Here is a 52,997-nt window from a genome sequence, read left to right on the forward strand (position 1 = left end):
GGGAAGAGCGTCCCGCCGGGCCTGCCGGCTTCGTCCAGCCTAAGGCACCCGAACCCATGTCAAATCGAGCCTCGGTGGTGGTGTGGCGGGTCCGTTGTGGGCGGGTTGTGCGATGTGGCTGCTTGCCGGGAATGCCGCGCTGGGCCGGCGCTCTCCCCCGAACGCCGGCCCAGCGGGTTGGGTGGCTTTCCCCCCTGGTTCCCCCCACCAAGAGCCACCCGGCGCCGATCCCGACTCGTGTGATCAGCGCGCTTCCAAGTTCCCACGACTTCGTGCGGTTGAGCTAAACAGCGGCTAAACCCGGGAGGTCAAGGCTTCAAGAGCCGTTCGGACCAACATCGCCCGGGGTGAGCCGAGGCGTTCGAACAGCCGAAGCGATTCCGCCAGCTCGGCTTGCGCGGCAACGCGTTCGCCCCGTTTGACCAGGACCGATCCGAGCACTTGGCGGCCGAACGCCTCCTCGAACTGCATCGAGCCGCCGTGGGCCAGTTCGACGCCCTGGCGGGCGTGCTCCTCGGCTTCCGGTAACAGGCCCAGTTCGGCGTACAGCTCGGCCAGGTTGTTCAGCGCGACCGCGTAGGCGCGTTCGTCGCCGTTGCGGTGGTAGATCTCCATCGCGAGGAACTGGTGCCGGGCCGCGCGTTCCCGCTGCCCGAGACGTTGCTCGACCTGGGCGAGGTTGTTGAGGACCGTGGCCTCGCCGAGCGCGTCACCGTCCCGGCGGGCCAGTTCGACGGCTTCCCGGTGGTGGCCCAGGGCTTCCTCCACCCGTCCCTCGGCGACGAGCGCCAGGGCGAGTTGGTCGAGGGTCATGACCAGGTAGCGGGGTTCGCCCAGCTCGACCGCGATGCGGTGGGCCAGCTCGGCCTGGTCGAGGGTGCCGCGCAGGGCGCCCGCCCGGTTGTTGATGTCGTGCATGGCGTTCAGCACGAGCATCTCGCCGCGACGGTCGCCGATGACGCGGGCCGACGCCAGGCCGAACTCGGCCATCGGCCGCCACTCGCGGCTCACGAGCCTGGTCACGCAGTAGGTGTGCACGAGGCGGACCAGTTGCCAGACCTGCTCGTGCAGCCCGGCTTCGGAGCCCGCGTGCACGAGGGCGATGAGGTTGGACCACTCCTTGTCGAACCAGGACAGGGCCTGGGCGGACGTGGCGGGGCGCGCGCCGGCGACCTCCCCGGTGAAGTCGAGGCCGTCGGACGCCGGCCGGATCAGCCGCCGGGCGTGGTCGCAGGCGCACAGGTAGTGGTCCATCAGGCGGCGCAGGCCGCGCTCGCGGTCGGTCACGACGCCGCGCGCGTAGAGGCGGACGAGGTCGTGCAGGACGAACCCGCCCCGCCACTGCTCCACGAGCAGGTGGGCGTCGGCGAGGTCGGCGAGCCGGGCGGCGGCCGTGCCGAGGTCGATGTCGCAGACGGCGGCGATGCTGTGCGGGCTCACCCAGCGGCCCGGCACCAGGCCGGCGGCGCGGAAGGTCTCGGCCAGTTCGGGCGGGAGGTTGCGGTAGGACACGGCGAGCGCCCGCTCGACGCCGACGCCGGTGTCGGCCAGGTCCAGGGTGCGCAACCGGGAGTCGTCGTCGGACAGTTGCGCGACCAGGGCCTCGACCGTCCACTCGGGACTGAACACGAGCTTGGCGGCGGCGATGCGCAGGGCCAGCGGGAGGTTGCCGCACAGTTCCACGAGCATCCGGACGGCGGCCGGCTCCTGGTCCGACAGCGGTTTGCCGACGACCTCGTCGACCAGGCGGATCGCTTCCTCGTCGGACAGCGTGTCGAGGGTGAGCATCCGCGCGCCGTTGCTGACCACCAGGGACTCCAGGCGGCGGCGGCTGGTCACCAGGACCACGGAGCCCGCGCCGGGCGGGAGCAGCAGGCGGACGTGCTCGGGGTCCCAGGCGTCGTCCAGCACGACCAGGACGCGGCGCTTGGCGAGCACCGACCGGTAGAGGCCGACCCGGTCGTCCAGGTCGCGCGGGACGCCGTCGGCGGGCACGCCCAGCGCCAGCAGGAACCGGGACAGCACCTCGGCCGGCTCGACCGGGTCGCGGTCGGGCGCGAAGCCGTTCAGGGACGCGAACAGCAGGCCGTCGGGGAACTGCTCGGCCCGCCGGTGCCCCCACGTGACGGCGAGCTCGCTCTTGCCGATGCCCGCCGCGCCGTTGACCACCGCGATGGTGGTGGCGGACAGGTCGCGGCCGTCGCACAGGCGGTCCAACCAGCCCAGCTCCTCGTCGCGGCCGATGAACCCGCTGGCCGCGGCGGGCAGCTGGGCCGGCACGACCACGCCGGGGCGCGGCGGCACGAGCGCCGGCTCGGCCGGGCCCGGCGAGCTGAGCGCCGGGTCGTCGCGCAGCACCTGCTCGTGCAGGACGCGCAGGCCGGGGCCGGGGTCGATGCCCAGCTCGTCCACGACCCGGCGGTGGAAGCGCTGGTAGGCCTCCAGCGCGTCGGCGCGCCGGCCCGACCGGTACAGGGCGCGCATCATGTGGCCCACGAGCCGTTCCCGGAACGGGTACTCGTTCACCAGCTGGCGCAGCTCCCCCACCAGCTCCAGGTGGCGGCCCAGCTCCAGCTCGGCCTCGATGCGCTCCTCGAGCGCGGCGAGCCGCAGCTCCTCCAGGTCGGTGGTGACCGGGTCGCCCGGCACGTCCGCGAGCACCTGGCCGCGCCACAGGCCGAGGGACTCGCGCAGCAGCTGGGCCCGGATCGGCGCGGGCTTGCCGCGGGCGCTCGACACCAGCTGCCTGGCCCGGTGGAAGTCCAGCCGCCACGGGTCGACCGAGAGCTGGTAGCCGGGCGGGGTGGTCAGTATCCGGGCGGAGCCGGCCGGGTCGGCCTCCTCCAGCATCCGCCGCAGCCGCGACACGTAGCCGTGCACGATCGTCCTGGCCGTGGCCGGCGGGTCGTCGCCCCACAGGCTGTCCACGATCTCGTCGATCGGCACGACCCGGTTGGCCTCCAGCACGAGCATCGCGAGCAGGCCGCGCATCCCCTTGCGGCCGATGACGAGCTGTCGGCCGTCCGCGAGCACCTGCAACGGTCCGAGGACGCCGAACTCCAGCCCGCTCTTGCTCCGGTCAGCCATGCCCCTCCCCCGCCTGGTGTGCTTCTGGCTCGGTCACTGGATCAGGTGCGTCGGAGGCCCCGTTGGATACCTGTGAGTAAATGTTGCTTGCTCAACTAGTCGTGCTGCCATGACCGGACGGGCGTCCGGCGGCTAGGGTTTTGGCCCCGGACGTCCCGGCCGAGTTCTGGGCGAGTGCAGGAGGGCGAGTGCCGCGCGAGCCGATGAACGTGGTCGACCGTGGGGCCGCCTGCCTGTTGGGCGGCGCGCTGGGCGACGCCCTCGGCGCGCCCGTCCAGTACCTCGGGTGGGCCGACATCCAGCGGGACCACGGCCCGGAGGGCGTGCTGGAGCCGCCGCGCCCCGCGCTGGTCACCGACGACACCCAGCTCACCCTGTTCACCGCCGACGGCTACCTGCGCGCCTGGGTGCGCGGTCGGAACACCGGCGAGTGGGACCCGATCGAGGTCGTCTGGCAGAGCTACCGGCGCTGGCTGACCACGCAGCAGGTCGCCGCGCCGGAGCCGGGCGCGGTCGGGCTCGTGGGCGACGAGCGGCTGTACTCCAGCCGGTCGCCGGGCCTGACGTGCCTGCGCGCGCTGGCCGCCGACACGCCGCCGACGCCCGAGCAGCCGCACAACGAGTCGTCGGGCTGCAACGGCGTCACGCGCACCGCGCCGGCCGGGTTCGCGCCGAGCGCGGAGATCGCCTACGACCTGGGCTGCCGGTTCGCCGCGCTGACCCACGGCGGCACCGGCGGGTGGGTGTCCGGCGGCGCGTTCGCGCTGCTCATCCATTTGCTGGCGGTGCGCGGCCGACCCGTGCGCGAGGCGGTGGACCAGGTCATCGGGCGCGTGCTGCGCGACGACCCGTACACCGCGAACACGCTGAACCGGGCGGTCGTGTTCGCCGACGAGCACCGGGCGCTCGGCTTCGAGTCGGTGCGGGTCGACCGGCTGGGCAGCGGCTGGACGGGGCCGGAGGCGCTGGCGATCGCCGTGCACACGGTGCTCGTGTACCCGAAGCGGTCGCAGTTCGTGGACGCGGTGCGCGCGGCGGCCAACCACTCCGGCGGCAGCGACGCGACGGCCGCGCTGACCGGGAACATCCTGGGCGCGCTGCACGGCACGGAGGCGTTGCCGAGGGACTGGCTGGCGAACCTCGAACTGGTGGACCTGCTCACCCGCCTGGGCGCGGACCTGGGCCGCTCCGTGGTCGGCCACGAGTTCGACTACAGCCAGTACGCATGAAGCCGGCCTCGGCACGCACGTTCCCGAAAGCGTGCGACCGAGGCCGGCTCTCCACGCGGTCTGCGCAGGAACACGCCCCGAGCGCGGAACCCGGCTGACCTGGCCGTGGAGCGGGAAAACCCGTGGCGGAACCGTAGCAGAGCGCGTGTGAGTGGTCACAGCCGGCCCACCCCTTGTCCGTCAGGACGGCCGGTCGTCGTCGTCCGCCGGCTCCGGCGGGTCGTCGTCCCGGTCGTCCACGCCGTACCGCTCACGCGTGCGTTCGGCGTGGTCCGGGGCGTCGTACCGCTCCAGCAGGTCCGCGACGTCGCGGCCGGACAACGGGTGGTCCTCGGGTTCGAAGGGGGCGTCGTCGGCGGCCTCGCCGACGGTGAACGGCGACAGCGGCGCGCCGGAGGCCAGCCGACGCCGCAGTCCCTCGTCCACCTCCCGGTCGCCCGCCGCCGTGAGCCGGGCGGGCGTGCCGATCAGGTCGCGCGCCTGCCCGGCGTTGTGGGCGAACCACCACACCACCACGCCGCCCGGGGTCGGCACGTCCCGCCCGAGGTGGGCGCGGACCGCGCGTTCGGCGGCGGCCTCCTCGTCCCACGCGCGCCGCCGCTCGCGGAGGTCCGCCGGTGCGGGTTCCAGCCGCACGTCCGTCGCCCAGGCCACCACGTGCCGTCCCGGGTCGTCCTCCCGTCGGGCCAGGAGGTCGGCCAACGCCTGCGTCGCGTCGGCGTCCCCCGGATGGCGACGGACGGTGAACCGCAGCGCGCGCTGCACCACGGCGTCCACGGCCACGGCGCCGGGCGCGGCGTGGTCGGCGGCGTCGGGGTGCGGCCGCCAGTGCACCGTGCAGGCGAACGTGAACCGGCGGTCGGGCAGCGCGCTCGGCAGGCTGACCGGCGGCAGCGCCCGCCACTCCGGCGCGGGCGGCACGGGCTCGCGCTCCTCCTGCCGCCGGGTCCCGGCCCGCGACCACGCCCGCCGGCGCCGGGCGACGGCCGCCGCGGCGACGAGCGCGAGCATCACGAGCGCGATCACCCACACCGCGATCGCGGCTCCGGTCGTGCCCTCGGTCATCGGCGGTCCTCCCCCGGTCGGTCGGCGGGCGCGGGCCGGCGCCCGCGCAGGGGGACGCCGGCGACGGCCCCGGCCCCGGTGACCGTGGCGACGCCGTGCCCCGCGACCGGTCGTTCCCCCTGGTCGTCGCTCGACCCCCGCGACCGGCAGGCTCCCGCTTCGGCGGCCGCCGGGGTGTCCGCCGCCGGACACTTCGGCTGTGGCGCGTGTCACACTCCGGCGTGCCGCTTCAGCGCGTCCGGGTCGGCGATCACCAGCCGCGGGCCGGGCCGCAGCGCGCCCCCCTCCTTCAGCCGCTGGAGGTGCAGCGCGACCGTGCTGCGGGCCAGGCCCAGCGCGTCGGCCACCTCCCGCTGCGAGAACGGCACGCGCGGGCTGCCGTCGTCGGCGAGCGACACGATCTCCAGCAGCAGGCGGGCGATCCGGCGTTCCGGCGGGAAGTGCACCAGCTGGACCTGGTAGGGCACGGCCTGGGACAGCTTCGACACGACGTAGTCGGTGAGCGCGCCGTGCGCGCGGTGCTCGTCCAGGAACGCGTCGAAGGCCGCCGCCGGGAGCACCCGCGTGGCGCAGCGGTCGACCGCGCGCACGGACGCGGTGCGCGGACCCGCCGACCGGACCGCGATCTCGCCGAGCAGGTCGCCCGGACCGCGCAGGGTGATCAGCAGCTGCCCGCCGTCCGGCTCCGCGCCGAGCACCTTCACCCGGCCGGACACGAGCGCCAGCACGGTCGTGCCCGGGTCGCCCTGGCGCAGCAGCCACGAGCCGGGCGGGTGCACGCGCGCCACGCCCCGGTCGAGCAGCGCCCGCCACCTCGTCTCCCCCAGCAACGCCCGGAAACCCCGCGGTGGTGTGGCAGGTGAGCCGGTCACCCACCACTGTCTACCGCAGCCGGGCGCGGCGCACCGCGCCGGTCCGCTCCCGGTCGCGAACCTGTCGGCGAGCTGTTGATCGTCACGCCGCCCGGCCGAGCGCTTCGCCCGCCGCGCGGGGGTGTCGCACCATGGGCGGGTGGACAAGGGCACCCCGGTTCGACTGCTCGTGGTGGACGACGAGCCGCACATCGCGGACCTCGTCGCGACGGTGGCGCGGTACGAGGGCTGGCAGGCGGTGACCGCGGGCAGCGGCGAGGCCGCGTTGCGGACCGCCGCCGACCTCCGCCCCGACATCATGGTGCTCGACCTGATGCTGCCCGACCTGGACGGCTTCACCGTGCTGGACCGGCTCCGGTCGTCCGGGGCGATGGTGCCGGTGGTGTTCCTGACCGCCCGCGACGGCACCGCCGACCGGGTCGCGGGCCTGACCCGCGGCGGGGACGACTACCTGGTCAAGCCGTTCTCGGTGGAGGAGCTGATGGCCCGGCTGCGGGCCGTGCTGCGGCGCTCCACCGGGCCCGCGTGGAAGCGGTCCGTGCTCGAGGTGGCCGACCTCGCCCTGGACGAGGACACCCGCGAGGTCCGGCGCGGCGGCCGGCTCGTGCCCCTCACGCCGACCGAGTACGAGCTGCTGCGCTACCTGATGCGCCGCTCGCCCGCCGTGCTGACCAAGGCCCAGATCCTCGACCACGTGTGGGAGTACGACTTCGGCGGCCGGTCCAACGTGGTCGAGCTGGTCGTCTCGCACCTGCGGCGCAAGCTGCACGACGGCGGCGCGCCGCTGATCCACACCGTGCGCGGCGTGGGCTACGCGCTGCGCCGGGCCGCGGAGTGACCCGCCGGCTGCGCCTCGGCACGCGCCTCGCGCTGGGCCTGGGCGCGCTGGCGCTCGCGGTGTTCGCGGTCGTCGGCACGGTGATGGCGCGCAGCATGCAGGACTACCTGGCGCACCGGCTGGACGACCAGATGGCGACCACGCAGTCCTCGCTGAAGAAGGACCTCGCCCGGAACGGCACGATCAAGGGCAAGGCGTACGGCTGGTTCTCGGTCGTCTACGACGTGCGCGGCGGCGAGGCGGTCCCGCGCAACGGCGAGGACCTGCCCGACGACGACCACGAGCTGACCGCGGTGGCGCTGGACGTCCGGGGCCAGGACCCGGTCTACCGCACCGAGCACCTGCGCGGCGACGGCACGTACCGGCTGCGCGGCTGCCCGGTGTCCGACGAGGTGGTGCTGGTCAGCGCCGCGCCGATGAACGACATCACCACCACGGTGCGGCGGCTCGTGCTGGTGGAGGTGGCCGCGTTCCTGCTGGCCCTGGTGGCGTTCGTGGTGATCGGGCGGGCCGTGCTGCGGCGCGGGCTGAAGCCGTTGAGCGACATGGCCCGCACCGCGCACGACATCGCGTCGCACGACCTGACCGACTCGGCCCGGCTGCCGGTGCGCGCGGAGGGCGGCGACGGCGGCGCGGAGGTCGAGGAGCTGCGCACGGCGTTCAACACGATGCTCGACCACATCGACACGTCGCTGGCCGCCCGCGCGGCCGCCGAGCAGCGGTTGCGGCGGTTCATCGCGGACGCGTCGCACGAGCTGCGCACGCCGTTGACGTCGATCCGGGGCTACGCGGACCTCTTCCGGTACGCGGCGGCGAACGCGCCCGGGGAGCGCGAGGCGCACCTGGAGAAGCTGCGGTCGGAGGCGGCGCGGATGAGCGTGCTGCTGGACGACCTGCTGCTGCTCGCCCGGCTGGACTCGGCGGAGGTCGAGACGCCGTTGCGGTTGGCCGAGGGCGACCTGGCGGCGGTGGCGCGGGAGGCGGCGGACGCCTTCCGCGCCGCCCACCCGACCCACCCGCTGGCGCTGTCCGTGCCGGACGGGCCGGTGCGGCTGGTGTTCGACCCGCTGCGGCTGCGGCAGGTGGTGGACAACCTGCTCGCCAACGCGGCCCGGCACACACCGGCGGGCACGGCGGTGTCGCTGTCGGTGTCCGCGGAGGACGGGTCGGCCGTGCTGCGGGTCGAGGACGCGGGGCCGGGCATCCCACCGGCCGACCGGCCCCGCGTCTTCGACCGCTTCTACCGGGTGGACGACTCCCGCACCCGCGACCGCGGCGGCAGCGGCCTGGGGCTCGCGGTGGTGGACTCGCTGGTCGCCGCGCACGGCGGCGCGGTGGAGCTGACCGGCGGGCCCGGGTCCACCGCCTTCACGGTGCGGCTGCCGCGCTGACCCGCCGGGGCGATCGACCTCTATAGCCTGTCCGACCGTGGGCGGGCTGCTGCGGCGGGTGCGGGCGAGGCTGGACTACGCGGCGTTCATCGGCGCGCGCGAGTGGCCGGTGCTGGTCGCGGGCGTGGGCGTGCTCCTGGGCGCGGTGACCGTGCTGCCCAGCTCGTTCGGGGTGGTGCTGTCGGTCGTCGCGCTGGTCCTCGGCGTCACGACCTTCGCCCGGGACGTGCGGCTGACGCGTGCCCGCTGGTCGGCCCACGAGTTCTCGGTGATCGCCGCCCCGTTCCCGCACGCCGAGGTGCCGCCGCCCGCCCGCTACCCGGATGCCCGGTACCTCGCGGTGCCCGGCCGCGGCACGGCGCTGGTCAGCGACGAGCTGGACGAGGCCGTGCGCGGCGCGGACCGCCCGGTCGAGGTGCTGGAGGAGCCGTACCGGCTGCCGCCGTTCCTGCGGGCCACCGCCCCGCACGTGCTGCCGCTCCGGGCTCGCGGGCGGACGCTGTTCAACGGCCGGGTCGTCGGGCTGCTCGACGAGCCCGCGGGCACGGGGCCGGTGCGGCTGCGCCACGCCCGGTTCTTCGACGGCGAGTGCTCGAACGAGCTGTGCTCGCTGCGGATCGTGGACCGCGCGTCCGGCGAGGAGTTCGACCCGCGCCGAAGGCTGCTCACCGACCCGGAGGGCCGGGTGCGGCCGCTCGCGGGCAGCGAACTGGCCGACCTGGTCGGCATCTCCACGATCGCGACGACCACCGACGACCACCTCGTGCTCGTCGTCCAGTCGCAGCGGAACACCGCCAGCCCGCTGCTGCTCGCGCCGTCCGGCAGCGGGACGCTGGAGCCCCGCGACCTCGCCGGCACGCTGCACGCGTCCGTGCGCGCCGGCATGGAGCGCGAGCTGCGCGAGGAGACCGGCCTGCGCGCCGAGGAGATCGGCTCGACCCGCGTGGTCGGTTTCGCCCGCTGGATGGAACGGGGCGCGAAGCCGGAGTTCTTCGGCGTCACCGCGCTCACGGTGAGCAGCGCGGACGTACGGGGACGCCGCGCGAAGGGCGCGGAACGCCTCTACAGCTCGCCCGTGCTGGTCGTGCCGTTCGACCTGGCGGCGGCGGGACGGCGGCTCGCCGCCGGCGCGGACCTCCTGGCGTGCGTGCCGGAGAGGGTCCGCGACGACGGTTCGCTGCCGCTGCTGCTCGCGATCAGGGCCGCCGCTTCAGCGGGCGCTCGATGACTCCGCCCACAGGTCGATGCCGGAGTCGACCGCGTGCACGTCGATCCGCTCCAGCTCGTCGTCGGTGAGCGGCGGGCCGTCCAGCGCGGCCACGTTGGCCTCCAGCTGCGCCACGCTGCTCGCGCCGATGAGCACCGAGGTGACCCGCTCGTCGCGCAACGCCCAGGTCAGCGCGAGCTGCGCCAACGACTGCCCGCGGCCGGCCGCGATCTCGTTCAGGGCGCGCACGTGCGCGAGGTTGGCCTCGCTGAGCAGGTCACCGGACAGCGACTTGCCCTGCGTGGCGCGGGAGCCCTCGGGCACGCCGTCCAGGTACTTGTCGGTCAGCATGCCCTGCGCCAGCGGCGAGAACGCGATGCAGCCGACGCCCAGCTCGCCCAGCGCGTCCAGCAGGTCCTCCTCGATCCACCGGTTGAGCATCGAGTAGGAGGGCTGGTGGATGAGCAGCGGCACGCCCGCCGAGCGCAGCAGCTCGGCCGCCTCGCGGGTCTTGCCGGCCGAGTAGGACGAGATGCCCACGTAGAGGGCCTTGCCCTGCTGCACGGCGCTGACCAGCGCGCCGACCGTCTCCTCCAGCGGCGTCTCGGGGTCGAACCGGTGCGAGTAGAAGATGTCGACGTAGTCCAGGCCGAGCCGGGACAGCGACTGGTCCAGTGAGGACAGCAGGTACTTGCGGGAGCCCCACTCGCCGTAGGGGCCGGGCCACATGTCGTAGCCCGCCTTGGTGGAGATCACCAGCTCGTCGCGGTGGGGGCGCAGGTCGTCGGCCACCATCCGGCCGAAGTTGACCTCCGCCGAACCGTAGGGCGGGCCGTAGTTGTTGGCCAGGTCGAAGTGCGTGATGCCGAGGTCGAACGCCCGGCGCACGATCGCCCGGCCCGTCTCGTAGGGCCGGTCGTCGCCGAAGTTGTGCCACAGCCCGAGTGACACGGCGGGCAGCTTGAGTCCGCTGCGCCCGCACCGTCGGTAGGTCATCCGGTCGTACCGCGAGGCGTCGGGTAGGTAGGCCATGCGCTCACCTTGACACGCCGCACGGCGGCACGCGGCACGGCGCGACGGCCCGGTTCGGCGGTCGCGGTTCGGCCCGGCGGCCCCGGGCGGGGGTGGCCTGCGGGACGGCTCGCGGCCCGGCGGCGGGCGTGGGCGGGGTCCGTGACGCCGGAGGTGGGCGTGGGTGGTCGCGGGGGTCGGGCCGCCGGTCGGCGCGGCACCGGGCACGCCGGCGGTATATGATCTTGAACCTGCGGCCTGACCAGGGTCTTCCCGGTCGGGACCGTCCCACTCGGAGCCGGTGGCGGGACTTGAACCCGCAACCTTTCGCTTACAAGGCGAGTGCTCTGCCAATTGAGCTACACCGGCGTGGCCCGGAGGCCGGGAACATCGTAAGCGCCCGCACGGGGTGCTACCTGCGGCGAACGGTCTGCTCACGGTGGGCCGGCGTTGGTCCGTCCGGAGGTCGCGGGTACCGTCCGGGTGGCGTCGGGAACCCGTATAACCGCTGGCCAGCGCCATCAACAGTGATGAACGCACAGTGATCGAATCACCTGGTCAAGGTACCCCTTACGAGGGTGGCGCATACCACAGCTACGGGTGTGGCACGGTCGGGCGTGGCGGGCACGAGCGAAGGAGGTGACGCCGGGTGCGGCTGTGGCGCCGGCGGTCGCGGGACACCGGGCCGGCCCGACCGGTCGAGGGACCGTCCCTTCCGGACGACTCCACCGTCCACCTGGTACTCGACCTGGCGCTGCGCGTCGGCGAGGCGCAGATGGCGGGCGGCGCGGGCGCGGCCGACGTGACGGCCACCATCCTGTCGGTCGCGGCCGCGTACGGCCTGCCGCACACCGAGGTGGACGTCATCTACACGTCGGTCACCGTGACCTGCCACCGCGGCACGGAGGCCGCCCCGGTCACGTCCATGCGCGTGGTGCGCAACCGGGGCGTGGACTACACCCGGCTCGCGGCGGTGGAGGACCTGATCCGGCGGATCGTGGACAAGCGGATCACCGCCGCGGACGCGTCCGCCGAGATCGACCGGATCAGCCGCGCCGGCCACCCGTACCCCCGGTGGGTCGCCACGCTCGCGTGGGCGGGCATGGCGGGCGCGGTGGCGTTCCTGGTCGGCGGCGGCCCGCTGCTGGCCGGCACGGCCGCGGCGGTGACCGCGCTGATCGACCGCGTCGGCCGGCTGCTCAACCGGCGCGAGCTGCCGTTCTTCTTCCAGCAGGTGGTGGGCGGCGCGCTGGCCACCACGGTGGCGATGGTGATGTACGCGACCGGCGCGGCCCCGTCCCTGCGGCCGTCCCTGCTCGTGGCGACCGGCATCGTGGTGCTGCTGTCCGGGCTGTCCCTGGTCGGCACCGTCCAGGACGCCATCACCGGCTACAACGTCACCGCCGCCGGCCGCACGGTGGAGGTCGCGCTGCTCACCGCGGGGCTCATCGCGGGGGTCGCGCTCACCCTGCGGGCGGGCGTGCAGTTCGGCGTGCGGACGACCATCACCGAGCCGCTGCCGCCGCTGATCTCCGACGTGCCGGTGCAGCTCCTGGCCGGCGCGGCCACGTCCGCGTTCTTCGCCCTGGCCAACTACGCGCCGCCGCGCACGCTGCCCATGGCGGCCGCCGCGGGCGCGCTCGGCGCGAGCACGTTCGGCCTGCTCACGCTGGTCGGCGTCAACACCGTCACGGCCGCCGCCGCGGCGGCCACCCTGGTCGGCTTCGGCGGCACGGTCGTCTCCCGCCGGCTGAAGACGCCGCCGCTGCTCGTGGCGGTGGCCGGCATGGTGCCGCTGCTGCCGGGCTGGACCATCTACCGCGGCCTCTACCAGCTCACCGCCGAGGCGGACGCGACGGGCATCTCGACCCTCGCGCTGGCCGCCGGCACGGCCCTCGCGCTGGCGAGCGGCGTCGTCCTGGGTGAACATCTGGGGCGACCGGTCCGCACCGGTCTCCGCCGGTTGGCGGCCCGTTCCCGCCGCTGAGGTGCTGAACACCGCGTTTCCAGGTGAGATCGCCCACCTGACGGTCTTTCGTCAAGTCAACACAGTGTGACGGGCCTGACGACAGGGCATCCAACCTGCGGTTTCCCACTAACCTCGACGGTGGGCGAGACGAATCCCTTAGGAGGCGCTACCCGGTGAGCAGCATTGGCGAGAACGGCGCGGACTTCCTGGTCGTGGCCAACCGCCTACCGGTTGACCTGGAGCGCCTGCCGGACGGCACGCAGCGCTGGAAGCACAGCCCCGGCGGCCTGGTGAGCGCCCTGGAACCGTTCCTGCGCACGCACAGCGGCGCGTGGATCGGCTGGCCCGGCATCCCGGACGCCGAGGTGGACGCGTTCGAGGAGGACGGCCTGCAACTGCACCCGGTGACGTTGAGCGCCACCGAGGTCGCCGACTACTACGAGGGCTTCTCCAACGGCACGCTGTGGCCGCTCTACCACGACGTGGTCGCGCCGCCCGCGTTCCACCGGCGGTGGTGGAACGCCTACGTGCGGGTCAACCAGCGGTTCGCCGACGTGACGGCGAAGGTCGCCGCCCAGGGCGCGACCGTGTGGGTGCAGGACTACCAGCTCCAGCTCGTGCCGGCGATGCTGCGCGAGCTGCGCCCGGACCTGCGCATCGGCTTCTTCCTGCACATCCCGTTCCCGCCGGTGGAGCTGTTCATGCAGCTGCCGTGGCGCACGGAGATCATCCGCGGGCTGCTCGGCGCGGACCTGGTCGGCTTCCACCGGCCCGGCGGCGCGCAGAACTTCCTGTGGCTGGCCCGCCGCCTGGTGGGCCTGGAGCCGAGCCGCGGCGCGGTCGGCGTGCGGACCCGGCCCGGTGTCGTGCAGGTCGGTGACCGCACTGTGCGGGTAGGGGCATTCCCGATTTCCATCGATTCCGCGGGACTGGACGCGCTGGCGCGCGACAAAGAGGTCCAGAAACACGCCCGGCAAATTCGCGAAGACCTCGGGAACCCGAAGAAGATCCTGCTCGGCGTGGACCGCCTGGACTACACCAAGGGCATCGACGTGCGGCTGCGCGCGCTGCACGAACTGCTCGCCGACGGCCGGGTCGACCCCGCCGACGTGACCATGGTCCAGCTCGCCACGCCCAGCCGCGAGCGCGTCGAGCACTACAAGCAGATGCGCGGCGAGATCGAGCAGGCGGTCGGCCGGATCAACGGCGAGTTCTCCACCGTGGGCCACCCCGTGGTCCACTACCTGCACCAATCGGTCAACCGGCGGGAGTTGACCGCGTTCATGTCGGCGGCGGACGTCATGGTGGTGACTCCGGTGCGTGACGGCATGAACCTCGTCTGCAAGGAGTACGTCGCCACGCGCTACGACCTCGGCGGCGCGCTGGTGCTCTCCGAGTTCGCCGGCGCGGCGGCCGAGCTCACGAGCGCGTTCCTCGTCAACCCCCACGATCTGGACGGCGTGAAGAACGCGTTGGAAGCCGCCCTCACGGTGGATCCGGCGGAAGGCCGCCGTAGGATGCGCGCGCTGCGCCGCCAAGTCCTCACGCACGACGTCGACCGCTGGGCTCGATCGTTCCTTGATGCCTTGGGCGCGCAGTCCACGATCTGAATCAGTTCAGACGAGAATACCCACCCTGTCCCACCGAGCATTGAGGAGGGGCGTTGACCGCCGAGGCCCTCCCCGCCGAACTTCGTCGTGCGATCGTGCAGTTGGCACGCACACCGCGCCTGCTGGTCGCCTGCGACTACGACGGGACATTGGCTCCGATCGTGGCCAACCCAGAGGACGCCCGCCCGCTGCCCGAGTCGGTGGGCGCCCTGCGCTCCCTGGCCGGTCTGCACGAGACGACGACGGCGGTGATCTCCGGGCGCGCGCTGCGCGACCTGGCGACGCTGTCGCGCCTGCCGTCCGAGGTGCACCTGGTGGGTTCCCACGGATCGGAGTTCGACGTCGGCTTCGTCCACGCGCTGGACGCCGACGCCAAGCAGCTCCACCGCCGCCTGGAAACCGAGTTGGAGGGCATCGTCGCCGGTCACGACGGCGTTGGCCTCGAGGTGAAGCCCGCGAGCATCGCGGTGCACGTGCGCCGCGCGGACCCCGCCGTGGGGGAGCGGGTGCTGGACGCCGTGCGCACCGGACCGGCCACCTGGGACGGCGTGCAGGTCACCGAGGGCAAGGCCGTGATCGAGCTGGCCGTGGTGCAGACCGACAAGGGCCACGCCCTCGACGTCCTGCGGCACCGCGCGTCGGCGACCGCGGCCGTCTTCGTCGGTGACGACGTGACCGACGAGAAAGCGTTTGCCCGGCTGAGCGGGCCGGACGTCGGCATCAAGGTCGGCGACGGCGAGTCGCTGGCCCAGTACTCCGTCTCCGACACGCTCGACGTGGCCACCGTGCTCGCGTTCCTGCTGGAGGAGCGGCGCGCGTGGCTGCACGGCGACCAGGCCGTGCCGATCGAGCGGCTGACCATGCTCGCCAACGAGCGGTCCGTGGCGCTGCTGACCCCGGACGCCCGGGTCAACTGGCTGTGCCACCCGGAGCCGGACTCGGCGGCGGTGTTCGCCGACCTGCTCGGCGGGCCGTCCGCGGGCCACTTCTCGATCAAGCCCGAGCACGGCTCGCTGCCCCTGGGCCAGCGGTACGTGCCCGGCACGATGATCGTGGAGACCCGCTGGTCGCGCCTCCTGGTCACGGACTACCTGGACCACGACCTGGCCTCGCACCGCACCGACCTGGTGCGGCGCATCTCCGGCTCCACCAACGCGGTGATCACGTTCGCGCCGCGGCCGGAGTTCGGCCAGGTGCCGGTGCGGCTGCTGCGCGAGCGCGACGGCCTGCGGGTCGTCGGCACCTCGGACCCGATGGTGCTGCGCTCGCCCGGCGTCGACTGGCAGATCACGTCCGACGGCATCCAGGAGACCGCGACGGCGGTCGTGCGCCCGCGCGAGGGCGCGCCGATCCTGCTGGAGCTGCGCTGCGGCACGGACGACCTGTCCGAGGCCACCCTGGGCGAGCCGGAGCGGCGCGCGCGGGCCGGCGCGTTCTGGTCGGACTGGGCGGCGACGCTGAAGCTGCCGCCGGTCGAGTCCGACCTGGTGCTGCGGTCGGCGTTGACGCTGAAGGGCCTGGTGCACCACGACACCGGCGCGATCATGGCCGCGGCCACCACCTCGCTGCCCGAGGAGCTGGGCGGCATCCGGAACTGGGACTACCGGTACTGCTGGCTGCGCGACGCGGCCCTGACCGCCCAGGCCCTGGTGTCGGTCGGCTCGCTGGGCGAGGCGGAGGCGTTCCTCGGCTGGGTGCACGGGGTGCTGTCGACCCTGCCCGGCCCGGAGCGGCTGCACCCGCTCTACACGCTCCAGGGCACCATGCTGGGCGCCGAGGCGGTCATCGACACGCTGCCCGGGTACGCCGGGTCGCGGCCGGTGCGCGTCGGCAACCTCGCCAACCAGCAGGTGCAGCTCGACGTGTTCGGCCCCGTGGTGGACCTCGTCGTGCAGCTCGCCGCCGCGCGCGGCTCGCTGACCGACAAGGACTGGCTGATGGTGCAGGCGATGGCCGAGGCGGTCGCCCGCCGCTGGCACGAGCCCGACCACGGCATCTGGGAGGAGCGGCACGCCCCTCGTCACCACGTGTACTCGAAGGTCATGTGCTGGGTGACGCTCGACCGGGCGGTGAAGCTGGCCGAGGCGTACGGGCGCGACATCGACCCGTCGTGGCCGGTGCTGCGCGACACCATCGCCAACGACGTGCTCAAGCACGGGTGGAGCGAGGAGGCCCAGTCGTTCACCACCGCGTACGACGGCGACGACCTCGACGCGGCGTCGCTGCACGTCGGCCTGTCGGGCCTGATCGACCCGACGGACGACCGGTTCCAGGCCACGGTGACCGCGATCGAGGCCGAGCTGCGGTCCGGGTCCACCGTGTACCGGTACCGGCGCGACGACGGCCTGCCCGGCGACGAGGGCGGCTTCCACCTGTGCGCGGCCTGGATGATCGAGGCGTACCTGCTCACCGGGCGGCGCACCGAGGCCGAGGAGCTGTTCGCGCAGATGGTGGACGCGGCCGGGCCGACGGGCCTGCTGCCCGAGGAGTACGACCCGATCGCGGAGCGCTCCCTGGGCAACCACCCGCAGGCGTACAGCCACCTGGGCCTGATCCGCTGCGCCCAGCTCCTGGCGGCCGGCCGGTAGGCGTGGCACGACGGCGCCCGGCCACGCGGTCGGGCGCCGTCGGCTACTTCTTCAGCTTCAGCAGGTTCAGGGCCTCGTACAGGTCGTGCGCGACGAGCGCCCGCGTGCCCTGCGGCAGCGGCCCGGCGTCCGGCGGCACCAGGGCCTTGGTGAAGCCGAGCCGGGCGGCCTCGGTGAGCCGGCGGCCGACGCCGTTGACCCGGCGCAGCTCGCCGGACAGGCCCACCTCGCCGACCACCACCAGGTCGTGCGGCAGGGGCAGGTCGCCCGCCGCCGAGGCGACCGCCAGCGCCACCGCCAGGTCCACCGCGGGCTCGACGAGCCGCATGCCGCCGACCGTGGCGGTGAAGACGTCCTTGTTGCCGAGCGCCACCCGGCCGCGCTTCTCCAGCACGGCGAGGACCATGGCCAGCCGCGCCGAGTCCAGACCGCTCACCGCGCGCCGCGGCGCGGGCAGCGCGGTCGGCGCGACCAGCGCCTGCACCTCGCCCAGCATGGGCCGCTTGCCCTCCACGACGACCGTGACGGCGGTGCCGGACACCGCCTGGTCGCGGCGGTGCAGGAACAGGCCGGACGGGTCCGGCACGCCCGCGATGCCGTCGTCGCGCAGCTCGAAGCAGCCGACCTCGTCGGCCGGGCCGAACCGGTTCTTCACCCCGCGCAGCAGCCGCAGCGTCGAGTGGCGGTCGCCCTCGAACTGCAGCACCACGTCCACCAGGTGCTCCAGCACCCGCGGCCCGGCGACCGAGCCCTCCTTGGTCACGTGGCCGACCAGCACGACGGGCAGCCCGCGCTCCTTGGCGACCGCGATGAGGCCGGCCGTGACCGCGCGCACCTGGCTGACCCCGCCGGGCGCGCCGTCGACCGCGGGCGACGACATGGTCTGCACGGAGTCCACGATCAGCATGCTCGGCTTGACCGCGTCCACCTGGCCGAGGACGGCGGAGATGTCGCTCTCCGCGGCCAGGTAGATCTCGTCGTGCAGGTTGCCGGTGCGGTCGGCCCGCAGCCGCACCTGGCCCGCCGACTCCTCGCCGGTCACGTAGAGGCAGCGGCCGACCGACAGCGCCCACTGGTGCGCGACCTCCAGCAGCAGGGTCGACTTGCCGACCCCCGGCTCGCCCGCGAGCAGCACCACGGCCCCCGGCACCAGCCCGCCGCCGAGCACCCGGTCCAGCTCCAACACCCCGGTCGAGACGGCGCGCGCGGACTCGATGTCCACCTGCGCGATGGGGCGCGCCTCGCTGCTCGGCGTGCCAGCGAGGAACCGCGGCGCGGCGGAGGCGCCCCGCTCCTCCACCGTGCCCCACGCCTGGCACTCCGGGCACCGCCCGACCCACTTGGCCACCTCGTGCCCGCACTCGGCGCAGCGGTACGTCGGCCTGGCCACCCGTGCTGTCTTCGCCACGCCCCGGAGGCTATCCGTCGGCACCGACACCGACCGCGACCCGGCGACGCACGGCCCGGCGGCGCTGTGGCGCACGACCCGGCGGCCCGGCGACGCACGGCCCGGCGTCCCGGCGGCGCGCACGGCCCCGGCGTCCTCGCGGTGCACCACCCGGAACCCGGCCGGGGCACAGCCCGGAAGCCCGGCGCACGGCCCGGCGTCTCTCGCGGGAGCGGCGACTCCCCGGCCGTGACCGGTTTCACGCCTCCGGGTCGCCGCGCGGGGACCGGCGGTGACTCCCCCGGCCGCGAACGACCGCAGGGGCCCCCGGAACGGGGACCCCTGCGGGAACGATCAGGTGGTTCAGTGCTCCGAGGAGCCGTCGGGGCGCGGCTCGGGGCTCGCGCCGATCGGCAGCTGGAGGGTGACCTCGCCCGCCTTCTCGAACAGGAACGTGACCCGGATCGTCTCACCGGGCCGCAGCGGCTTGGTCAGGCCCTTCAGCACGATCTTCACCACGCCGGGCTCGGTCGGGTCCACGGACGACGGCAGCTTCGTCCGCGTCGTGGGCGGGTTCGAGATGGACGTGTTGTCGCCGGAGGTCGGCGTCGTCGAACCGGACGCCGACGACCCCGTCGTGGTCGTGGTCGTCGCGGCCGAGCCGGACGGCGTGGTGGTCGTGGTCGCCGTCGAGTGCGAGTCCGAAGGCGACGAAGACGACGTCGGCCGGCTCGTCGTGGTCTGGTGGCTGCCCGCGTCGTCCTGGTCCGCGCCGCTCACCACGGACGAGCCGGGCTCCAGCCGGGTGTCGCCGGTGATCTCGGCGGGCGCGGACGCCTCGCTGGTCACGCCCACCAGCGTGTCCACGTCGGCGCCGTTGTTCGCGATCACCACCACGATCGGCGCGGAGTCGCCCTGCTCGTAGGACCCGTGCGCGACCGGGAACAGGAACTGCGCGTCACGGACGGCGATGTCGCCCACCTGCCCGCTGGCCCCGTTGACGGCGGCCACCTGGGTGTCCGTCTGCGTGACCTGACCGGCGCTGCAACCTGCGGCGGCCAGGCCGAGGCCCGTCGCCAGGGCGGCCACGACGGCCAGGCGGCGCGGCGCTGTGGACTTCTGGAGTGCGCGATCCACGGCTGCTCGGATCCTTCCCGGTGTGCTGACGAGGCGGGGTCGTACCCGGTGGTAACGGGTCCCACCACCGGTGGAGGAGCCTAACGGGGCGCGCCCGGACCTGCGGCACGTGGTGCCCCGGAGGGGTCCGCGACCGTCCCGCGCACGTCCACTGTGGAGCAAGATCGACCCCGGGCGTTGCATGCGACCGGGTGATTTGTCAACCCCCTGCGCGGCCCTGACCAGCGCGAACCGATCTCCGGACGCCGAAGAGGGGATTGCTCGACGTGTTAGGATGGGGTTAGCGAAAGGGGCAGAGGACACATGGTTTTCAAGGTCGGAGAGACCGTCGTCTACCCGCACCACGGTGCCGCTCTCATCGAAGCAATCGAGACCCGTGTGATCAAGGGCGAGGAGAAGAAGTACCTCGTCCTCAAGGTTGCCCAGGGCGACCTCACGGTTCGCGTCCCCGCCGACAACGCCGAGATCGTGGGCGTGCGCGACGTCGTCGGCCAGGAGGGTCTCGACAAGGTCTTCGAGGTCTTGCGTGCTCCCCACACCGAGGAGCCGACCAACTGGTCCCGGCGGTACAAGGCCAACCTCGAGAAGCTCGCGTCCGGCGACGTGAACAAGGTGGCCGAAGTGGTGCGCGACCTCTGGCGGCGCGAGAAGGATCGCGGTCTGTCCGCTGGTGAGAAGCGGATGCTGGCGAAGGCTCGACAGATACTGGTTAGCGAACTGGCGCTGGCCGAGGGCACGGACGAGGACAAGGCCGAGGTCCTCCTCGACGAGGTCCTCGCCACCGCGTCCTGATCGTTCCACCCGACAAATCCGGAAACCGCGAACATGGGTGTGGTCGCGCTCGTGCCCGCGGCGGGCCGGGGTGAGCGGTTGGGCTACGGCATGCCCAAGGCGCTCGTGCCGGTCGACGGCGTTCCGCTGCTCGTGCGTGCGGTGCGCGGCCTGTTCGACTCCGGTCGCGTGCGGCACGTGGTGATCGCCGCACCCGCGTCCGATGTGGACGTGGTGAGAACCGTCACCGCCCCGTTGGCCCCGGCCGACGGGGCGGTTCACGTCGTGCCGGGCGGCGCCGAGAGGTCGGACTCGGTGCGCCTGGCCCTAACGTACGCGCTGCGCGAGGTCCCGGACACTTCGATCGTGCTCGTTCACGACGCGGCCCGCGCGTTCACCCCGCCGGCCGTGGTGCGGGCCGTGGCGGACGCCGTCGCCGCAGGTCACGAGGCCGTCATCCCGGTGCTGCCGGTCGCGGACACGGTGAAGCAGGTCGACGCGGGCGGTGTGGTGGTCGCCACACCGGACCGCGCGGCCCTGCGGATCGTGCAGACGCCCCAGGGTTTCGACGCCGCCGTGCTGCTGCGCGCGCACGAGGCCGCGCACCGGGCCGGCCTGGGCGCGACGGACGACGCGGGGCTGGTGGAGCGGCTCGGCGTGCCGGTCGCCACCGTCCCCGGCCACCCGGACGCGATGAAGATCACCACGAGGTTCGACCTGGCGGTGGCCGAGGCCCTGCTGGTCGGCGGCGGAGGAGAGCAGTGATCCCCAGGGTGGGCATCGGCACGGACGTCCACCAGGTGGAACGCGGCCGGGAGTGCTGGCTGGCCGGCCTGCGGTGGGACGGCGTCGACGGCTGCGCCGGCCACTCGGACGGCGACGTGGCCGCGCACGCGCTGTGCGACGCGCTGCTGTCCGCCGCCGGCCTGGGCGACCTGGGCTCGGTGTTCGGCACGAGCGACCCGCGCTGGTCCGGGCGGCACGGCGTCGAGTTCCTGGCCGAGGCGCGACGCCTGGTCGAGGAGGCCGGCTACCGGGTCGGCAACGCGGCCGTGCAGGTCATCGGCAACGCGCCCCGGATCGGCAAGCGCCGGGACGAGGCGCAGCGGGTGCTGTCCGAGGCGGTCGGCGGCCCGGTGTCGGTCAGCGGCACGACGACCGACGGCCTGGGGCTGACCGGGCGCGGCGAGGGCATCGCCGCGGTCGCCACGGCGCTGCTCGTGCCGGCGGCACTAGCCTGACCACATGTCGATCACCCTCAGCGCGGCGACCCGCGCTCTCCTCGACGGTCGGAACTACGCGGCGCTCGCCACGCTGAACCCCGACGGCAGCCCGCAGACATCGGTGGTGTGGGTGACCCGCGACGGCGACGACCTGCTGATCTCGACGCTGCGCGACCGCGCCAAGGCGCGCAACCTCGCCCGCGACCCGCGGGCCAGCGTGAGCGTGTGGAGCAGCGACGACGAGGAGCGGTACGCGGAGATCCGCGGCACCGTGACGATCACCGAGGACGTCGGCCGCGCGGTGACCAACGCCCTGGCCCACAAGTACCACGGCCGGGACTTCCCGCCGGACGCCCCCGGCCACGTCCGCGTGGTGCTGCGGCTGACGCCGGAGAAGGTCACCGGCAACGCCGCCTAGCCGCAGCGGTCCCATCATCCCGACATCCCGCCCCGGCTCCCGGGCGCGGGGGTCGCGGTGAGCCTGGTCTCGGTTCGCCGGCTTCCCGAGACCTCGGAGGTCCGGACCACGTAGCGTGGTTCCGTGACGATCCGCGCCGTGCTGTTCGACTTCTCCGGCACCCTGTTCCGCTTGGAGCACGAGTCGCTCGCCGCGCACGCCGCGCTGATGCGCGCGCTCACCGCGCCGGTCGGCGTGGCGGACGGGCTCGACGTCGACCCCGAGCAGTGGGAGCGCCGCGACCTCGACCCCGTCGCCCACCGCGACCTGCACCTCGCGGTGCTCGCGAAGGCGGGGGCCAAGGACCCGGCCCGCTTCTACGCCGACCTGTGCAGCCCGCCGTTCTGGCAGCCGTACCCGGACACGGCGCAGGCGCTGGGCACCGAGCTGCCGACCGCGGTCGTGAGCAACATCGCCTGGGACATCAGCGCCGTCTTCGCACGTCACGGCGTGGACACGCGGGTGGACGAGTACGTCCTCTCCTACCGGGAGGGCTTCGTCAAGCCGGACCCGAAGATCTTCCGGATCGCCTGCGACCGGCTGGGCGTGCACCCCAGCGAGGCGCTGATGATCGGCGACAGCGCGGAGGCCGACGGCGGCGCGGCGGCGATCGGCTGCGCGGTCGAGATCGTCGAGCCCCTGCCGACGGGCAGCCGGCCGGACGCGCTCCTGCAGGTGCTCCGCAAGCACATTTGACCGGGCGATTCAACCCCGTGTGGTCAACGCCCGTACCATTCTCACGTGAGCCTCCACCTCTTCGACACCGCGACCCGGTCCATGCGGGAGTTCGTCCCGCAGGTCAGTGGAACGGCGTCGATCTACGTCTGTGGGGCCACGGTGCAGGGCGTTCCGCACATCGGCCACGTGCGCAGCGGCCTCAACTTCGACGTGCTGCGCCGCTGGCTGGGCCGTGACGGCTCGACCGTGACGCTGGTGCGCAACGTCACCGACATCGACGACAAGATCCTGGCCAAGGCCGCCGAGCACGGCGCCGAGTGGTGGGACTGGGCGTACCGGCACGAGCGCGCGTTCGACCAGGCCTACGACGCGCTGGGCTGCCTGCCCGCGTCGTACTCGCCGCGCGCGACGGGCCACGTCACGCAGATGGTCGAGCTGATGGAGCGGCTGGTCGAGAAGGGCCACGCGTACGCCGCCGACGGCGACGTGTACTTCTCGGTGACGTCGTTCCCGGAGTACGGCGCGTTGTCCGGGCAGAAGCCCGACGAGGTGCACCAGGGCGAGTCCGCCGCGACCGGCAAGCGCGACCCGCGCGACTTCACGCTGTGGAAGGCGGCGAAGCCGGGCGAGCCGTCGTGGCCGACGCCGTGGGGTCCGGGCCGGCCGGGCTGGCACCTGGAGTGCTCGGCGATGGCGACCGCGTACCTGGGCGGCACGTTCGACATCCACGGCGGCGGCATCGACCTGATCTTCCCGCACCACGAGAACGAGCAGGCGCAGTCGCGGGCCGCGGGCGACGGGTTCGCCCGGTACTGGATGCACAACGCGTGGGTGACCCTCAGCGGCGAGAAGATGTCGAAGTCGCTGGGCAACACGGTGTCGATCCCGGCGATGCTGGAGCGGGTGCGCGCGCCCGAGCTGCGGTACTACCTGGTTGGGCCGCACTACCGGTCGGCGATCGAGTACTCCCCCGAGGCGTTGGGCGAGTCCGTGTCGGCCTACCGGCGGATCGAGTCGTTCCTGCGGCGCGTGGTGGAGCGGACCGGGGCGATCGGCGCGGAGGGCGAGCTGTCGCCCGCGTTCGTGGCGTCGATGGACGACGACATGGGCACGCCCGGCGCGTTGGCCGCGATCCACAAGCGGGTCCGCGAGGGCAACACGGCGCTGGAGTCCGCGGACGACCTGGGCGCGCGGGCCGCCGCCGAGTCGGTGCGGGCGATGACCGGCCTGCTCGGGTTGGACCCGCTGTCGCCGCTGTGGCACGACGCCGCCGCGGGCGGCGCGGGTGGGCGCGCGTTGGGCGTGCTGGTGGAGCGGCTGCTGGAGGAGCGGTCGCGGGCCCGCAAGGAGCGGGATTTCGCGCGCGCGGACGCGCTGCGCGATCACCTCCTGCTGGCCGGTATCGCCGTCGAGGACACCCCCGACGGTCCGTTGTGGACGTTGAAGGACGACTGAGCTCGTGGCTGGTAACTCCAAGCGCCGGGGCGCGATGCGCAACCCGGGCTCCAAGAAGGGCGCGGTCGTCGGTTCCGGCGGGCAGAAGTCCAAGGGCCTGCAGGGCAAGGGCCCGACGCCGAAGGCGGTCGACCGCCCGAACCACCCCGCGCACCGGCGGGCGGCCGCGGCGGCGAAGGCCGAGCAGGTCCGCGCGCAGCGGCGCAAGGCGGCCGAGAACGGCCCGGAGACCGTGGCCGGGCGCAACCCGGTGGTCGAGTGCCTGCGGGCCGGGATCCCGGCGACGGCGCTGTACGTGGCGCTGGGCATCGACGCGGACGACCGGGTCGCCGAGGCGGTGCAGCTGGCGGCCACGCGGGGCATCTCCGTGCTGGAGGTGCAGCGCGGCGAGCTGGACCGCATCACCGGCGGCGCGGTGCACCAGGGCCTCGGCCTGCAGGTGCCGCCGTACGAGTACGCCGAGCCGCGCGAGCTGCTGCGGATCGCGAACCAGTCCGGCCGGCCGCCGTTGCTGGTGGCGTTGGACGGCGTGACCGACCCGCGCAACCTGGGCGCGGTGGTGCGGTCGGCGGCGGCGTTCGGCGCGCACGGGATCGTGCTGCCGCAGCGGCGTTCGGCGGGGATCACCGCCGTGGCGTGGCGGACCAGCGCGGGCACGGCGGCGCGGATGCCGATCGCGGTGGCGACGAACCTGACCCGGCAGCTCAAGGAGTGGGCCGAGGCGGGGCTGATGGTGGTCGGCCTGGACGCGGACGGCGACGTCGACGTGGACGGCCTGGACCTCGCCACCGGCCCGCTGGTGGTCGTGGTGGGCTCGGAGGGGCGCGGGCTGTCGCGGCTGGTCAAGGAGACGTGCGACCAGACCGTGTCCATCCCGATGGCGGCCGGCGTGGAGTCGCTGAACGCCTCCGTGGCCGCCGGCGTGGTGCTGGCCGAGATCGCCCGCAGGCGTCGCCTGGACGTCCGCGCCTGAGCCCTGCTCCCCCCGCCCACGCCCGGCGGGTGCCGCCGCTCACGCTCGCGGCTGCCGCCGTTCGCGCCTACCCGCCCACGCTCACCGGAGGCCGCCGCTCAGGCTCCGCAGGGGTACCCGCCCAGGGGACCCCTGCTTTGATCCTGCCGGCCACGACCGACAAAACCGAGCGGTGGGCGGCGGCCTGTGGACAACTCGGCGGGACGGTGTTCGGCGGGCGTCCGTGCCCTGGGGCGGCTCGTCGTGCGGGCGGGCGGCCGCGGAGAGGTTCGAACGCGTCGAGCCGTGCGCGGACGGCCGGTGTGCGGACAGGCCGGTGGGTGGTGTGGTCGCCGTCGTGTCCCATCCCTCCGCGGACGGCTCCGGCGGCCGTCCAGGGCACCGGTGTACGGGCCGAAAGCGCCGGTCACCGGGCGTCCGCTGTGAAGTGCGCCGGTTTGTCCGCCGAACCGCTCCCAGCCCCGTGGGCGGCGGATAAGGTCTGCGGCGATGTCCTTCGCCAGCCCGTTGTTCCTGTGGTTCTTCCTGCCGGTCGTGCTCGCGGCCGTCCTCGTCGCGCCCCGGAACCGGCGCAACGCCGTGGTCGCGGTGGCGAGCCTGCTGTTCTACGTCTCCGGCGCGGGCGGGACGACGGTGTTGCTGCTCGTCTGCATGGTGGTCAACTACCTGGCCGGGCGGCGGCTCGAACCCGGGGCCCCGGGCGACCGCAGGCTGGTCCTGGTCGGCTCCATCGCGCTCAACCTCGGCGTCCTGCTGGTCTGGAAGTACGCGGGCTTCGCCACGCAGCAGCTGCACGACATCGCGACCGTCGTCGGCGCGGACCTGCCCGTGGTCCACCTCGCGCTGCCGATCGGCATCTCGTTCTACACGTTCCACCACATCTCGTACGTGGTCGACGTGTACCGCGGCGAGCGGCCGGCGCTGCGCGAGCCGGTCGCGTTCGTCACCTACATCGCGATGTTCCCCCAGCTCGTCGCGGGCCCGATCGTGCGGTTCCGGGAGATCGCCGACCAGCTCCCCCAGCCCCGCCTGCACCGCTGGGACGACATCGCGGCGGGCTTCCCCCGGTTCGCCCTCGGGCTGTGCAAGAAGGTGATCATCGCCGACTCGCTCGCGCCGATGGTCGACGCCTGCTTCGCCACCCCGGCCGACCAGATGACCACGGCCGTCGCGTGGCTCGGCGCGATCGGCTACACGCTCCAGCTCTACTTCGACTTCTCCGGCTACTCCGACATGGCGATCGGGCTGGGCCGGATGCTCGGCTTCCGACTGCCGGAGAACTTCGCCCGCCCGTACTCGTCGGTCACGGTCACCGAGTTCTGGCGGCGCTGGCACATGTCCCTGTCGCGCTGGTTCCGCGACTACGTCTACATCCCGCTCGGCGGCAACCGGGGCGGGGTGCGGCAGACCTACCGCAACCTGTCGATCGTTTTCGTCCTCACCGGTTTCTGGCACGGGGCCAACTGGACGTTCCTCGTTTGGGGCGTCTTCCACGGCGCGCTGCTCGTGCTGGAACGGCGTTTCGGTTGGGATTCGTCCCCGATCGCTACGCGTACCCGAATTGCCCGTCGGGCCGGGACCACGCTCCTGGTCGTAATCGGGTGGGTGTTCTTCCGGTCCGCCGACCTCGGCACCGCGTTCACAATCATCGGCCACATGTTCTGGCCCGATTTCACCGGGTTGACCGAAGCCGTGGCCGCGGCGGCGACCAATCAGCGGATTGTTTTGCTCATAATCGCTCTGACGGTCGTCGCAATGCCCGCCCACCCGGTGAGCGGTCCTTACCTGGAGTCCTCGCGCGACAAGATCGCCACCGCGGCCCGGGTCTCGCTGATGACGGTCGGCGTCGCCTACGCCGCGATCCTTGTGGCGAGCGGTACCTTCAGTCCGTTCCTCTACTACCAGTTCTGAAGATCGACTCACCGCGGACGTTCCACAATTGACGCGGCACCCGGCCCCCGGCGGGCCGGCGACCGCACGAACCCACTGGCCCGGTCGGCCCAGCCGCGCCGAACCCAATGGAGGCCCAGGTCGACGTAGGGTAGGCGAGGATTGCTCACGCCGTGTCACCTACCGTCAACTGTCAAGAATAAGTGGCCGGTTTTTCGCCGTTGTAACTACTTTAGGTAACCGACCTGCTCCGTTCGGGTACACAGTGTGGTAGGACAGAGATTGCACATCCGGCAGCTTCTACCGTGCTAACCGAGGGAATTGTTACTTCGGGTGGGGGTAACGTGACTCACTCATCGGGGCCGACCAACCTGGGGGAGTTGTGACTTCCGGGGGGACCGTCCGCGCGCTCGTGGGCAACCGCGAGTTCCGCGGCATGTGGATCGGCTCGACGGTGTCGACCGTCGGCGACCAGCTCGCCGCGGTGGCGCTGTCCCTGCTGGTGTTCGAGCGCACGCAATCACCGGCCTGGACCGCCCTCACGTGGTCGTTGACGCTGTTCCCGCCGCTGGTCTCCGGGCCGCTGCTGGGCTGGCTCGCGGACCGCTTCCCGCGGCGCACGGTGATGGTGTGGTGCGCGTGGCTCCAGGCCGCCCTGGTGGGCCTCATGGCCATTCCGGGCACGCCGCTGTGGCTGATGATCGTGCTGCTGGTCGTCGTCCTGATGATTTCGTCGCCGTTCCTGGCGGCGCAGGAGGCGAGCCTGCCGCACGTGCTCTCGGACGACCGCTACGACGACGGCGTGGCCCTGTTCGGCACGTCGGTGGACGTGGCCCAGATGGCCGGCCTGGCCGCCGCGGGCTTCCTCGTCACCGGCGCGGGTCCCAACGTCGCGCTCGCGATCGACGCGGCCACGTTCGTGTGGGTGGCGATCCTGGTCCAGCTGTCGGTGAAGCACCGCCCGGCCGCGGACCCCCGCGGCGCCAAGCGGGACCCCGAAGGCCCCAAGGGCGCGTTCACCCTGCTGGTCACCGAACCCCGGCTGCGCAGCCTGATGGGCATGCGCCTGCTGGCCGGCCTCGCCATGGTCCCCGAGGGACTCGCCGTGCCCCTGGCGGCGAGTCTGGACGCGGTGTGGGCCGTCGGCCTGATCCTGGCCATCGAGCCCGCCGCCAACGTCCTCGGCGTGGCCGTGCTGTTCCGGGTGGTGCGCGATCCCGCGAAACGCGAGCGGCTGATCGGTCCGCTCGCCATACTGTCCCTGGCCCCGCTGGTCATGTTCGCGTTGAACCCGAACCTGACCTGGACCATCGCACTGCTGGTGATCGCCGGCATGGCCGGCGCGTACCACACGCCCGCTCGTTCGGCGTGGATGCGCATCCTGCCGGACGCCTACCGCGGCCGGGCGTACGGCATCGGCCGGGCCGCGCTGCGCTCGTCGCAGGGCGGCGGGATGGCGCTGGCCGGTGTCGTGGCGCACTCGGTCGGCTCGGTGACCGCGACGATCGCGGGTGCAGGCGGTATCGGGCTACTGCTCGCCACCCAGGCGACCGTAGCCTGGCGACGGGCCCGCACCCGGAACGATCCGAAGGCGGTGGCGATCTGAAACGGACCCATCACATAACGCGATTGTCAAACATGAAGGACCCCTCGGCTGCGGCCCGCTAGCCCGCGGGCACGTACGGTGAACATTCGGTCCGGGATGGAGGGAGTGGCTCACATGTCGCGGTTGCGCATGGCGAACACCTCCTCGGAGCGCGTCTCGGGCACGGGCGTGCCGCTGCGAACGGCGTTCGCCGCGCGACGCCGGGCAGAGGGTAGGGGGTCGTGGTGAAGAACAGTTTGACTGACCAGAAGGCGTCTGGGGCAGTCGGCCGGCCCTCGATTCGCAACTGGGATCTGTGGACGTTGCGACCGGCCGCGCTGGCGTACTTCTTCTTCATCGAATCGGCGGTAGCGGGTGCCGCCATTTGGCTGCTGTTCGGGCTGGGTTCGGTCTCGAACACCGACTGGTTGCGGTTCGGCGCGGTGATGTTCGCCATCACCGTCCACCTGATGATCGTTCGGCGGGCCGAAGAATCGCGCCGCAACGAGTCGGCCGGCCCGCACATCGACCTGACCTCGGTCTGGACGTTCGCCGCCGCCATCGCGCTGCCCGGCGCGTTGGCCGTGCTCGCCACGGTGTGGATGCGGATCCTGATCCAGCCGATCGCGCGCCGCCAGCCGTACCGGTTCGTGTTCAGCTCGGCGAGCATCCTCGGCGGCACCATGCTGGCCTGGGCCGTGGTGCACCTGTCGGGCATGTCGCTGCTGGCCACCGGCCGGATCCCGACCGACCTGGGCCTCGTGCTCGTGCTCATCGTGGCCGGCGTGGTCAACTGGGGCGCGCAGGGCATGAACATCGCGATCGCGTTGAAGATCGTCACCCCGCACACGCGGATCCAGGAGTTCCTGGGCTCGCGGGCGGACAACATGCTGGAGCTGAGCACGCTCGGCGCGGGCGCGATGCTCGGCATGCTGATGACCACGCACTGGGTGGGCCCGCTGCTGCTGGTGTTCCCGGTGATCCTGGTCAACGCGCTGCTGTACCACGCGGCGCAGCGGCGGGCGCACCTCGAGCGGCTGCTGACCGAGCAGGAGCAGCTCCAGGCGCGGCTGGCCGAGGACGCGCACACCGACTACCGGACGGGCCTGCTCAACACCAACGGCCTGGCCGAGTACGCGGGCCGGCTCACCGAGCGCTGCCGCCACGACGGGCAGCCGGTGACCGTGCTGGCCATCGACCTGGACCACTTCAAGCGGATCAACGACACCTGGGGCCACCCGGCGGGCAACGCCGTGCTGGCCGAGGTGGGGCGGATCCTGCGGGAGAAGCTGCGGCCGGGCGACGTGGCGGGCCGCGACGGCGGTGAGGAGTTCGTCGTGGTGCTCGCCGACACGGGCCTGGCGCAGGGCACGGCCATCGCCGAGCGGGTGCGCGAGGCGATCGGCGAGATGTCCGTGGTGACCACCGACAAGCACCGCAACACGGTGACCCTGCGCGGCCGGAACCTGCCGCTGACGGCGGACGGGCCGGAGGTGCGGGCCATCTCGGCGTCCATCGGCGTGGCCGTGCTGCCGGACAACGGCGAGTGCCTCCAGGACGCGCAGCACTGCGCGGACGCGGCGCTCTACGCGGCCAAGGAGAACGGGCGCAACCAGGTGCGGGTCGCCGGCGGCGAGATCCGGCTGCTGCCCGCGCCGCGCGGCGACGAGGTCGACGGGGCCGAGCCGCAGCAGCCGGCCGGGGCCGAGGTCACCCGCACCGCCTGAGCGGTCGCGCCGGGTCGTCGGCGGGACGTCCGGGAGCCGGCGGAGGCACGCGGAACGGGCGCGACGGCCACGGCCGCCGCACGGGTTCCGGTTCGTCGTCGCGCGTGGCACGGCACCTGCCCTGGTGGACCCGGGTGCCCCCCTCGACGTCCGGCCTACCCGTTCCGGGCAGGGTTCAAACGTGCCGTGCGCGACTTCGCGCTAGTGCGCCACGCGTTCACGCTTGCGGCCCAGCAGCCGGCACGCCAGGTAGATGGCGAACGACACCGCGGTCACGAACGCGCTCACCGGGATCCCCGGCGCGAGGGACAGCAGCATCCCGCCCAGCACGGACACCTCGGCGAAGACCACGGCCAGCACGGTGGCCCGCACCGGGCTCGCGGTGACCCGGGTGGCCGCCGCCGCGGGCGTGATCATCACCGACAGCACGAGCAGCGCGCCCACGAGCTGCACGCTCAACGCCGTGGCCACGCCCACCAGCACCGCGAACACCACCGACAGCGTCCGCACCGGCACGCCCCGCGCCACCGCCACGGCCGCGTCCACGCTGGCGAAGTGCAGCGGCCGGTGGATGAACGCCAGCACCACGAGCACCACCAGCGACGAGCCGATGAGCAGCCACAGGTCGGTGGACCCGACGCTCACCACCTGCCCGGTGAGCAGGCCGAACTTGTTCGCCGTCCGTCCGTTGTAGAGGGCGAGGAAGAGCATGCCGAGGCCCAGCCCGAACGCGAGGATCGCGCCGATGACCGAGTCGCGGTCGGAGTCGCGGGTGCTCAGCAGCCCCAGCAGCAGGGCGGCGACCACGGACCCGGCCAGCGCGCCGTACCCGACGCCGACGCCGATCAGCAGGGCCGCCGCGCCGCCGGTGAACGCCAGCTCGCTGGTGCCGTGCACGGCGAACGCCATCCGGCGGGTCACCACGAGCGGACCGAGCAGGCCGCCCAGCAGCCCGAGCACCGCGCCCGCCACCAGCATCGGCTGCACGTAGCGCAGCAACTCCAGGGTGAGCCCGAAGTCGAAGAAGTTCTCCATCAGCCCTCATCCGCCACGTGGTGCGGCTCGTCCTCGCACACGTGCTGCGCGCCGACCACGTGGATCTGGTCGCGCACGCGGACCACCTCGACGTTCGTGCGGTACAGCTCGGACAACGCCCGCGAGGTCATCACCTCGGCGGGCCTGCCGATCCGGAACCGGCCGTCGACCAGGTACAGCACCCGGTCGACCAGCGGCAGGATCGGGTTGATCTCGTGGGTCACGAACAGCACGGCGGTGTTCGCGGCACGCCGGCGGGCGTCGATAAGGTCGCTGACCACGCGCTGGTGGGCGAGGTCGAGCGAGAGCAGCGGCTCGTCGCACAGCAGCACCCCGGGGTCGCCGACCAGGGCCTGCGCCACCCGCAGCCGCTGCTGCTCGCCGCCGGAGAGCAGGCCGATCGGCTCGTCGGCGTACCGGGTCGCGCCGACGCTCTCCAGCGCCGCGTCCACCCTGGCCCGGCGTTCGCGCCGGTCGCGCCACCCGATGCCCCAGCGGTGGCCGTCCAGGCCGAAGCCGACCAGGTCACGGCCGCGCAGGGCGAGGGTCGAGTCGATCGCCCGCTGCTGCGGGATGTAGCCGACGCGCCGGTTGCCGCCCGCCACGCGGACCGTGCCGGCGGTCAGCGGTTGCAGGCCGAGCAGCACCCGGATGAGGCTCGTCTTGCCCGACCCGTTGGGCCCGAGCACGGCCACGAACTCGCCCGGCGCGACGTCCAGGTCCAGCCCGTCCCACAGCACCCGGTCGCCGTAGGACAGCCGCGCGCCGCGCAACGCGACCGCGGCGGCCGTCGCCGTGTCCGCCACCTGAGCCGTCGTGCCCCGAGCCGTCATGCGCCGAGCGCTCCCACCAGCGAGTCGACCTGCTTCGTCATCCAGTCAAGGTAACCCGTGACGCCTTCGGGCAGCGTCTCGGTCACCTCGGCGACCGGCAGGCCCGCCGCCCGGGCCCGTTCGACGACCTGGTTGGTGGCGGGGTTCTCGGTCTGCGCGTTGTTGACCAGCGCGACCACCTGCTTCTGCTCGATCAGCCGGGTGACCTCGGCCAGCGCGGCGACGGGGATGTCGGCCTCGGCCTCCACGGCGTCGGCGAACGACTCGGGGGTGACGTCCTCGACGCCCGCGGTGTCGAGCAGGTAGTGCGCGACGGGCTCGGTCGCCACGACCTTCCGGCCCGCGCCCCTGCCCTCGACCCGCCGCTCCAGCTCGGTCAGCTTCGCGGTGAAGTCCTTGGCGTTGGCGTCGAAGGCGGCCTTCCGGTCGGGCGCGATCTCGCCGAGGTCGGCGGCGGCCTGTTCGGCGACCTTGCGGACGGTCTCGAAGTCGTACCAGACGTGCTCGTTGACGGCGTGGTCGTGGCCGTGGTCGCCGCCCTCGGCCTCGGGCTCCGGCTCGTCGTGGTCGGAGGCCTTGCCCGACACGGGGAACGCCTCGATCTTCTTCGCGCCCTCGGTCCCGGGGCCGAGCAGGGTGGCGAAGAAGTCGTCGTAGCCGCCGCCGTTGAAGATGACGAGCTTCGCGTCGCGCACGGCCGCCAGGTCGGACGGCTTGCTCTCGTAGGAGTGCGGGTCGCCGGACGGGTCGTCGATGATCGAGCTGACCCGCACCGCGTCGCCGCCGACGGCCTGGACCACGCTGCCCCACACGTTCGTGGAGGCGACGACCTTGATCGCGCCGTCGTCGGCGGCGGGGGTGTCCTGGGCGCCGCAGGCGGTGAGGACGACGGCGGTCGCGGCGGCCACCGCGCCGAGCAACGCGTTGCGGACAGTCATCAGAGCACTCCTCGACAGGCGGACGGAAAGGCAATGGAAACCGTTGTCGAGTTCAGTTTAGAACGCTCCGCCACCGAGGTGTCCAACCGACCGGGTGTTCTTTCACACGACAGGGGCCACCTCCCGTGGGACGGGAGGTGGCCCCGAGGTCGACTCGACCGGTCGGTCAGTCGGTCAGGCGGTAGCCCGACTCCGGGTGGAACAGGTGGACCTCGCCGGCGTCGCGCACGCCGACCTTCACCGTCTGGCCCAGGGTGGGCGGCGTGCGGCCGTCGACGCGGACCACGAACCGCTCCGGCACGTTGCCGATGCGGACCGAGCCGTGCATGAGCGCGTCCGCGCCCAGCTCCTCGACCAGCTCGACGGTCATCTCCATGCCCGGCTCCGAGGAGCCGACCAGCGCGAGCGACTCGGGCCGGATGCCGAACGTCACCTCGGACAGGCCCTCGCCCGCCGCCTTGTCCAGCGCGCGGCGCTCCAGCGGCACCACGAGGCCGTCGAGCTTCGCGCCCTCCGACGTCAGCGGGACGGTCTTGAGGTTCATCGCGGGCGAGCCCATGAAGCCCGCCACGAACGCGTTGGCCGGCTTGTCGTACAGCGCGCGCGGGGTGTCGCACTGCTGGAGCAGGCCGTCCTTGAGCACGGCGACCCGGTGGCCCATGGTCATGGCCTCGACCTGGTCGTGCGTGACGTAGATCGTGGTGGTGCCGAGCCGCGCCTGGAGGGCGGCGATGTTCGCGCGGGTCTCCACGCGGAGCTTCGCGTCGAGGTTGGACAGCGGCTCGTCCATGAGGAAGACGGAGGGCTCGCGGACGATCGCGCGGCCCATCGCGACGCGCTGGCGCTGACCGCCGGACAGGGCCTTCGGCTTGCGGTCCAGGTACTTCGTCAGGTCGAGCATCTTGGCCGCCTCGGCGACCTTCTCCTTGATCTCGGCCTTGTTCACGCCGCGCAGCTTGAGCGCGAAGCCCATGTTCTCCGCGACCGTCATGTGCGGGTAGAGGGCGTAGGACTGGAACACCATCGCGATGTCGCGGCCCTTGGGCGGCACGTTGGTGACGTCCTTGCCGCCGATGTGGATGGCGCCCTCGTCCACGTCCTCCAGGCCCGCGAGCATGCGCAGCGCGGTCGACTTGCCGGAGCCGGACGGGCCGACCAGGACCAGGAACTCGCCGTCGCTGACGTCGAGCGACAGCTCGTCGACCGCGCGGACCGGCGGGTTGCCGGAGAAGACCCGCGAAGCCTTGACGTAGGACACCTCTGCCATGCCACGCACCTTTCACTGCCCGAGCTTTGCCGCAACGCTAGGGATTGCAAGCGCTTACGGGAACAGGCGAATTGGTCTAGTTCCGGATCGGTTCAGCGCCGGCCGCGCCGGCACCGGGGCCGGCGGGGGCGCGATCACCCGGTCGGGATGCCGCGACCATGCCTTTGACCAGCGGTATCGCTCGTGGACAGCGCCGTGGCGGCTCCCTAGCCTCTGCGCTGTGAAGGTCATCAGCCACCAGGAATCGACGACACTCCTGGGAGCGCAGCCGCGGGTGACGACCACGTCGGCGTACTGGAGCCGCTGGTCGCGGTGCGAGCGGGGCCCCCGCTGCGACACGGAGGCCCCCGCACCGTTCAGCCCTTGACCGCGCCCGACGACAGGCCCGTCACCAGGAACCGCTGCACCAGGTAGAACACGACGATCGCGGGGATCGCGACCAGGATCGACGCGGCGGCCAGGTGGCCCCACTCGGTCCGGTTCTGCTGCACGAACACCTGCAGGCCCACGGCCAGCGTCTTCGACTCGTCCGCCGCCGACAGGAACGCCGACGCGAACGCCACCTCGCCCCACGCCGTGAGGAACGCGTAGAACGCGGTCACGGCCAGGCCCGGCCGGGCCAGCGGCAGCACCAGCCGCCAGAACACGCCGAACGGCGACAGGCCGTCCACCCGGCCGGCCTCGTCGATGTCGGTCGGGATGGTGTCGAAGTAGCCCTTCAGCATGTACGTGCAGAACGGCACCGCGGTCGTGCAGTACACCAGCACCAGGCCCAGCGACGTGCCCTGCAACCCGAGCGCCAGCAGGATGTTGTACAGCGGCACGATCAGCACCGCGAACGGGAACATCTGCACGACCAGGAACGACAGCATCAGCGACCGCTTGCCCGGGAACCGGAACCGGGACGCCGCGTACCCCGTCGTCGCCGACAGGAACACCGCCAGCACCGTGGTCATCAGCGCGATCAGCACCGAGTTGCCGAACCACGCCAGGAAGTCGCCCTTCTCGCCCGCCAGGATCCGCCCGTAGTTGTCCAGGCTGGAGTCGTTGACCAGCTTCGGCGTGGTCTCGACCGCCTTGGCGTCCGGCTTGAACGACGTCACGAGCACCCAGAACACCGGGAACACCGCGATCAGCGACGCCACGACCAGCGCCGCGTGCAGGCCCACGCTGGCCAGCGGCGACCGTTGCGCCCGCTTGGGCGCCCGTCCCCGCGGGACCGCCTTCAACGACGCGGCTTCGACCGTCATCACCACACCTCGCCTTGCTTGCGCAGCGCGCGCCGGTACACACCCGCGAAAACGAGCAGCACCGACAGGATCAGCACGCCGTAGGTGGACGCCACCGCGAAGTCGCGGGACGCGCCGGAGAAGAACCGCTCGAACGCGTAGGTCACCAGGATCCGGGTGTTCGGGTTCGGCCCGGTGATCAGGTAGATGATCGCGAACATGTTGAACGTCCAGATGATGCCCAGCAGCACCACCGTGCTGGACACCGACCGCAGGCCGGGCAGCGTCACGTTGCGGAACCGCTGCCACGCGGTCGCGCCGTCCACCTCCGCGGCCTCGTAGAGGTCGCCGGGGATCGACTGGAGGCCGCCCAGCAGCGCCACCATCATGAACGGCACGCCCAGCCAGATGTTGACGATCATCACCGCGACCAGCGCCCAGTCCGACTGGCCGAGCCACACCGGGTCGGGCAGGCCGAAGAAGCGCAGGACCTGGTTGATGATCCCGTACTGGGCGTTGAACATGTACTTCCACGCGAACGCGCTGATGAACGCGGGCACGGCCCACGGCAGGATCAGCAGCACCCGGTACACCGCCCGGCCCCGCACCTCGCGGTTGAGCAGCAGCGCGAGGCCGAGGCCGATCGCGTAGTGGAAGAACACGCAGCCGAACGTCCAGATCAGCGTGCGCGCCAACGTGCCCCAGAACGCGCCGTAGCTCGCGTCGCCCGACAGGATGTTCAGGTAGTTGTCGAGGCCAACGGAGACGTAGGTCGCCGGCCGGTCGAGGACCGGGTTGGCGATGTTGCCCTCGTTGATGTCGGTGAAGGTGAAGAACACGCCCTGGGCGAGCGGGAACAGCACCAACACCGCGATGACCACCACGACCGGCAGCACCATCGCGTACGCGTACCAGTGCCGGTCCAGGAACCTGCGCACCGAAGTCTCCCTTCGCCGCCCCGCGGCGCCCGGCCCGGGGTGGGCCGGGCGCCACGGAGGATCGTCAGCCGACGGTGTACTCGGGCACGACGGTGTCCTTGTACGCCTTGGCGACCTCGTCCAGCGCCGTCTTGGCGTCCTTCTTGCCCGCCAGCACGTCGGCGTAGGCGATCTTCAGCGGGTCGAAGAGCTGGCCGCCCTCGGGGATCCACGCGCGCGGGTGCGCGGAGGTGGCCACCGGCTCGAACGCGGACACGACCGCGTTGGCCTTCACGTCGGCGTTCTCGTAGGCCGACTTGCGGGTGGGCAGCAGGCCCAGCTCCTTGGCGATGCGCGCCTGCGACTCGGTGCTGCTCATGCAGGCGATGAACTTGACCGACGAGTCCTTGGCCTTGGTGCCCTGCCGGATCACGTAGTCGTGGCCGCCGACCGGCGCGGAGCCCTTGCCCGCGGTGTCGCCGGGGACGGGCGCGATGCCCAGGTTGGCCGGGTCGGTGAACGCGCTGCCCTTGAGGTAGTCGGCGACCGACCACGGGCCGTTGATCACCATGGCGACCTCGCCGGAGGTGAACGCGGCCTGCATGTTGTTGTAGGAGTTCGCCGGGTCGAGCGCGGTGGACGCGGCCTTGGCGTCCAGCAGGCCCTTGGCGGTCTCCAGCGCCTTCACGTTGTCCGCGGAGTTGACCACGATCTTCTTCGCGTCGGCGTCCACCAGGTCGCCGCCCGCGCCGTAGATGAACGGCAGCGCGTAGTACGCGTCGTTGTTGATGAAGATCGTCTTCTCGCCGCCGAGCTTCGCCGCGGCGGCCTTGACCTCGTCCCACGTCTTCGGCGGCTCGACACCGGCGTCGGCCAGCAGCTTCTTGTTGTAGAACAGCGCCAGCGAGTCGGTGACCTGGGGGACGCCGTAGGTCTTGCCGTCGTACTTGGTGGAGCCGAGCGGGGTCTCCAGGAAGTCGGACGTGTCGTTCGCCAGCTCGGTGCCGGTCAGGTCGACGACGTAGCCGAGCTTGGCGAGCTGCGACACCCACGCGACCTCGGCGCGGAAGACGTCCGGCCCCTGGCCGCCCTGCGCGGCGGTCCGGTAGTTGTTCAGCGCCTGGTCGAAGGCGACCGTCTCGGTCTTGACCTTGTACCCGCCCTTGGTCGCGCACTCCTGCGCGATGGCGGAGAACACCGGGCTCTCGTTCGGGCCGCTGGTGTCCCAGAAGGTGATCTCGCCGGAGTCGCCGGACGCCGAGCCGCCGTCGCCACCACCGCACGCGGTGAGGACGAGGGCGCCGACTGCCGCCACTGCGGTCACGAGGGTGGTACGTCGCATCGTTGCTGTCGTCCCTCCTGCGGCCTCCACCGTGATGAAGGCTCTTGCAAGAACTTGCGAAATTGTTGACGCGGATTTCATCCCGCCGACCAGGGCCGGGTCAAGGGGCTGGACGTAACCAAGCCGTAACGGCGGCGGCCTCGCGGCGGAAACCGCGGTGGGCGTTGCAAAAATTTGCCGCTGACGGCAGGCTGCACGTCACCACTGGGAGCAGCGAGGAGGCAGGGTGTCCGGTCTGTCCGAGATCGCCAGGGCAGCCGGGGTGAGCATCTCCACGGTCAGCCGGGTGCTCAACCGCCGGGCGGGCGTCAACGACGAGACGCGCCAGCGCGTGCTCGCGGTGCTTGCGGAAATGCCTTACACGCCGCGGGGGCTGGGCGCGCTGCAACGCACCGGCGTGATCGGGCTGCTCGTGCCGGAGCTGTCGAACCCGGTGTTCCCGGCGTTCGCCGAGGCGCTGGAGGTGCGCGCGGCGCGGCTGGGGTACTCGTCGCTGCTGTGCAACACGCGGGCCACCGGGGCGGGCGCGATGGGCGAGGAGGAGTACGTGCGGATGCTCCTCGCGCGCGGCGTCGAGGGCATGGTGTTCGTGTCGCCGGAGATCACCAACGTCGAGGTGCCGCTCGGCCAGGCCCCGCGGCCGTCGTACTACGCGAAGCTGCTGGCCGACGGCGTGCACATGGTGTTCCTGAACGGGGCGACGCCGTCGCTGGACGTGCCGGACGTGACCGTGGACGAGCAGCACGCCGGGTACGCGGCGACCAGGCACCTGGTGGAGCTGGGCCACCGGCGGATCGGGTTCGTGTCGGGTCCGGCGCGGTCGCTGCCGTCGCGGCTCAAGCGGGCCGGGTGGGCGGCGGCGCTGGAGGAGGACGGGCTGCCCGCGACGTCGGACTACGTGGCGCACGCGCCGTTCGGGCCGGAGGGCGGGGCCGAGGCGGTGTCGACGCTGCTCGACACCGTGCGGCCGACGGCGGTGATCTGCTCGTCCGACCACATGGCGATCGGCGTGCTGCGGGAGGCGCACCGGCGCGGGTTGGCCGTGCCGCGCGACCTGTCCGTGGTGGGCTTCGACGACATCCCGCTGGCGTCGTACTGCTCCCCGTCGTTGACGACGCTGGCGCAGCCGATCGAGGAGATGGCGGCGGCGGCCGTGGACGAGTTGGTGCACCGGCTCGACCCGGACCGGCGGCGGCGTCCGGCCGGCAATTACACGCGCGTTTTCCGGCCCCGCCTGGTGGTGCGCGAGTCGTCCGCGCCACCCGCATTGGTTTAGACCACTGTACCCTGAGGTAACCACCTCTCACCTGGACTGATGAGAATGTGGAGGGACGCCGGTCACCCCCACTTCTGTAATTGGTTCTGAACCGTTACGGTCACTTCATGGCGCGGTCGATGCATGTGCGACGCCCCGCGACGCTCGCCTCACTGGCGGCGGAGCTGGGTGTTTCCCGGACAACGGTGTCCAACGCGTACAACCGTCCCGACCAGCTCTCGCCGGAGCTGCGACGCCGGGTGTTGGAGACAGCTAGACGACTCGGGTACCCGGGGCCCGACCCGGTGGCCCGTTCCCTGCGGACCAGGAAGGCCGGGGCGGTGGGCCTGCTGCTCACCGAGAACCTGTCCTACGCGTTCCGGGACCCGGCGGCGATCGGGTTCCTGGAGGGGTTGGCGCTCGCGTGCGAGGACGCCGGCACCGGGCTGCTGCTCGTGCCGGCGAACCCGGAGCGCGAGGACGTGGCGGCCGTGCACCGCGCGGGGGTGGACGGTTTCGTCGTGTACTCGGTGCCCGACGACGACCCGCACCTGGCCGCGGTGCTGGAGCGGCCGGTGCCGACGGTCGTGTGCGACCAGCCCGACATCGGCAACGTCGACCGCGTCGGCATCGACGACCAGGCGGCCATGCACGCGCTGGGGCAGCACCTGATCTCGTTGGGGCACCGGCGGATCGGCGTGGTGTGCATGCGGCTGGCCCGGGACCGCAACGACGACTTCGTGACGCCGGAACGGCAGCAGGCGGCGCACTTCCACGTGCAGCGGGCCCGGTTGGCGGGGCTCGCGCAGGCGTTCGAGTCGGTCGGCGTCGACTGGGCGACCGTGCCGGTGGCGGAGCGGTTCGACCACACCATGGCGTCCGGCGCGTCGGCGGCGGCGCAGGTGCTGGAGCGCGACCCGCAGATCACCGCCCTGGTGTGCACGTCGGACATACTGGCGCTCGGCGCGATGGGCGAGTTGCAGCGGCGGGGCCTGCGCGTGCCCGCGGACATCACGGTGACCGGGTTCGACGGCATCCGCGAGGCGGAGCAGGCGGGCCTGACCACCGTGCGGCAGCCGGTGCTGGAGAAGGGCCGCGCGGCGGGCAAGCTGCTGCTCGACTCGGCCGAACGCACCCGCCCGCGGGCCGTCACCCTGTCGACCGAACTGGTCCACGGCACCACCGCCGCCGCGCCGCGCGGCACGGCGGAGGAGCGCTGGTTCGGCCCGTGACCGGCCACCCGGCCTGACCGGCCCACCCGCCACCCGGCCACCCACCCCGCTCGCTGCGCAGGGGTCCCCGCCCAGGGGACCCCTGCTTTTATTCTGCCGGGAGGCGCCGACAACCGGGCCGCCCGAACCGGAGCCTGTGGACAACTCGCCGGTGACGTCCGTGGTGACGCCCGTCGCGGCATCGCGGTCGGCAGAGGCGGGCGGTGCGAGCGGGCCGGTGCAAGCGGCCAGGTGCAAGGGGTCGGTGCAAGCGGCGACCAAGAGCGGGCGGCCAAGGGCAGGCAGGCGGCGGCTGAGGCGGTGGGCGGGGACGGCCCGACGTGAGCGGTCGGGCGAGGCCGGCAGGGGAAGCGGCCCGCCGGGCGCTCGGTCGGCGGAGACGGCCGTGTCCACTGGCACCTCGTGCCCCTCCCGCCGGGCGTCCCCTACGAGGAGCAGCAGACGGCCGTCCTCGACCCCGCCCGCGGCCACCTCGACATCCCCGACGCCGACCTCGCGCGCCGGCTCGGCGAACGCCTCTGAGTTCCACCAGGTGGATCACCCCCTCCGGGGAGCGACAATCGGGTCATGCCACCGCTGCGCAAGCTCGGCTTCCTCACCATCGGCCTGTTCGACGAGGCCGACCCGCGCCGCGGGCACGAGGCCACGTTGGACCTCGTCCGGCTCGGCGAACGGCTCGGGTTCGACAGCGCCTGGGTGCGGCACCGGCACCTGCAGCACGGCATCTCCTCCCCCGTCGCGGTGCTGGCCGCCGCGTCGCAGCGCACCACCCGCATCGAACTGGGCACCGCCGTCATCCCGCTCGGCTGGGAGAACCCGCTGCGCCTCGCCGAGGACCTGGCCACCGTCGACGTCCTCTCCGGCGGCCGGCTCAACCCGGGCGTGAGCGTCGGCCCGCCGATGCACTACGACCGGGTCAAGGAGGCGCTGTACCCCGACACCGCGGCCGCCGAGGACTTCGGCTACCGGCGCGCCGAACGGCTCCTCGCCCACCTGCGCGGCGAGCCCGTCACCGACTTCCGCGGCACGGAGGGCATCGAGGTCTTCTCCGACCGGGTCCAGCCGCACTCCCCCGGCCTGGCCGACCGCGTCTGGTACGGCGGCGGCAGCTTCGCGTCCGCCCGGTGGGCCGGCGGGCACGGGCTGAACCTGCTCGTCAGCAGCGTCGTCAAGGCCGAGGGCCGCACGGGCTTCGCGGACATCCAGCGCGACCACATCCGGGCCTTCCGCGCGGCGCACCCCGACGGCGCACGCGCCCGCGTCTCGCAGGGGCTCGTCGTCGTCCCGACCGACTCCGCCACGCCGGCGCAACGCGCCAAGTACCACGCCTACGCCGCGGGCCGGCTGCCGCGCACCGAGACCCCGCAGGGCCCGGCGGGGCTGCTGTTCTCCCCCGACTTCGTCGGCCCGTCCGCCGAGCTCGCCGAACGCCTGCACGAGCACGCCGCGTTCCGCGAGGTGGACGAGGTGGCGTTCGCCCTGCCCTTCACGTTCGAGCAGGAGGACTACGCCCAGATCCTCACCGACATCGCCACCGCGCTCGGCCCGGCGCTCGGGTGGCGGCCGTGACGGCTCACGTCACCCGGAAGACCACCGGGTCGCTCGCCTTGCCGGCCACGGACGCGACGAGCAGGTAGTCGCCCGCGCCGAGCCGGCGGTGCGCCCGGCAGCCCGGCTCGGACGTGCTGCCCGCCCACTCCAGGCTGTAGGCGAACCGCTCGCCCGGCCGCATGACCCGCACCTCGGACCCCTCGGTGGCGAAGCAGTCGTTGCTCGACCACAGCCGCGTCGCGCCGTCCGCGCTCGTCACGACCAGCTCGCGCACGTGCCTGCCGATCTCCTTCGCGCACGGCAGGGGGCCGGTGTTGGACACCACGATCGTGAACCGCACGGGCCGGCCGGCGGGCGTGGACGGCTCGCCCACCTCGGCCGCCACGGCCACCTGCGCGGGGTCGCACGGCGGTGGCGGGCCGGGCGGCGGCGTGGGCGTGACCGGCGCGGGCGGCGGGGTGGTCGGGGAGGTGGACGACGAGGCGGCCGCGGACGTCCGCGAGGGCTCGGGCGGGCTGGACCGGGGCAGCGCCCCGACCGGCGCGGGGTCGCCGTGCCCGAGCAGCGCGCCGGCCGCCCACACCGCCGCGACCAGCGCGGCCACGGCCCCGGCGACGGCCACCGCGCGGCGCCGCCAGTACACGGACCTCGGGTGCGGGCCTGTGCGCTGGGTCACGGCCACGAAGGTAGCCCGGTCGGCTGGAATAGTCGGGGAGGCGTCAGTCACCCGATCCGGTGGACGTGAGGTTCACCCCGATCGCCTTGCCGGCCTGCGGGAGCCGCGTTCCAATCCCGGTGACCACGGAGGTGTGCGATGACCGCGATCGACGAGCTGCTGCGCCGCAATGCCGAGCTGGGCAACGTCGTGCCCGGCGACCGGTCGTCGCCCAGGCCCTCGATGCAGGTGGCGATCCTGACGTGCATGGACTCCCGCATCCGGGTGTTCGAGATCTTCGGCCTCAAGCAGGGCGAGGCGCACGTGCTGCGCAACGCGGGCGGCGTCGTCACCGACGACATGATCCGCTCGCTGGCGCTGAGCCAGCGCAAGCTCGGCACCCGCGAGGTGCTGCTGGTGCACCACACCAACTGCGGCCTGCAACTGGTGACCGAGGACGACTTCAAGGACGAGCTGGAACGCGACTCCGGGCTGCGCCCGACGTGGTCGGTGGAGGCGTTCCGCGAGGTGAAGGACAGCGTGCGCGGCTCGATGAACCGGGTCCGGCAGAGCGCCTTCCTGCCGCACCGCGACCACGTGCGGGGTTTCGTCTACGACGTGCACACGGGCGAGCTGACCGAGGTCGTCTGACCCGTCGTGGCCGGCGGACCGGTCGTGGGAGACTGTGCGGCGCCATGAGCCTGGACGCCGAACTCCTCCTCGACTGGTTCGCCGACACCGCCCGCGACCTGCCCTGGCGCCGGCCCGAGTGCACCGCCTGGGGCGTGCTGGTCAGCGAGATCATGCTGCAGCAGACCCCGGTGGCCCGGGTCGAGCCCGTCTGGCACGAGTGGCTGGCCCGCTGGCCGACGCCGTCGGCGATGGCGCGGGCGAGCCAGGGCGAGGTGCTGCGCGCCTGGGGCAAGCTCGGCTACCCGCGCCGCGCCCTGCGGCTGCACGCCGCCGCCCAGGCCATCGCCGAGCACCACGGCGACGTCGTGCCGGACGACGTGGACACGCTGCTCGCGCTGCCCGGCATCGGCGCCTACACGGCTCGGGCGGTCGCGGCGTTCGCGTACGGCCGCAGGTGCCCGGTGGTCGACACGAACGTGCGACGGGTGGTGGCGCGGGCCGTGCACGGCGCGGGCGACGCGGGCCCGCCGTCCACCACCAAGGACCTCCGGGACGTCGAAGCGCTCCTGCCCGACGAGGACGCCGCCACCTACTCCGCCGCGCTGATGGAGCTGGGCGCGCTGGTCTGCACGGCCCGCGCCCCGAAGTGCGCCGACTGCCCGGTGTTCGACGCGTGCGCGTGGCAGCTCAACGGGCGGCCCGCCTACGACGGCCCGGCGAAGGCCGTGCAGAAGTTCGCGGGCACCGACCGGCAGGTGCGCGGCCTGCTGCTGGACGTGCTGCGCGGCACGGACGAGCCGGTGGCGAAGTCCCGGCTGGACGTGGTCTGGTCGGACCCGGGCCAGCGGGACCGCTGCCTGCACTCGCTGCTGGTCGACGGCCTGGTCGAGCAGACCCGCGACGGCTTGTTCGCGCTGCCCGGGGAGCACTGACACGTGCACGCGCTGGTGGTGTTCTTCGACGCCGAGGCCGAGGACGCCGTGCGTGCGCTGCGACGGCGGATCGGCGCGCGGTCCGAGCTGCCGCCGCACCTGACCTACGCGGCGGCAGGCACGATCGGGCCGAAGGTGCGCGCCGAGCTGCGCGAGGACCTGTCCCGGCTGTGGCTGCCCGACGTGTGGCTGCCCACCCTGGCCGCCACCGGCGGCACGCTCCGGCTCGACGCGGTCGTGGACGGCGAGCTGCTGGCCGTGCACTCGGCCGTGCACGACGTGCTGGCCGGTCGGGTGAAGCACCCGAACAGCAGGCACCTGCCGGGCAGCTGGGTGCCGCACTGCACGCTGCTCGACGGCGGGGACGACGAGATCAGGGCCGCGTTCGCGGCGCTGCACCCGATCACGCCGATCCGCGCCAAGGTCCGCGAGATGGCGATCGTGGACACTCAGACCGGCGGGATCGAGCCGCTCAGGAAAGCCTCCACCGCGCCCCGGTAGACCTCCGGGGCCTCGTCGTGCACGACGTGCCCGGACTCCGGCACGACCAGGTGGAACGCGCCGGTCCGCCGCGCCACCTCGGCCATCTGCCCGGCGCGCAGGCCGCCGCGCCCCGCCTCCACGAGCAGCATCGGGCACCGGATCGCGTCCACGTGGTCCCAGTACGCCCGCTCGCCCCACTCCGAGGCGATCTCGTACAGGTCGGCCAGGTCCGCGATGAGGTGCCAGCCGTCCTCGCGCTCCTCGAACATCTCCTCCACCCGCGGCACGTCCACGACCGTCCGCACGTGCGCCAGGGACTCGAACGCGGCCGGCCACGCGTCGAAGTACCACCGCCACTCGTCGACCGTGCGGCCCCGGTTGTCCGGCGCCACGTCCTCGGCCACGACCGCCCGCACCAGGTCCGGGCGGGTCGCGGCGAGCGCCCACGCGTGCAGCCCGCCCATCGAGTGCCCGATCACCACGGCGGGCGCGAGGTCGTGCCGCTCGATCACCTCGACCGCGTCGGCGACGAAGTCCTCGGTCCGGAACGGCCCGCGCACGGGGTTGCGGCCGTGCCCGCGCGCGTCCGGCGCGACGACCCGCCCGTACCGCTTGAGCCACTGCGCCACCGTCCACCACGTGCTCGCCCGGCTCATCAGGCCGTGGAGCAGCAGGATGCCCTGCCCCGATCCCCCGAACTCCGCAACGCTCATACGTGCATCATGTCGGCATGGCCATCAGCCCGAAGGCGCGCCCGTACCTGATCGTCGTCATCGCGGTGCTGGTGGTGGCGGGTGTCGTGGTGGCGAAGCTGCCGAGGGACGAGCCGGTCGCCGCGCCCACGACGACGGGCTCCACCACGCCGCCGGTGGTCGACGCCGTGGGCGGCGACGGCGCGGGCGACGCGTACTACCCCCAGGACGGCAACACCGGTTACGACGTCACCGCCTACGACGTGTCGGTGACCTACGACCCGGCGACCAGACGCCTGGACGGCGTCGCCCGGATCACCGCGCGGGCCACCGCGGACCTGTCCCGGTTCAACCTCGACCTGTACGCGCTGGAGGTCTCCGACGTGCGGGTGCGGGACCAGGCGGCCGGGCACCGGCAGGAGGGCGACCACGAGCTGGTCGTCACGCCCGCGTCCCCGCCGGCCGCGGGCGAGGAGTTCACCACCACCGTCGTGTACGGCGGCGAGCCGACCCTGTTCGAGGACCGCGCGCTGGGCCGCAGCGGCTGGCAGGTGTCGGCCACCGGCGGCGCGTTCGCGGCCGGCGAGCCGCACTCGGCGACCACCTGGTTCCCGGCCAACGACACCCCGCGCGACAAGGCGTCGTTCGCGCTGACCGCGCGCGTGCCGGAGGGCTGGTCGGTGGTGTCCAACGGCGTCGAGGAGGGCTCCACCACCGAGGCCGGCTGGACGACGTTCCGCTGGGTCGCCGCCCAGCCGATGGCCACCTACCTGACCACGATCGCGATCGACCGGTGGACGGTCGAGCGGTCCGCGCTGCCCGACGGCACCCCGGTGGTGGACGCCTACGCGCCGGGCGCGCTGAACGCCCGCGCGCACCAGCGGCGGCTGCCCGAGGTGCTCGCGTTCCTGGCCGACAGGTTCGGGCCGTACCCGTTCTCCTCGGCGGGCGGGATCTTCCTGGCCGACGACATCGGCTTCTCGCTGGAGACGCAGACCCGGCCGATCTACGCCGCGTGGGCCGACCTCGACACCGTGGTGCACGAGAACGCGCACCAGTGGTTCGGCGACTCGGTGAGCCTGGAGAACTGGGCCGACATCTGCCTGAACGAGTGCTTCGCCTCCTACGCCCAGTGGTTGTGGGCGGAGGCGAAGGACGGCGCGGACCTCGACGCCCGCTACCGGGCCGAGCTCGAGCGGGTCGGCGACCGCGACTCGTACTGGGGCCGCAGGCTCTACGACATGGGCCGCGGGAACGAGTTCCGCGGCGTCTACGACAAGGGGCAGCTCGCGCTGCACGCGCTGCGCCGCCAGGTCGGCGACCCCGCGTTCGACCGGGTGCTCAAGGAGTGGACGGCGGCGCACCGGGACGGCAACGCGTCCTGGCCGGAGTTCGAGGCGCACGTGGAGCGGGTGTCGGGGCAGGACCTCGACGGCTTCTTCGCCGCGTGGTTCCGCGGCGACGGGGTGCCCGCCGACGAGTACCTCTACCCGGGCCGGCTGCGCCGCTAACCCCCTTGGCCGGTTAGCCGGCCTGGCTACAGTGGATCGCATGGCGACGTGGACCAGGACGCTGATCGGCCGCGACGGGCAGCGGTTCCGCTTCGACCCCGGCAGCTTCGCGATGGAACTGCTGGTCAGCGGCGGTCCGGGCGAGCTGCGCGTGTTCGAGGAGCTGCACGCGCCGGCCGACCTGGCGCGGTGGCTGGCCGACTCGCGCCTGGCCGCGACCGCGCCGTTCACGGCCGCGGACGTGCGCGTCACCGAAGCCGAACTGGCCGCCGTCAAAGAGCTGCGGGACGCGTTCTGGCGGGTCGCCCACGCGCTGGCGCACGGCGACGAGCCGCCGCCCGCCGACGTGGAGGTGCTCAACGCCGCCACCGCCGAGACGCCGCGCCCGGTCGTGGACCCCGGCACGCGCGCCCTGACCTGGGCGAAGCCCATCACCGGCACGCAGGCGCTCGGCGCGGCGGCCCGCGACGCGGTCGGGCTGGTGGCCCGCGGCGGCGTGCGCGAGTGCTCGGCCCCCGACTGCCGGCTGCTGTTCCTGGACACCTCGCGGTCCGGCAACCGCCGGTGGTGCTCGATGGAGCGCTGTGGCAACCGGCACAAGGTGCGCCTGCACCGCGCCCGCCACGAGACGGAACCCACCGCGGCGCAGTAACGTCGGGGCATGGCGGTTGTGAAGATCAACGCGATCCACGTGCCCGACGGCTCGGGCCCGGAGCTGGAGAAGCGGTTCGCCGCGCGGCTCGGCGCGGTCGACTCGGAGCCCGGTTTCCTCGGCTTCCAGCTCCTGCGCCCGGTCAAGGGCGACGACCGGTACTTCGTCGTCACCCAGTGGGAGTCCGAGGAGGACTTCCGGAACTGGCTGGGCGGCAGCGCCAAGGAGGCCCACTCGGGCGAGCGCGCCAAGCCCGTCGGCACCGGCTCGGACCTGCTGGAGTTCGAGGTCGTGCTCAGCTCCGCGCCGAAGAAGTGACCCGGCCGGGGTGAGCGGGGAGCTCGACCGGGCGGCGGAGCTGATCGCGTCCGCCGGCGCGCTCCTGGTGTGCGCGGGCGCCGGGATGGGCGTGGACTCCGGCCTGCCCGACTTCCGCGGCACGACCGGCTTCTGGCGGGCCTACCCGCCCTACGCGCGGCTCGGGCTGCGGTTCGAGGAGCTGGCCGACCCGGCGCACTTCGTCGAGGACCCGGCGCTCGCCTGGGGCTTCTACGGGCACCGGCTCGACCTGTACCGGCGCACGACCCCGCACGACGGTTTCCGCGTGCTGCGGGAGTGGGGCGCGCGGGTGTTCACCTCGAACGTGGACGGCCAGTTCCAGCGGGCCGGGTTCACCGACGTGGCGGAGGTGCACGGGTCGATCCACCACCTGCAGTGCGTGGAGCCGTGCACCGACGACGTGTGGCCGGCGGACGACGTCGTGGTGGACGTCGACCCGGAGACCCTGCGCGCCGTCGGGCCGCTGCCGTCGTGCCGCCACTGCGGCGGGCTCGCGCGGCCGAACATCCTCATGTTCGGCGACCGGTCGTGGCTCGGCGGGCCGTCCCGGCGGGCGTTGGACGAGCTGGCGACGTGGCGGCGCGCCCACCGCGACCTGGTCGTGCTGGAGCTGGGCGCCGGTCAGGCGGTGCCCACCGTGCGGCGGCAGGCCGAGCTGGCCGGCGCCGCCTCGGGCGCGCTCATCCGGATCAACCCGCGCGAGCCGGAGGTCCGGCACGGGCGAGGGGTGTCGCTGCCGATGGGCGCGCTGGAGGCGCTCACCGAGCTGGCACGACGAATCGGCTGACGACCGCCCGGTGGTCCGAGCCGGGCACGTCGACCACGGCGAAGTCCTCCACCGGGCACCGCCGGTCCACGAGCACGTGGTCGATGGCCACCGGCGGCGGCCACAGCGCGCCGGCCGCCGGCCACGTCGCCCGCAGACCCGCGCCCACCTCGTCCGCCGCGTCCGCGTAACCGCCGTTCAGCAGCCGGCGCAGGCCCACGTGGTCCAGGGTGGCGTTGAAGTCGCCCGCGAGCACCCGCACCGGCCCGTCCAGGGTCCGCTTCGGCAAGCCCGCCAGGTCGCGCTGCCAGCGCTCCGGCCCGTCGTCCACCACGGGCGGCAGCGGGTGCACCGACACGACCTCCAGGTCCTCGCCGGGCAGGTCGACCAGCGCGCCCGCCTGGCGCAGCGTGCTGGGCGGCGTGAGCGTGCGGGGGAACACCGGGTAGCGGGACGCGATGCCCGAGCCCGAGCCGCCCGGCTCGTCCAGGAAGTGCCGGAACGGCAGCACCTCGGCCAGGCCGGCGCGGTCGAAGTCGCGCACCATCTCCGGCGTCAGCTCCTGCACCGCGAGCACGTCCACGTCGTGCGCCCGCACCGCCGCCACGACCGCCTCCGCCTCGGCCTTGCCGACCAGCAGGTTCGCCGCCATCACGGTGACCTCCCGCCCGACGGCCACCGGCCGCGGGTCCGGGAACGCCCGCGGCACGACCGCCGCCACCAGCACCACCGCGACCAGCGACGTCACCGTGCCGACCGCCCACCGGCGCAGCAGCAGCGCCAGCACGCCCAGCACGACGCCGCCGGCGGTGACGTAGGGGGTGAGGGCGGTCGTGGCGACCATGTGCCGGGTGCCGTCGATCCCGAGGAGCCGGATGAACGCCGCCGGCAGGAACGTGACGGCCGCCACCACCAGCAGGAACGTCACGCTCCTGCGCCTGGTGCGGCGTTCCCGGGTGTCGACCACGCGATCTAGTCTGCCCGAGTGGACGTGTTGCTGACGGGCTTCGAGCCGTTCGACGGCGAGGTCGCCAACCCCTCGTGGGACGCGGTCGCCGCGGTGCGACCGGACGGCTACCGGCTGACCAGGCTGCGCCTGCCGTGCGTGTTCGGGGACTCGGTCACCGCCCTGCGGGAGGCCGTGACCGGCCGCCACTACGACGTCGTCGTGTGCGTGGGCCAGGCGGGCGGCCGGGCCGGCGTCACGCCGGAACGCGTCGCGGTGAACCTGGACGACGCGCGGATCCCGGACAACGCGGGCGCGCAACCGGTCGACCGGCCGGTGGTGCCCGGCGGGCCCGCGGCCTACTTCACCGGGCTGCCGGTGAAGGCGTGCGTGGCCGCGCTGGAGGCCGAGGGCATCCCGGCGTCGGTGTCGCACACGGCCGGGACGTTCGTGTGCAACCACGTGTTCTACGCCCTGATGCACCTGGTCGCGACCGAGCGGCCCGGCGTGCGCGCCGGGTTCGTGCACGTGCCGTACGCCCCGGAGCAGGTCGGGGCGCGCGAGCACCCCAGCCTGCCCGTCGCCACCACGGCCAGGGCGCTGGAGCTGATCGTCCACACGGCGCTGCACACGTCCACCGACCTGCGCACCCCGGCCGGCGCCCTGCACTGACCGGCCCCCGGCGCACGACAGCGCCCCCCGGGCGAACCCGGGGGGCGCTGTCACGTCGCCGGCGCGTCGGTCAGGGGTCACGCGGACTCGGAGTCCGCCTCACCGCCCGAGTCGCCACCGGAGGCCGCGAGGTCGACCGGCGGGGCGTCCGGCACCCGCATCGGCTTGGCCTCGCCGCGGAACACGAAGTGCGCCTTGTCGTCGGCCTCGGACTCGCCGTCCCAGCCCTCGACGTCGGTGATGATGATCTGGCCGGGCTGGATCTCCCCGAACAGGATCTTCTCCGACAGCTGGTCCTCGATCTCCCGCTGGATCGTGCGGCGCAGCGGCCGGGCGCCCAGCACGGGGTCGAACCCGCGCTTGGCCAGCAGCTTCTTCGCGCGATCCGTCAGCTCGATCGCCATGTCCTTGTTCTTCAACTGCTGCTCGACGCGGGCGATCATCAGGTCCACCATCTTGATGATCTCGTCCTGGGTGAGCTGGTGGAAGACGATGATGTCGTCGATGCGGTTGAGGAACTCGGGCCGGAAGTGCTTCTTCAGCTCGTCGTTGACCTTGTTCTTCATGCGCTCGTAGTTGGACGCGGTGTCCTGACCCGAGGTGAAGCCGAGGCCGACGGCCTTGCTGATGTCCGACGTGCCCAGGTTGGACGTGAAGATGATGACGGTGTTCTTGAAGTCCACCGTCCGGCCCTGACCGTCGGTCAGGCGGCCGTCCTCCAGCACCTGGAGCAGCGTGTTGTAGACCTCCTGGTGGGCCTTCTCGATCTCGTCGAACAGCACCACGGAGAACGGCTTGCGGCGCACCTTCTCGGTGAGCTGCCCGCCCTCCTCGTAGCCGACGTAACCGGGAGGCGCGCCGAACAGGCGCGACGCGGTGTAGCGGTCGTGGAACTCGCCCATGTCGATCTGGATGAGGGCGTCGTCCTCGCCGAACAGGAAGTTCGCCAGCGCCTTGGACAGCTCGGTCTTGCCGACGCCGGACGGGCCGGCGAAGATGAACGAGCCGGAAGGCCGCTTCGGGTCCTTCAGGCCGGCCCGCGTGCGGCGGATCGCCTGCGACACGGCCTTGACCGCGTCGACCTGGCCGATGATCCGCTTGTGCAGCTCGTCCTCCATGCGGAGCAGACGCGTGGTCTCCTCCTCGGTGAGCTTGAACACGGGGATGCCGGTCCAGTTCGCCAGCACCTCGGCGATCTGCTCGTCGTCCACCTCGGCGACGACGTCGAGGTCGCCGTCCTTCCACTGCTTCTCCCGCTCGGCCTTCTGGCCGAGCAGCGTCTTCTCCTGGTCGCGGAGCTTCGCGGCGCGCTCGAAGTCCTGCGCGTCGATCGCCGACTCCTTGTCCCGGCGCACGTCGGCGATCTTCTCGTCGAACTCGCGCAGGTCCGGCGGCGCGGTCATCCGGCGGATGCGCATCCGCGCGCCGGCCTCGTCGATCAGGTCGATCGCCTTGTCCGGCAGGAACCGGTCGTTGATGTAGCGGTCGGCCAGCGTGGCGGCCGCGACCAGCGCCGAGTCGGTGATCGAGACGCGGTGGTGCGCCTCGTACCGGTCGCGCAGGCCCTTGAGGATCTCGATCGTGTGCTCCAGCGACGGCTCGCCGACCTGGATCGGCTGGAACCGGCGCTCCAGGGCGGGGTCCTTCTCGACGTACTTGCGGTACTCGTCGAGCGTGGTCGCGCCGATGGTCTGGAGCTCGCCGCGGGCCAGCATGGGCTTGAGGATCGACGCGGCGTCGATCGCGCCCTCGGCCGCGCCGGCGCCGACCAGGGTGTGGATCTCGTCGATGAACAGGATGATGTCGCCGCGCGTGCGGATCTCCTTGAGCACCTTCTTCAGGCGCTCCTCGAAGTCACCGCGGTAGCGGGAGCCCGCGACCAGCGACCCCAGGTCCAGCGTGTAGAGCTGCTTGTCCTTCAGCGTCTCGGGCACCTCGCCCTTGACCACCATCTGGGCCAAGCCCTCCACCACGGCGGTCTTGCCCACGCCGGGCTCGCCGATCAGGACCGGGTTGTTCTTGGTGCGGCGGGACAGCACCTGCATGACCCGCTCGATCTCCTTGGTGCGCCCGATCACCGGGTCGAGCTTGCCCTCCCGCGCGCTGGCGGTCAGGTTGCGCCCGAACTGGTCGAGGACCAGGGACGAGGACGGGGTGCCCTCACCGCGGCCGCCGGACTCGGCCGGCTCCTTGCCGGTGGAGTAGCCGGACAGGAGCTGGAGGACCTGCTGGCGCACCCGGTTGAGGTCCGCGCCCAGCTTGACCAGCACCTGCGCGGCGACGCCCTCGCCCTCGCGGATCAGGCCGAGCAGGATGTGCTCCGTGCCGATGTAGTTGTGCCCCAGCTGCAGCGCCTCGCGCAGCGACAGCTCGAGCACCTTCTTGGCGCGCGGGGTGAAGGGGATGTGGCCGGACGGGGCCTGCTGACCCTGGCCGATGATCTCTTCGACCTGCTGGCGGACGCCCTCCAGCGCGATCCCCAACGACTCCAGCGCCTTGGCGGCGACACCTTCACCCTCGTGGATCAACCCCAGGAGGATGTGCTCGGTGCCGATGTAGTTGTGGTTGAGCATCCGGGCCTCTTCCTGGGCCAGGACAACCACCCGCCTCGCGCGGTCGGTGAACCTTTCGAACATTCGCACTCCCTGACTGCTGCGCCGGCGGTCCTCGGGCTCACCACTGGCTGACCGTCTGGCCGACCGTGGAGAGCGCGGCACCGTGGGACCACTGTAGTCGTCAGCCCCGACACTCTCAGTTCCCGATCGCAGGCAGCCGTCTTCGGGGATCTCTGACATCGGTACCAACGCGTGATCTGCCTGGCAGATTCCACGGATCGGGTGTTGTCCGCTGAGCGCGAACATTCAGCCGTTCGGCGAGCCCCCCGGGGGGGGGGGGGGGGCCCCCCCCCGCGCGGGAGGTTGTGGTCGACGTCTGTGTGAGAACAAACACACCCCCCCCCCCTCACCA

At 72.9% G+C, this 52,997-nt stretch carries 45 protein-coding genes and 1 tRNA gene; 28 read left to right on the plus strand and 18 right to left on the minus strand.

The window, feature by feature from the left end:
* Positions 1 to 294: 294 nt before the first annotated feature.
* Positions 295 to 3,087 (minus strand): BTAD domain-containing putative transcriptional regulator, encoded by a 2,793-nt coding sequence (locus ACFXGA_RS17495; protein WP_378088983.1) that lies wholly within the window; start codon positions 3,085 to 3,087, stop codon positions 295 to 297.
* A gap of 188 nt (positions 3,088 to 3,275) precedes the next feature.
* Between ACFXGA_RS17495 and ACFXGA_RS17500 the strand changes: the two genes are divergently transcribed.
* Positions 3,276 to 4,316 carry an ADP-ribosylglycohydrolase family protein gene (locus tag ACFXGA_RS17500; RefSeq protein ID WP_378088986.1) on the plus strand — a complete coding sequence of 347 codons (1,041 nt, stop codon included), beginning with the start codon at positions 3,276 to 3,278 and terminating at the stop codon, positions 4,314 to 4,316.
* 180 nt (positions 4,317 to 4,496) lie between these two features.
* Here the strand turns inward: ACFXGA_RS17500 and ACFXGA_RS17505 are convergent, their stop codons facing one another.
* Both ACFXGA_RS17505 and ACFXGA_RS17510 read right to left on the minus strand, forming a co-directional pair.
* Entirely contained in the window at positions 4,497 to 5,381 is an 885-nt protein-coding gene (locus tag ACFXGA_RS17505) for a hypothetical protein (protein ID WP_378088988.1), read from the minus strand.
* Between the two features lie 209 nt (positions 5,382 to 5,590).
* A complete protein-coding gene (locus ACFXGA_RS17510) occupies positions 5,591 to 6,253 on the minus strand; it encodes a Crp/Fnr family transcriptional regulator (protein WP_378088991.1) in 663 nt (220 codons plus the stop codon).
* A gap of 139 nt (positions 6,254 to 6,392) precedes the next feature.
* On the opposite strand from ACFXGA_RS17510, the gene ACFXGA_RS17515 reads away from it, so the two are divergent.
* Genes ACFXGA_RS17515 through ACFXGA_RS17525 form a run of 3 tightly spaced genes read left to right on the plus strand, consistent with a single transcriptional unit; the run spans position 6,393 to position 9,710 of the window.
* On the plus strand, positions 6,393 to 7,091 hold the full coding sequence (locus ACFXGA_RS17515; RefSeq protein WP_378088994.1) for a response regulator transcription factor: 699 nt from the start codon (positions 6,393 to 6,395) through the stop codon (positions 7,089 to 7,091).
* Positions 7,088 to 8,482, plus strand: coding sequence for a sensor histidine kinase (locus ACFXGA_RS17520; RefSeq protein ID WP_378088996.1), 1,395 nt, complete (start codon positions 7,088 to 7,090; stop codon positions 8,480 to 8,482). Before ACFXGA_RS17515 ends, ACFXGA_RS17520 begins: the two co-directional genes overlap by 4 nt.
* Before the next feature lie 37 nt (positions 8,483 to 8,519).
* Positions 8,520 to 9,710 (plus strand): hypothetical protein, encoded by a 1,191-nt coding sequence (locus ACFXGA_RS17525; RefSeq protein WP_378088998.1) that lies wholly within the window; start codon positions 8,520 to 8,522, stop codon positions 9,708 to 9,710.
* Here the strand turns inward: ACFXGA_RS17525 and mgrA are convergent.
* Positions 9,693 to 10,721 carry an L-glyceraldehyde 3-phosphate reductase gene (mgrA, locus tag ACFXGA_RS17530; protein ID WP_378089000.1) on the minus strand — a complete coding sequence of 343 codons (1,029 nt, stop codon included), beginning with the start codon at positions 10,719 to 10,721 and terminating at the stop codon, positions 9,693 to 9,695. The genes ACFXGA_RS17525 and mgrA overlap by 18 nt on opposite strands.
* Positions 10,722 to 10,996: 275 nt before the next feature.
* Positions 10,997 to 11,069, minus strand: a tRNA-Thr gene (locus ACFXGA_RS17535).
* Positions 11,070 to 11,349: 280 nt separating this feature from the next.
* On the opposite strand from ACFXGA_RS17535, the gene ACFXGA_RS17540 reads away from it, so the two are divergent.
* From ACFXGA_RS17540 to otsB, 3 genes are all read left to right on the plus strand, one after another.
* Positions 11,350 to 12,687, plus strand: a complete 1,338-nt coding sequence (locus ACFXGA_RS17540; protein WP_378089002.1) for a threonine/serine exporter ThrE family protein — start codon at positions 11,350 to 11,352, stop codon at positions 12,685 to 12,687.
* A 155-nt stretch (positions 12,688 to 12,842) separates the two neighbouring features.
* A complete protein-coding gene (locus tag ACFXGA_RS17545; RefSeq protein ID WP_378089004.1) occupies positions 12,843 to 14,279 on the plus strand; it encodes a trehalose-6-phosphate synthase in 1,437 nt (478 codons plus the stop codon).
* Between the two features lie 53 nt (positions 14,280 to 14,332).
* Positions 14,333 to 16,867 carry a trehalose-phosphatase gene (gene otsB, locus ACFXGA_RS17550; protein WP_378089006.1) on the plus strand — a complete coding sequence of 845 codons (2,535 nt, stop codon included), beginning with the start codon at positions 14,333 to 14,335 and terminating at the stop codon, positions 16,865 to 16,867.
* 43 nt (positions 16,868 to 16,910) lie between these two features.
* Here otsB and radA read toward each other — a convergent pair whose 3' ends face one another.
* Positions 16,911 to 18,275: a DNA repair protein RadA gene (gene radA / locus ACFXGA_RS17555; RefSeq protein WP_378089008.1), complete on the minus strand. Its 1,365-nt coding sequence runs from the start codon at positions 18,273 to 18,275 to the stop codon at positions 16,911 to 16,913.
* Positions 18,276 to 18,617: 342 nt separating this feature from the next.
* A complete protein-coding gene (locus tag ACFXGA_RS17560) occupies positions 18,618 to 19,391 on the minus strand; it encodes a hypothetical protein (RefSeq protein WP_378089010.1) in 774 nt (257 codons plus the stop codon).
* A 303-nt stretch (positions 19,392 to 19,694) separates the two neighbouring features.
* Between ACFXGA_RS17560 and ACFXGA_RS17565 the strand changes: the two genes are divergently transcribed.
* From ACFXGA_RS17565 to ACFXGA_RS17610, 10 genes are all read left to right on the plus strand, one after another.
* On the plus strand, positions 19,695 to 20,183 hold the full coding sequence (locus tag ACFXGA_RS17565) for a CarD family transcriptional regulator (protein ID WP_012782996.1): 489 nt from the start codon (positions 19,695 to 19,697) through the stop codon (positions 20,181 to 20,183).
* Positions 20,184 to 20,216: 33 nt separating this feature from the next.
* Positions 20,217 to 20,927 (plus strand): 2-C-methyl-D-erythritol 4-phosphate cytidylyltransferase, encoded by a 711-nt coding sequence (gene ispD, locus ACFXGA_RS17570; protein WP_378089012.1) that lies wholly within the window; start codon positions 20,217 to 20,219, stop codon positions 20,925 to 20,927.
* Positions 20,924 to 21,403, plus strand: coding sequence for a 2-C-methyl-D-erythritol 2,4-cyclodiphosphate synthase (gene ispF, locus ACFXGA_RS17575; RefSeq protein ID WP_378089014.1), 480 nt, complete (start codon positions 20,924 to 20,926; stop codon positions 21,401 to 21,403). The genes ispD and ispF overlap by 4 nt, the downstream gene beginning before the upstream one ends.
* Positions 21,404 to 21,407: 4 nt before the next feature.
* Positions 21,408 to 21,803: a PPOX class F420-dependent oxidoreductase gene (locus ACFXGA_RS17580; RefSeq protein WP_378089016.1), complete on the plus strand. Its 396-nt coding sequence runs from the start codon at positions 21,408 to 21,410 to the stop codon at positions 21,801 to 21,803.
* 123 nt (positions 21,804 to 21,926) lie between these two features.
* Entirely contained in the window at positions 21,927 to 22,538 is a 612-nt protein-coding gene (locus tag ACFXGA_RS17585; protein WP_378089018.1) for an HAD family hydrolase, read from the plus strand.
* 45 nt (positions 22,539 to 22,583) lie between these two features.
* A complete protein-coding gene (gene cysS, locus ACFXGA_RS17590) occupies positions 22,584 to 23,975 on the plus strand; it encodes a cysteine--tRNA ligase (protein WP_378089020.1) in 1,392 nt (463 codons plus the stop codon).
* 4 nt (positions 23,976 to 23,979) lie between these two features.
* Positions 23,980 to 24,948, plus strand: a complete 969-nt coding sequence (rlmB, locus tag ACFXGA_RS17595) for a 23S rRNA (guanosine(2251)-2'-O)-methyltransferase RlmB (protein ID WP_378089022.1) — start codon at positions 23,980 to 23,982, stop codon at positions 24,946 to 24,948.
* Between the two features lie 489 nt (positions 24,949 to 25,437).
* Complete coding sequence (locus ACFXGA_RS17600; protein WP_378089024.1) at positions 25,438 to 26,859, plus strand: MBOAT family O-acyltransferase; 1,422 nt, start codon at positions 25,438 to 25,440, stop codon at positions 26,857 to 26,859.
* 361 nt (positions 26,860 to 27,220) lie between these two features.
* Positions 27,221 to 28,444 (plus strand): MFS transporter, encoded by a 1,224-nt coding sequence (locus tag ACFXGA_RS17605; RefSeq protein ID WP_378089026.1) that lies wholly within the window; start codon positions 27,221 to 27,223, stop codon positions 28,442 to 28,444.
* A gap of 302 nt (positions 28,445 to 28,746) precedes the next feature.
* Positions 28,747 to 30,150, plus strand: coding sequence for a GGDEF domain-containing protein (locus tag ACFXGA_RS17610; protein ID WP_378089028.1), 1,404 nt, complete (start codon positions 28,747 to 28,749; stop codon positions 30,148 to 30,150).
* 201 nt (positions 30,151 to 30,351) lie between these two features.
* Here ACFXGA_RS17610 and ACFXGA_RS17615 read toward each other — a convergent pair whose 3' ends face one another.
* The 7 genes from ACFXGA_RS17615 to ACFXGA_RS17645 form a co-directional block, all read right to left on the minus strand.
* A complete protein-coding gene (locus ACFXGA_RS17615) occupies positions 30,352 to 31,185 on the minus strand; it encodes a metal ABC transporter permease (RefSeq protein ID WP_378089030.1) in 834 nt (277 codons plus the stop codon).
* Entirely contained in the window at positions 31,185 to 32,018 is an 834-nt protein-coding gene (locus ACFXGA_RS17620; RefSeq protein ID WP_378089032.1) for a metal ABC transporter ATP-binding protein, read from the minus strand. Before ACFXGA_RS17620 ends, ACFXGA_RS17615 begins: the two co-directional genes overlap by 1 nt.
* Complete coding sequence (locus tag ACFXGA_RS17625) at positions 32,015 to 32,956, minus strand: metal ABC transporter solute-binding protein, Zn/Mn family (RefSeq protein ID WP_378089034.1); 942 nt, start codon at positions 32,954 to 32,956, stop codon at positions 32,015 to 32,017. Before ACFXGA_RS17625 ends, ACFXGA_RS17620 begins: the two co-directional genes overlap by 4 nt.
* Before the next feature lie 166 nt (positions 32,957 to 33,122).
* Complete coding sequence (locus ACFXGA_RS17630; protein ID WP_378089036.1) at positions 33,123 to 34,223, minus strand: ABC transporter ATP-binding protein; 1,101 nt, start codon at positions 34,221 to 34,223, stop codon at positions 33,123 to 33,125.
* Between the two features lie 356 nt (positions 34,224 to 34,579).
* Positions 34,580 to 35,473, minus strand: a complete 894-nt coding sequence (locus tag ACFXGA_RS17635; protein ID WP_378089038.1) for a sugar ABC transporter permease — start codon at positions 35,471 to 35,473, stop codon at positions 34,580 to 34,582.
* On the minus strand, positions 35,473 to 36,390 hold the full coding sequence (locus tag ACFXGA_RS17640; protein WP_378089040.1) for a carbohydrate ABC transporter permease: 918 nt from the start codon (positions 36,388 to 36,390) through the stop codon (positions 35,473 to 35,475). Before ACFXGA_RS17640 ends, ACFXGA_RS17635 begins: the two co-directional genes overlap by 1 nt.
* 64 nt (positions 36,391 to 36,454) lie before the next feature.
* Entirely contained in the window at positions 36,455 to 37,711 is a 1,257-nt protein-coding gene (locus ACFXGA_RS17645) for an extracellular solute-binding protein (RefSeq protein ID WP_378089042.1), read from the minus strand.
* 226 nt (positions 37,712 to 37,937) lie between these two features.
* On the opposite strand from ACFXGA_RS17645, the gene ACFXGA_RS17650 reads away from it, so the two are divergent.
* The 3 genes from ACFXGA_RS17650 to ACFXGA_RS17660 all read left to right on the plus strand — a co-directional run bounded on the left by ACFXGA_RS17650 (position 37,938) and on the right by ACFXGA_RS17660 (position 41,767).
* Entirely contained in the window at positions 37,938 to 38,987 is a 1,050-nt protein-coding gene (locus ACFXGA_RS17650; protein WP_378089044.1) for a LacI family DNA-binding transcriptional regulator, read from the plus strand.
* A 107-nt stretch (positions 38,988 to 39,094) separates the two neighbouring features.
* Complete coding sequence (locus ACFXGA_RS17655; RefSeq protein WP_378089046.1) at positions 39,095 to 40,198, plus strand: LacI family DNA-binding transcriptional regulator; 1,104 nt, start codon at positions 39,095 to 39,097, stop codon at positions 40,196 to 40,198.
* Positions 40,199 to 40,765: 567 nt separating this feature from the next.
* Positions 40,766 to 41,767 carry an LLM class flavin-dependent oxidoreductase gene (locus tag ACFXGA_RS17660; RefSeq protein ID WP_378089047.1) on the plus strand — a complete coding sequence of 334 codons (1,002 nt, stop codon included), beginning with the start codon at positions 40,766 to 40,768 and terminating at the stop codon, positions 41,765 to 41,767.
* Positions 41,768 to 41,771: 4 nt separating this feature from the next.
* Here ACFXGA_RS17660 and ACFXGA_RS17665 read toward each other — a convergent pair whose 3' ends face one another.
* Positions 41,772 to 42,425, minus strand: coding sequence for a hypothetical protein (locus ACFXGA_RS17665; protein ID WP_378089049.1), 654 nt, complete (start codon positions 42,423 to 42,425; stop codon positions 41,772 to 41,774).
* A 138-nt stretch (positions 42,426 to 42,563) separates the two neighbouring features.
* Between ACFXGA_RS17665 and ACFXGA_RS17670 the strand changes: the two genes are divergently transcribed.
* Genes ACFXGA_RS17670 through ACFXGA_RS17680 form a run of 3 tightly spaced genes read left to right on the plus strand, consistent with a single transcriptional unit; the run spans position 42,564 to position 44,470 of the window.
* Positions 42,564 to 43,055, plus strand: a complete 492-nt coding sequence (locus ACFXGA_RS17670; RefSeq protein ID WP_378089051.1) for a beta-class carbonic anhydrase — start codon at positions 42,564 to 42,566, stop codon at positions 43,053 to 43,055.
* A 44-nt stretch (positions 43,056 to 43,099) separates the two neighbouring features.
* The gene (locus tag ACFXGA_RS17675) at positions 43,100 to 43,969 is read left to right on the plus strand and encodes an A/G-specific adenine glycosylase (protein WP_378089053.1); all 870 of its coding nucleotides are present in this window, start codon (positions 43,100 to 43,102) and stop codon (positions 43,967 to 43,969) included.
* A 3-nt stretch (positions 43,970 to 43,972) separates the two neighbouring features.
* Positions 43,973 to 44,470 carry a 2'-5' RNA ligase family protein gene (locus ACFXGA_RS17680; RefSeq protein ID WP_378089056.1) on the plus strand — a complete coding sequence of 166 codons (498 nt, stop codon included), beginning with the start codon at positions 43,973 to 43,975 and terminating at the stop codon, positions 44,468 to 44,470.
* Here the strand turns inward: ACFXGA_RS17680 and ACFXGA_RS17685 are convergent.
* The gene (locus ACFXGA_RS17685) at positions 44,419 to 45,165 is read right to left on the minus strand and encodes an alpha/beta fold hydrolase (RefSeq protein WP_378089058.1); all 747 of its coding nucleotides are present in this window, start codon (positions 45,163 to 45,165) and stop codon (positions 44,419 to 44,421) included. The two genes, ACFXGA_RS17680 and ACFXGA_RS17685, sit on opposite strands and share 52 nt — an antisense overlap.
* A gap of 17 nt (positions 45,166 to 45,182) precedes the next feature.
* Here ACFXGA_RS17685 and ACFXGA_RS17690 point away from each other — a divergent pair, with 17 nt between their 5' ends.
* Genes ACFXGA_RS17690 through ACFXGA_RS17705 form a run of 4 tightly spaced genes read left to right on the plus strand, consistent with a single transcriptional unit; the run spans position 45,183 to position 48,433 of the window.
* Entirely contained in the window at positions 45,183 to 46,655 is a 1,473-nt protein-coding gene (locus tag ACFXGA_RS17690) for a M1 family metallopeptidase (RefSeq protein ID WP_378089060.1), read from the plus strand.
* 40 nt (positions 46,656 to 46,695) lie between these two features.
* On the plus strand, positions 46,696 to 47,307 hold the full coding sequence (locus ACFXGA_RS17695; protein ID WP_378089062.1) for a CGNR zinc finger domain-containing protein: 612 nt from the start codon (positions 46,696 to 46,698) through the stop codon (positions 47,305 to 47,307).
* A gap of 9 nt (positions 47,308 to 47,316) precedes the next feature.
* A complete protein-coding gene (locus ACFXGA_RS17700) occupies positions 47,317 to 47,625 on the plus strand; it encodes an antibiotic biosynthesis monooxygenase family protein (protein WP_378089064.1) in 309 nt (102 codons plus the stop codon).
* A 10-nt stretch (positions 47,626 to 47,635) separates the two neighbouring features.
* The gene (locus tag ACFXGA_RS17705) at positions 47,636 to 48,433 is read left to right on the plus strand and encodes an NAD-dependent deacetylase (RefSeq protein WP_378089066.1); all 798 of its coding nucleotides are present in this window, start codon (positions 47,636 to 47,638) and stop codon (positions 48,431 to 48,433) included.
* On the opposite strand, the gene ACFXGA_RS17710 is transcribed toward ACFXGA_RS17705, so the two are convergent.
* Positions 48,405 to 49,379 (minus strand): endonuclease/exonuclease/phosphatase family protein, encoded by a 975-nt coding sequence (locus ACFXGA_RS17710; RefSeq protein ID WP_378089068.1) that lies wholly within the window; start codon positions 49,377 to 49,379, stop codon positions 48,405 to 48,407. The two genes, ACFXGA_RS17705 and ACFXGA_RS17710, sit on opposite strands and share 29 nt — an antisense overlap.
* An 18-nt stretch (positions 49,380 to 49,397) precedes the next feature.
* Between ACFXGA_RS17710 and pcp the strand changes: the two genes are divergently transcribed.
* Positions 49,398 to 50,030, plus strand: coding sequence for a pyroglutamyl-peptidase I (gene pcp / locus ACFXGA_RS17715; protein ID WP_378089070.1), 633 nt, complete (start codon positions 49,398 to 49,400; stop codon positions 50,028 to 50,030).
* 77 nt (positions 50,031 to 50,107) lie between these two features.
* On the opposite strand, the gene ACFXGA_RS17720 is transcribed toward pcp, so the two are convergent.
* Positions 50,108 to 52,666 (minus strand): ATP-dependent Clp protease ATP-binding subunit, encoded by a 2,559-nt coding sequence (locus ACFXGA_RS17720; protein WP_378089072.1) that lies wholly within the window; start codon positions 52,664 to 52,666, stop codon positions 50,108 to 50,110.
* Positions 52,667 to 52,997: the final 331 nt, after the last annotated feature.

This window comes from Actinosynnema sp. NPDC059335 (assembly GCF_042752395.1).
Taxonomy (GTDB): domain Bacteria; phylum Actinomycetota; class Actinomycetes; order Mycobacteriales; family Pseudonocardiaceae; genus Actinosynnema.

Excerpts from the sequence above, each read along its gene's own strand:
- ACFXGA_RS17635 (WP_378089038.1), bottom strand. The coding sequence starts at position 35,473 with ATGACGGTCGAAGCCGCGTCGTTGAAGGCGGTCCCGCGGGGACGGGCG.
- ispD (WP_378089012.1), top strand. The coding sequence starts at position 20,217 with ATGGGTGTGGTCGCGCTCGTGCCCGCGGCGGGCCGGGGTGAGCGGTTG.
- ACFXGA_RS17660 (WP_378089047.1), top strand. The coding sequence starts at position 40,766 with ATGCCACCGCTGCGCAAGCTCGGCTTCCTCACCATCGGCCTGTTCGAC.
- ACFXGA_RS17505 (WP_378088988.1), bottom strand. The coding sequence starts at position 5,381 with ATGACCGAGGGCACGACCGGAGCCGCGATCGCGGTGTGGGTGATCGCG.
- ACFXGA_RS17565 (WP_012782996.1), top strand. The coding sequence starts at position 19,695 with ATGGTTTTCAAGGTCGGAGAGACCGTCGTCTACCCGCACCACGGTGCC.
- ACFXGA_RS17630 (WP_378089036.1), bottom strand. The coding sequence starts at position 34,223 with ATGGCAGAGGTGTCCTACGTCAAGGCTTCGCGGGTCTTCTCCGGCAAC.
- ACFXGA_RS17685 (WP_378089058.1), bottom strand. The coding sequence starts at position 45,165 with ATGAGCGTTGCGGAGTTCGGGGGATCGGGGCAGGGCATCCTGCTGCTC.
- ACFXGA_RS17625 (WP_378089034.1), bottom strand. The coding sequence starts at position 32,956 with ATGACTGTCCGCAACGCGTTGCTCGGCGCGGTGGCCGCCGCGACCGCC.
- ACFXGA_RS17670 (WP_378089051.1), top strand. The coding sequence starts at position 42,564 with ATGACCGCGATCGACGAGCTGCTGCGCCGCAATGCCGAGCTGGGCAAC.
- mgrA (WP_378089000.1), bottom strand. The coding sequence starts at position 10,721 with ATGGCCTACCTACCCGACGCCTCGCGGTACGACCGGATGACCTACCGA.
- ACFXGA_RS17695 (WP_378089062.1), top strand. The coding sequence starts at position 46,696 with ATGGCGACGTGGACCAGGACGCTGATCGGCCGCGACGGGCAGCGGTTC.
- ACFXGA_RS17495 (WP_378088983.1), bottom strand. The coding sequence starts at position 3,087 with ATGGCTGACCGGAGCAAGAGCGGGCTGGAGTTCGGCGTCCTCGGACCG.
- ACFXGA_RS17690 (WP_378089060.1), top strand. The coding sequence starts at position 45,183 with ATGGCCATCAGCCCGAAGGCGCGCCCGTACCTGATCGTCGTCATCGCG.
- ACFXGA_RS17615 (WP_378089030.1), bottom strand. The coding sequence starts at position 31,185 with ATGGAGAACTTCTTCGACTTCGGGCTCACCCTGGAGTTGCTGCGCTAC.
- ACFXGA_RS17720 (WP_378089072.1), bottom strand. The coding sequence starts at position 52,666 with ATGTTCGAAAGGTTCACCGACCGCGCGAGGCGGGTGGTTGTCCTGGCC.
- ACFXGA_RS17645 (WP_378089042.1), bottom strand. The coding sequence starts at position 37,711 with ATGCGACGTACCACCCTCGTGACCGCAGTGGCGGCAGTCGGCGCCCTC.
- ACFXGA_RS17700 (WP_378089064.1), top strand. The coding sequence starts at position 47,317 with ATGGCGGTTGTGAAGATCAACGCGATCCACGTGCCCGACGGCTCGGGC.
- ACFXGA_RS17620 (WP_378089032.1), bottom strand. The coding sequence starts at position 32,018 with ATGACGGCTCGGGGCACGACGGCTCAGGTGGCGGACACGGCGACGGCC.
- ACFXGA_RS17675 (WP_378089053.1), top strand. The coding sequence starts at position 43,100 with ATGAGCCTGGACGCCGAACTCCTCCTCGACTGGTTCGCCGACACCGCC.
- ACFXGA_RS17600 (WP_378089024.1), top strand. The coding sequence starts at position 25,438 with ATGTCCTTCGCCAGCCCGTTGTTCCTGTGGTTCTTCCTGCCGGTCGTG.
- ACFXGA_RS17580 (WP_378089016.1), top strand. The coding sequence starts at position 21,408 with ATGTCGATCACCCTCAGCGCGGCGACCCGCGCTCTCCTCGACGGTCGG.
- ACFXGA_RS17655 (WP_378089046.1), top strand. The coding sequence starts at position 39,095 with ATGGCGCGGTCGATGCATGTGCGACGCCCCGCGACGCTCGCCTCACTG.